The 57,671-nt window shown below is 29.9% G+C and carries 53 protein-coding genes, 2 pseudogenes, 1 riboswitch and 1 other annotated feature (1 of these 57 cut by a window edge); of the genes and pseudogenes, 39 read left to right on the top strand and 16 right to left on the bottom strand.

Going from position 1 to position 57,671, the window contains the following annotated elements; genetic code table 11:
• Positions 1 to 467 precede the first annotated feature (467 nt).
• Positions 468 to 632, bottom strand: a complete 165-nt coding sequence (locus ACJDU8_RS01000) for a tyrosine-type recombinase/integrase (RefSeq protein WP_406790362.1) — start codon at positions 630 to 632, stop codon at positions 468 to 470.
• Positions 633 to 1,283: 651 nt separating this feature from the next.
• Here ACJDU8_RS01000 and ACJDU8_RS00995 point away from each other — a divergent pair.
• The 3 genes from ACJDU8_RS00995 to ACJDU8_RS00985 all read left to right on the top strand — a co-directional run bounded on the left by ACJDU8_RS00995 (position 1,284) and on the right by ACJDU8_RS00985 (position 4,618).
• Positions 1,284 to 2,204, top strand: coding sequence for a S1C family serine protease (locus ACJDU8_RS00995; protein WP_406790287.1), 921 nt, complete (start codon positions 1,284 to 1,286; stop codon positions 2,202 to 2,204).
• A 618-nt stretch (positions 2,205 to 2,822) separates the two neighbouring features.
• The gene (locus ACJDU8_RS00990; RefSeq protein ID WP_406790286.1) at positions 2,823 to 3,668 is read left to right on the top strand and encodes an FRG domain-containing protein; all 846 of its coding nucleotides are present in this window, start codon (positions 2,823 to 2,825) and stop codon (positions 3,666 to 3,668) included.
• A gap of 293 nt (positions 3,669 to 3,961) precedes the next feature.
• Positions 3,962 to 4,618, top strand: coding sequence for a nitroreductase family protein (locus ACJDU8_RS00985; RefSeq protein WP_406790285.1), 657 nt, complete (start codon positions 3,962 to 3,964; stop codon positions 4,616 to 4,618).
• 456 nt (positions 4,619 to 5,074) lie between these two features.
• Here ACJDU8_RS00985 and ACJDU8_RS00975 read toward each other — a convergent pair whose 3' ends face one another.
• Complete coding sequence (locus tag ACJDU8_RS00975) at positions 5,075 to 6,628, bottom strand: potassium channel family protein (RefSeq protein ID WP_406790284.1); 1,554 nt, start codon at positions 6,626 to 6,628, stop codon at positions 5,075 to 5,077.
• Between the two features lie 320 nt (positions 6,629 to 6,948).
• Here ACJDU8_RS00975 and ACJDU8_RS00970 point away from each other — a divergent pair, with 320 nt between their 5' ends.
• The 15 genes and pseudogenes from ACJDU8_RS00970 (at position 6,949) to ACJDU8_RS00900 (ending at position 18,674) form a co-directional block, all read left to right on the top strand.
• Positions 6,949 to 7,134: a hypothetical protein gene (locus ACJDU8_RS00970; protein ID WP_406790283.1), complete on the top strand. Its 186-nt coding sequence runs from the start codon at positions 6,949 to 6,951 to the stop codon at positions 7,132 to 7,134.
• A 426-nt stretch (positions 7,135 to 7,560) separates the two neighbouring features.
• Entirely contained in the window at positions 7,561 to 7,968 is a 408-nt protein-coding gene (locus ACJDU8_RS00965) for a restriction endonuclease (protein WP_406790360.1), read from the top strand.
• A 454-nt stretch (positions 7,969 to 8,422) separates the two neighbouring features.
• Positions 8,423 to 8,860: a Panacea domain-containing protein gene (locus ACJDU8_RS00960; RefSeq protein WP_406790282.1), complete on the top strand. Its 438-nt coding sequence runs from the start codon at positions 8,423 to 8,425 to the stop codon at positions 8,858 to 8,860.
• Entirely contained in the window at positions 8,857 to 9,867 is a 1,011-nt protein-coding gene (locus tag ACJDU8_RS00955; protein ID WP_406790281.1) for a hypothetical protein, read from the top strand. Before ACJDU8_RS00960 ends, ACJDU8_RS00955 begins: the two co-directional genes overlap by 4 nt.
• Positions 9,868 to 10,106: 239 nt before the next feature.
• Positions 10,107 to 10,517: a hypothetical protein gene (locus ACJDU8_RS00950; protein ID WP_406790280.1), complete on the top strand. Its 411-nt coding sequence runs from the start codon at positions 10,107 to 10,109 to the stop codon at positions 10,515 to 10,517.
• A gap of 90 nt (positions 10,518 to 10,607) precedes the next feature.
• Complete coding sequence (locus ACJDU8_RS00945) at positions 10,608 to 10,904, top strand: hypothetical protein (protein ID WP_406790279.1); 297 nt, start codon at positions 10,608 to 10,610, stop codon at positions 10,902 to 10,904.
• Between the two features lie 11 nt (positions 10,905 to 10,915).
• Positions 10,916 to 11,446 carry a hypothetical protein gene (locus ACJDU8_RS00940; protein WP_406790278.1) on the top strand — a complete coding sequence of 177 codons (531 nt, stop codon included), beginning with the start codon at positions 10,916 to 10,918 and terminating at the stop codon, positions 11,444 to 11,446.
• A 969-nt stretch (positions 11,447 to 12,415) separates the two neighbouring features.
• On the top strand, positions 12,416 to 12,550 hold the full coding sequence (locus ACJDU8_RS00935; RefSeq protein ID WP_406790277.1) for a hypothetical protein: 135 nt from the start codon (positions 12,416 to 12,418) through the stop codon (positions 12,548 to 12,550).
• 1,024 nt (positions 12,551 to 13,574) lie between these two features.
• A complete protein-coding gene (locus ACJDU8_RS00930; RefSeq protein WP_406790276.1) occupies positions 13,575 to 14,354 on the top strand; it encodes a PhzF family phenazine biosynthesis protein in 780 nt (259 codons plus the stop codon).
• A gap of 197 nt (positions 14,355 to 14,551) precedes the next feature.
• A complete protein-coding gene (locus ACJDU8_RS00925; protein ID WP_406790275.1) occupies positions 14,552 to 14,749 on the top strand; it encodes an alpha/beta-type small acid-soluble spore protein in 198 nt (65 codons plus the stop codon).
• A gap of 125 nt (positions 14,750 to 14,874) precedes the next feature.
• A pseudogene (locus ACJDU8_RS00920) lies at positions 14,875 to 15,018 on the top strand (IS3 family transposase); the annotation flags it as partial.
• Between the two features lie 51 nt (positions 15,019 to 15,069).
• A pseudogene (locus ACJDU8_RS00915) lies at positions 15,070 to 16,241 on the top strand (iron-containing alcohol dehydrogenase).
• Between the two features lie 340 nt (positions 16,242 to 16,581).
• Positions 16,582 to 17,589 (top strand): glycerophosphodiester phosphodiesterase, encoded by a 1,008-nt coding sequence (locus ACJDU8_RS00910; protein WP_406790274.1) that lies wholly within the window; start codon positions 16,582 to 16,584, stop codon positions 17,587 to 17,589.
• Between the two features lie 38 nt (positions 17,590 to 17,627).
• Complete coding sequence (locus tag ACJDU8_RS00905; RefSeq protein ID WP_406790273.1) at positions 17,628 to 18,092, top strand: pyridoxamine 5'-phosphate oxidase family protein; 465 nt, start codon at positions 17,628 to 17,630, stop codon at positions 18,090 to 18,092.
• A gap of 69 nt (positions 18,093 to 18,161) precedes the next feature.
• Positions 18,162 to 18,674, top strand: coding sequence for a GNAT family N-acetyltransferase (locus ACJDU8_RS00900; protein ID WP_406790272.1), 513 nt, complete (start codon positions 18,162 to 18,164; stop codon positions 18,672 to 18,674).
• A 317-nt stretch (positions 18,675 to 18,991) separates the two neighbouring features.
• Here ACJDU8_RS00900 and ACJDU8_RS00895 read toward each other — a convergent pair whose 3' ends face one another.
• The 3 genes from ACJDU8_RS00895 to ACJDU8_RS00885 form a co-directional block, all read right to left on the bottom strand.
• Entirely contained in the window at positions 18,992 to 19,663 is a 672-nt protein-coding gene (locus ACJDU8_RS00895) for a DL-endopeptidase inhibitor IseA family protein (RefSeq protein WP_406790271.1), read from the bottom strand.
• Positions 19,664 to 20,047: 384 nt separating this feature from the next.
• A complete protein-coding gene (locus tag ACJDU8_RS00890) occupies positions 20,048 to 20,710 on the bottom strand; it encodes an SdpI family protein (protein WP_406790270.1) in 663 nt (220 codons plus the stop codon).
• Entirely contained in the window at positions 20,694 to 20,987 is a 294-nt protein-coding gene (locus ACJDU8_RS00885) for an autorepressor SdpR family transcription factor (RefSeq protein WP_406790359.1), read from the bottom strand. The genes ACJDU8_RS00890 and ACJDU8_RS00885 overlap by 17 nt, the downstream gene beginning before the upstream one ends.
• Before the next feature lie 219 nt (positions 20,988 to 21,206).
• Here ACJDU8_RS00885 and ACJDU8_RS00880 point away from each other — a divergent pair, with 219 nt between their 5' ends.
• The 4 genes from ACJDU8_RS00880 to ACJDU8_RS00865 all read left to right on the top strand — a co-directional run bounded on the left by ACJDU8_RS00880 (position 21,207) and on the right by ACJDU8_RS00865 (position 25,756).
• Positions 21,207 to 21,800: a superoxide dismutase gene (locus ACJDU8_RS00880; protein WP_406790269.1), complete on the top strand. Its 594-nt coding sequence runs from the start codon at positions 21,207 to 21,209 to the stop codon at positions 21,798 to 21,800.
• A 127-nt stretch (positions 21,801 to 21,927) separates the two neighbouring features.
• A complete protein-coding gene (locus tag ACJDU8_RS00875; protein ID WP_406790268.1) occupies positions 21,928 to 22,692 on the top strand; it encodes a MerR family transcriptional regulator in 765 nt (254 codons plus the stop codon).
• A 98-nt stretch (positions 22,693 to 22,790) separates the two neighbouring features.
• Positions 22,791 to 23,324, top strand: coding sequence for a CDP-alcohol phosphatidyltransferase family protein (locus ACJDU8_RS00870; protein ID WP_406790267.1), 534 nt, complete (start codon positions 22,791 to 22,793; stop codon positions 23,322 to 23,324).
• A 275-nt stretch (positions 23,325 to 23,599) separates the two neighbouring features.
• On the top strand, positions 23,600 to 25,756 hold the full coding sequence (locus ACJDU8_RS00865) for an EAL domain-containing protein (protein ID WP_406790266.1): 2,157 nt from the start codon (positions 23,600 to 23,602) through the stop codon (positions 25,754 to 25,756).
• A 461-nt stretch (positions 25,757 to 26,217) separates the two neighbouring features.
• Here the strand turns inward: ACJDU8_RS00865 and ACJDU8_RS00860 are convergent, their stop codons facing one another.
• The 3 genes from ACJDU8_RS00860 to ACJDU8_RS00850 are packed head-to-tail and all read right to left on the bottom strand — an operon-like array spanning position 26,218 to position 31,166.
• Positions 26,218 to 27,537 (bottom strand): efflux RND transporter periplasmic adaptor subunit, encoded by a 1,320-nt coding sequence (locus tag ACJDU8_RS00860; protein WP_406790265.1) that lies wholly within the window; start codon positions 27,535 to 27,537, stop codon positions 26,218 to 26,220.
• Between the two features lie 2 nt (positions 27,538 to 27,539).
• Positions 27,540 to 30,680, bottom strand: coding sequence for an efflux RND transporter permease subunit (locus tag ACJDU8_RS00855; protein WP_406790264.1), 3,141 nt, complete (start codon positions 30,678 to 30,680; stop codon positions 27,540 to 27,542).
• Positions 30,681 to 30,704: 24 nt separating this feature from the next.
• On the bottom strand, positions 30,705 to 31,166 hold the full coding sequence (locus ACJDU8_RS00850) for a MarR family transcriptional regulator (RefSeq protein WP_406790263.1): 462 nt from the start codon (positions 31,164 to 31,166) through the stop codon (positions 30,705 to 30,707).
• A 292-nt stretch (positions 31,167 to 31,458) separates the two neighbouring features.
• Between ACJDU8_RS00850 and ACJDU8_RS00845 the strand changes: the two genes are divergently transcribed.
• Positions 31,459 to 31,671, top strand: a complete 213-nt coding sequence (locus tag ACJDU8_RS00845; RefSeq protein ID WP_406790262.1) for a hypothetical protein — start codon at positions 31,459 to 31,461, stop codon at positions 31,669 to 31,671.
• 54 nt (positions 31,672 to 31,725) lie between these two features.
• Here ACJDU8_RS00845 and ACJDU8_RS00840 read toward each other — a convergent pair whose 3' ends face one another.
• Complete coding sequence (locus ACJDU8_RS00840; protein WP_406790261.1) at positions 31,726 to 33,144, bottom strand: PIG-L deacetylase family protein; 1,419 nt, start codon at positions 33,142 to 33,144, stop codon at positions 31,726 to 31,728.
• A gap of 185 nt (positions 33,145 to 33,329) precedes the next feature.
• Between ACJDU8_RS00840 and ACJDU8_RS00835 the strand changes: the two genes are divergently transcribed.
• Both ACJDU8_RS00835 and ACJDU8_RS00830 read left to right on the top strand, forming a co-directional pair.
• On the top strand, positions 33,330 to 34,016 hold the full coding sequence (locus ACJDU8_RS00835; protein ID WP_406790260.1) for a response regulator transcription factor: 687 nt from the start codon (positions 33,330 to 33,332) through the stop codon (positions 34,014 to 34,016).
• Positions 33,991 to 35,469, top strand: a complete 1,479-nt coding sequence (locus ACJDU8_RS00830; RefSeq protein ID WP_406790259.1) for a sensor histidine kinase — start codon at positions 33,991 to 33,993, stop codon at positions 35,467 to 35,469. Before ACJDU8_RS00835 ends, ACJDU8_RS00830 begins: the two co-directional genes overlap by 26 nt.
• 89 nt (positions 35,470 to 35,558) lie before the next feature.
• On the opposite strand, the gene ACJDU8_RS00825 is transcribed toward ACJDU8_RS00830, so the two are convergent.
• Both ACJDU8_RS00825 and ACJDU8_RS00820 read right to left on the bottom strand, forming a co-directional pair.
• On the bottom strand, positions 35,559 to 37,424 hold the full coding sequence (locus ACJDU8_RS00825; RefSeq protein WP_406790258.1) for a M56 family metallopeptidase: 1,866 nt from the start codon (positions 37,422 to 37,424) through the stop codon (positions 35,559 to 35,561).
• A gap of 4 nt (positions 37,425 to 37,428) precedes the next feature.
• Complete coding sequence (locus ACJDU8_RS00820) at positions 37,429 to 37,800, bottom strand: BlaI/MecI/CopY family transcriptional regulator (protein ID WP_406790257.1); 372 nt, start codon at positions 37,798 to 37,800, stop codon at positions 37,429 to 37,431.
• A gap of 260 nt (positions 37,801 to 38,060) precedes the next feature.
• Here ACJDU8_RS00820 and ACJDU8_RS00815 point away from each other — a divergent pair, with 260 nt between their 5' ends.
• The 9 genes from ACJDU8_RS00815 to ilvA all read left to right on the top strand — a co-directional run bounded on the left by ACJDU8_RS00815 (position 38,061) and on the right by ilvA (position 45,244).
• Complete coding sequence (locus tag ACJDU8_RS00815) at positions 38,061 to 39,014, top strand: DUF4097 family beta strand repeat-containing protein (protein WP_406790256.1); 954 nt, start codon at positions 38,061 to 38,063, stop codon at positions 39,012 to 39,014.
• 4 nt (positions 39,015 to 39,018) lie between these two features.
• On the top strand, positions 39,019 to 39,570 hold the full coding sequence (locus tag ACJDU8_RS00810; RefSeq protein WP_406790255.1) for an RNA polymerase sigma factor: 552 nt from the start codon (positions 39,019 to 39,021) through the stop codon (positions 39,568 to 39,570).
• Positions 39,537 to 39,818 carry a hypothetical protein gene (locus ACJDU8_RS00805; RefSeq protein ID WP_406790254.1) on the top strand — a complete coding sequence of 94 codons (282 nt, stop codon included), beginning with the start codon at positions 39,537 to 39,539 and terminating at the stop codon, positions 39,816 to 39,818. The genes ACJDU8_RS00810 and ACJDU8_RS00805 overlap by 34 nt, the downstream gene beginning before the upstream one ends.
• Positions 39,819 to 39,838: 20 nt before the next feature.
• Positions 39,839 to 40,342: a hypothetical protein gene (locus ACJDU8_RS00800; protein WP_406790253.1), complete on the top strand. Its 504-nt coding sequence runs from the start codon at positions 39,839 to 39,841 to the stop codon at positions 40,340 to 40,342.
• Between the two features lie 259 nt (positions 40,343 to 40,601).
• On the top strand, positions 40,602 to 41,612 hold the full coding sequence (locus ACJDU8_RS00795) for a 2-hydroxyacyl-CoA dehydratase family protein (RefSeq protein WP_406790252.1): 1,011 nt from the start codon (positions 40,602 to 40,604) through the stop codon (positions 41,610 to 41,612).
• Positions 41,613 to 41,619: 7 nt separating this feature from the next.
• Positions 41,620 to 42,384, top strand: coding sequence for an acyl-CoA dehydratase activase (locus ACJDU8_RS00790; RefSeq protein WP_406790358.1), 765 nt, complete (start codon positions 41,620 to 41,622; stop codon positions 42,382 to 42,384).
• Positions 42,381 to 43,061, top strand: a complete 681-nt coding sequence (queC, locus tag ACJDU8_RS00785; RefSeq protein WP_406790251.1) for a 7-cyano-7-deazaguanine synthase QueC — start codon at positions 42,381 to 42,383, stop codon at positions 43,059 to 43,061. The genes ACJDU8_RS00790 and queC overlap by 4 nt, the downstream gene beginning before the upstream one ends.
• The gene (locus ACJDU8_RS00780) at positions 43,062 to 43,565 is read left to right on the top strand and encodes a QueT transporter family protein (protein WP_406790250.1); all 504 of its coding nucleotides are present in this window, start codon (positions 43,062 to 43,064) and stop codon (positions 43,563 to 43,565) included. It abuts the gene before it with no gap.
• Positions 43,566 to 43,626: 61 nt separating this feature from the next.
• Positions 43,627 to 43,906 (top strand) — a binding site (T-box leader).
• A gap of 99 nt (positions 43,907 to 44,005) precedes the next feature.
• A complete protein-coding gene (gene ilvA, locus ACJDU8_RS00775; RefSeq protein ID WP_406790249.1) occupies positions 44,006 to 45,244 on the top strand; it encodes a threonine ammonia-lyase in 1,239 nt (412 codons plus the stop codon).
• Between the two features lie 109 nt (positions 45,245 to 45,353).
• On the opposite strand, the gene crcB is transcribed toward ilvA, so the two are convergent.
• Entirely contained in the window at positions 45,354 to 45,737 is a 384-nt protein-coding gene (crcB, locus tag ACJDU8_RS00770) for a fluoride efflux transporter CrcB (RefSeq protein WP_406790248.1), read from the bottom strand.
• 32 nt (positions 45,738 to 45,769) lie between these two features.
• A riboswitch (Fluoride riboswitch) is annotated at positions 45,770 to 45,829 on the bottom strand.
• Between the two features lie 285 nt (positions 45,830 to 46,114).
• Here crcB and ACJDU8_RS00765 point away from each other — a divergent pair.
• Positions 46,115 to 46,960, top strand: coding sequence for an Mrp/NBP35 family ATP-binding protein (locus ACJDU8_RS00765; protein ID WP_406790357.1), 846 nt, complete (start codon positions 46,115 to 46,117; stop codon positions 46,958 to 46,960).
• A gap of 110 nt (positions 46,961 to 47,070) precedes the next feature.
• On the opposite strand, the gene ACJDU8_RS00760 is transcribed toward ACJDU8_RS00765, so the two are convergent.
• Positions 47,071 to 49,251 carry a methyl-accepting chemotaxis protein gene (locus ACJDU8_RS00760; RefSeq protein WP_406790247.1) on the bottom strand — a complete coding sequence of 727 codons (2,181 nt, stop codon included), beginning with the start codon at positions 49,249 to 49,251 and terminating at the stop codon, positions 47,071 to 47,073.
• Between the two features lie 969 nt (positions 49,252 to 50,220).
• On the opposite strand from ACJDU8_RS00760, the gene ACJDU8_RS00755 reads away from it, so the two are divergent.
• The 3 genes from ACJDU8_RS00755 (at position 50,221) to ACJDU8_RS00745 (ending at position 53,359) form a co-directional block, all read left to right on the top strand.
• Entirely contained in the window at positions 50,221 to 51,447 is a 1,227-nt protein-coding gene (locus ACJDU8_RS00755; protein WP_406790246.1) for an ammonium transporter, read from the top strand.
• Positions 51,448 to 51,555: 108 nt separating this feature from the next.
• Positions 51,556 to 51,921 (top strand): P-II family nitrogen regulator, encoded by a 366-nt coding sequence (locus ACJDU8_RS00750; RefSeq protein WP_406790245.1) that lies wholly within the window; start codon positions 51,556 to 51,558, stop codon positions 51,919 to 51,921.
• 310 nt (positions 51,922 to 52,231) lie between these two features.
• Positions 52,232 to 53,359, top strand: coding sequence for a THUMP domain-containing class I SAM-dependent RNA methyltransferase (locus ACJDU8_RS00745; protein WP_406790244.1), 1,128 nt, complete (start codon positions 52,232 to 52,234; stop codon positions 53,357 to 53,359).
• A gap of 120 nt (positions 53,360 to 53,479) precedes the next feature.
• Here ACJDU8_RS00745 and ACJDU8_RS00740 read toward each other — a convergent pair whose 3' ends face one another.
• Positions 53,480 to 54,040, bottom strand: a complete 561-nt coding sequence (locus tag ACJDU8_RS00740) for a nitroreductase (protein WP_406790243.1) — start codon at positions 54,038 to 54,040, stop codon at positions 53,480 to 53,482.
• Between the two features lie 220 nt (positions 54,041 to 54,260).
• Positions 54,261 to 55,706, bottom strand: a complete 1,446-nt coding sequence (locus tag ACJDU8_RS00735; protein ID WP_406790242.1) for a DEAD/DEAH box helicase — start codon at positions 55,704 to 55,706, stop codon at positions 54,261 to 54,263.
• A gap of 255 nt (positions 55,707 to 55,961) precedes the next feature.
• On the opposite strand from ACJDU8_RS00735, the gene ACJDU8_RS00730 reads away from it, so the two are divergent.
• Positions 55,962 to 56,918, top strand: coding sequence for a hydroxyacid dehydrogenase (locus tag ACJDU8_RS00730; protein WP_406790241.1), 957 nt, complete (start codon positions 55,962 to 55,964; stop codon positions 56,916 to 56,918).
• A 1-nt stretch (position 56,919) separates the two neighbouring features.
• On the opposite strand, the gene ACJDU8_RS00725 is transcribed toward ACJDU8_RS00730, so the two are convergent.
• Positions 56,920 to 57,671: the 3' portion of an AraC family transcriptional regulator gene (locus tag ACJDU8_RS00725; RefSeq protein WP_406790240.1), read on the bottom strand. The gene runs 100 nt beyond the window's last position; 752 of the gene's 852 nt are visible here — the last part of the coding sequence; its start codon lies beyond the right edge, outside the window; the stop codon is at positions 56,920 to 56,922.

Raw genomic sequence — 57,671 nt, 5'->3', positions numbered from 1 at the left:
GCTTGCAGAAGGTAGCTGTAGAAATTATAATCAAACCAAAACTGATAAAAAATAAAACCCTGCGCTTAATTTTAAATTTCAAGCTGGAGGGTTTTATTATGTCCAATCCTAAGTAGAACAGCGCATACAGAAGATGAGTTAATCCAGAGTGTGGTTTAGGTAGACAAGGAGCTGCTGGGAAGAATAAAGATGATGTGTAACACAACCGAAAATAAAAAACATATATTTTAGATAATATCAGAATGCATTAAATAAGAAATAAATATTGATATGTAAGGGATTGAGAGAATATATAAAAAGTATAAAGCATAGTGTCCTCATTTCCAGCGTGCCGGGGGTTCAAGTCTCTTTTGATGCACCAAAAACCGTTGAAAACACTAAATTTCAGCGGTTATTATTTTGTCTCAAAATTGAATTTTACCTCTCTTTTTACCTCTTATAGGATTTCATAAAAGAAAAATAGAGGGTTATTCTTTTCTTAGTTCAAACAGCCTAGTGGCAAAGGTATGCCTTAAATCGTGGAATCTTCTATCTGGAAGGTCGATGTTTTCAAGTATTTTCTTTAACCTTTTAAGAATATTGTTGCTATCCAAATGCTTGCCAAACTCATTGTAGAATACAAAGCCTTTTATTGAATGGAACGTTACTAATAAAAGTTGAAAAAGGTACAGTTTCCCCCAATAAACGAATAAAAGTCAATACCGCTATAAGCCTTCATATTACTAGGTTTATAGCGTTTACATCATTTGGAACGCTGCATCCTTTTTTGGAACGGTACTATTCAATGAATACGTTGTATTCATTGATTTATAAGGAATTAGCTAGATTGGAGTAGTGCAATTTTATTTTGTGTGCAATTATATTTTGGAGGTGCTCTAAAAAGAAAGTATCTGGATATTGCGGAATCCATAAAAAGAGAAAAATATATTAATATATGGAGAATATAGATGCCTTAAAAAGGACTTTTCTTTAATCCCATTGTCTGAATTTAAATGTTCTTAAAACTGTCTTATGAATGTTTAAAAGGCTATTGCAATGTATGGCAAATATCAAACAATTGAGCAAAATTGTACGTTTTTTTCTTTAACATTATGTGAAGTATTATATTATAGTCCGTCAAAATGCTGATTTTAGAAAGACCAATACAGCTTACGACTAAAAAAGTGTATTAACATGATTCATTAACAATTATGTCATATATATGTCATACAACTGTAACAAAACAAATTTATGATATAGATATAAAATAACTATATTATATCAATTTTCGAGGAGGGAATTATATGAATGATTTTGATCATAATACTTCAAAAGTAAATGTAAAGTCTAGTTTTAAGGATAAATTTAAAAAACATTCCTCGATGAATAGGGTATTGTCCTACGTAGCAATAGTATTAATAACTAGCTTAGTAGGGAGTGGGCTTTCAATTGCAGCCTTTTTATATGTAGTTCCAAATACAAATTTTTTCAAAAATACGTCACTTTATGGAGAAATTAATTCCCATGTATCTGGAACTTATCTAAATCAATCTTCTACTATAGCCACATCAAATGGAAGAGGACTTACTATAACCCAAATAGCAAAAGAAGTAAGTCCGGCAGTAGTGGGAGTTTCCACCAAGACTACCTCCGACTTTAATGAATCTGGCTTTTTAGGCAACCAAAGTAGTGAAGAAGAAGGAATGGGCTCAGGAGTTATAATAAATCCTGATGGATATATACTTACCAATTACCATGTGGTACAAGGTGCTGAAAGTATAAGTGTAATATTAAACAATAAAAAGCAAGTACCTGCTAAGGTTGTGAATTACGATGCAAATCAGGATTTAGCGGTAATAAAAGTAACCAGTAAAACTACTATGCCAGCTGTAGCAAAGCTTGGAAATTCAGACAATGTCCAGGTAGGCGATCAAGTAATTGCTATCGGTAGTCCTTTGGGCGAAGAACTTTTAGGCTCTGTAACAAGTGGTATTATAAGTGCTACAAAAAGGGAAATTAACACGGGAAACACTACCCAAACATTTTTGCAAACAGATGCAGCTATAAATCCTGGAAATAGTGGAGGAGCTCTAGTAAATTCACTTGGACAGGTAATAGGAATAAATTCCGCTAAAATAAGCCAAGATGAAGTTGAACGCATAGGATTCGCAATTCCAATAAATACTGTAAAATCTAAATTAAATAGTCTATTAAAATCGGTATGAAAAATTGAAATTACAAGCTAAAAAGTAAGTACCTTTCGTAAGGTGCTTATTTTTTATTGCATTGAGTTATTATTAGATTATCAAGAGCAAATACCACTGCTTTAATACTAAATCTTATTGAATTATGGATTACCATAGTGTGACATTCTAACACTTTGCGAGTTTTTCTGAGTTATTGTTTGAAACTCCATAATCTTTAGTTCTTCCACTTTGTTATTGCGCCATCTAGCACTTTTGGCAGCTCTAAAAAAGGGAAAAGAGGAATTGATATAGAGGTAGAGAATGCCTTACTTAAATCAGCTCTAGGCTTTGAATATGAGGAAGAAGTCGTAACCAATAAAGGCAATGTTGTTACTGTTAGAAAATTTGAAAGGCCAAGCGTTGTTGCTCAAATATTCAGGCTAAAGAATAGAAAGCCATCAGTGTGGAGAGATAAACAGGAGCTTGCCGTAAGTAATAATATCATTAATGTTACTTTAGAGGACGATATTCCTTTATTTGAGTTTGAACAATTTGACAAGGAAGTATAAAATTATTATTGAGTGGCTTTTAAATATTAATTTTCAGATATAATTGTTATTGGGTATTCTACACTATGTAAATTGGGAGGTAAAATGCATGAGTGAGGAAAAATTAATAAAATCAGTAGTCTCATTTCAGCAGTATATATTTGACGAATATAAAAAATTGAATCCAAAAGAACTGCTTTTTAGAGGACAGTCTGATAAAGACTGGGAATTAAAACCTTCTATTGATAGAAAAGGATGCTCTTTATTAAAATACGAACCTGAAATGGTAAATGATATGTTAAAGGAACGTCCTGAAGAATTTGAAGGTATTAAGGATAATCTTAATTTACTTGCGAAAATGCAGCATTTTGGATTACCAACCAGACTTTTAGATGTTACTAAAAATCTATTGGTGGCTTTATATTTTGCTTGTCAAGGTAACTTTGAAAAAGATGGCGAAGTTTTTATTTTTACTAAAGTACAAAAATATCCATATAGGGCTACTATTGTTCGTATCATATCATCATGTTATCTATCACATAAGTTGAATTACATTAGTTCATTTCTTGAAGAATTAGTTATCCACAAAATAATAACTGAATTTGAAAAAAACAATTCTCTAAAATACTTATTTCCACAATTAGGCATTTGTGAATTGTTTGTAGAACCTAAAACATTCTCCGAAAGACAAAATAGACAGAGTGCTGCATTTATGCTATGTGAAAATGAAAGATATATAAATAATGATGGAGTTCCAGTATATAAAAACAATATTCTCAATTATAAGAGTTGGCCAGCAGATGATTTAGGTTATAGAATAATAATTGATGGTGAATGTAAAGATAGTATTCTTTGGGAACTAGATAAACTTGGTATTAACGAAAAATTTTTATTTCCTGAACTTGAACATACTGCAAAATATATAAAAAGTGTATATATGCATAAGAATGACTGAATTGGAACTGCTACATGAATGATTAAAAGGTTATCGCAATATGTGGTAAACACTAAAAACAATTGAACAAAGTTGTACATTTTGTTACATGGATTATTATATGGCAAATATCAAAAATACTAGCTTTGCTAAGTGGCTTTTAGATAGTAATGCTAGATACAAAAATGAACCTTAGGGTGGTACAAAAACTAGCATGGGCCTATTAGGCTAAAGGTGAGCTGATGATAGCTTATACTACGATATATTGTTATATATAATTAGGATTTATTTAAAATTATTAGGAGGATGAAAGAATGTATAATGAGTTTAGCGTAGAAGAAAGCAAGATACTGGATAAGATAATTGAGATGAGACGCTCAGTTCGTCTATTTAAAAAAGAATTACCTAGTAAAGAAATAGTGGAGGCTATAGTTAATGCAGGATTATGGGGTCCATATGCAGGACTTGTCGGTCCATTAGATAAAGACTTCAGAAAGTTTTATGTGACTTTAGGCGAAGATGAAAAGTTAATAAAATTAAATGAGATAATAAAAAAATATTTAAAAGGATTCTTAGAAAATTTTGAAAAAGAAATGCAAGAAAATTTGTTTATTAGAGAAAAGGGAAAAAATTATCATAAGGTACTTTCGGGAATGGTACATGGAGGATTACCTGGCTTAATTGAAGCACCTTGTATTATAATTGTTGCAGAAAAGAGGGGGATACCACCTGTTGAAAAACAAAGTTTAGCACACGTAATGGAGAATATGTGGCTTAAAGCAGCTTCTTTAAATCTTGGTTTTAGGTTAATATCTGTTATAGAGGGATTGACTGAGAGTAAAGAGTTTTGTGAGTTATTAGATGTTAACTATGGAGAGTATGCTTTTAATGGATGTATAATAGGATACCCGGAAAATGAACATACTCAGGGAAAAAGACCTATTTTGGAAGATGTAATAACATGGCTATAATAGAGATTTGACTGCCAGAAAATCTGGATTTTTAGGTGGAAATATGGTTTTAGGAAAATAATTGAAGCTTATGAACAGGGCTTAAAGTAAATATAGTAAAGACCTAGTGGGAAAAATCCTGCCAGGTCTTTAGTTGTATTGACTTATATTATTACTAGATTATCAAGAGCAAATACCACTACTTTAATACTTAAATTCTGTTGAATTATAGATTCCTATAATAGTATGATAATCTGATGTTTTGCAGGTTTTCCTACATTGCTGTATAAAATTTCATAATACCTATGGTTCTCCGTCTTATTATTGCACGATCAAGTACTTTCGGCATCCTTAAAAAGAAAATATATCTTTTGGTTTTAAGTCTATAAATAATTTAATATCCTAGAGTTGGTAGACCAAACCCTAGGATATTTTTGTATTCCCTCAAAGTCATAGAAAAGAGTGCTATGTATAATATCATCTTAAAATCTTCCTAGCAAAGGCAACTGTAAAGTATGACATTAGGAATACACCTATAAATGATTCTATGACTGCAACAATTGCAATAAAAAATGATTGTGGCGAAATGTCTCCATATCCTACTGTAAATGATGTAATTGCACTAAAATAAATTGCTATCATAAACCTTTCTAAACATTTTGCTATTGGACCATTTCCAAATTGAAATTTTGATGAATAAATACCTCCTAAAAAGTATATAATCGCAAAGCCAAGGATATTCAGCCATAAAGTATTAAATATTCGTAATGGAGCTGTGGCATATGATCCGATGTAATCAAAAATAAACCATTTAAAAGGATGTGCAATGAAACTTCGTATCCTTTTAAAACCCTTGTCTCCATTTTCATTATGTAATTCCGATTTAGCTTTACACCTCTTGTATTCAACATAGGCTGCGTCTTCATCATCGTATTGGCCTATTTCATTAAAGTTTTCCTTAAGCATAAGAAATTGTTTTGCAATTGTATAATAAGGTAGTTTATGTTCTTTTGCATACTCGTATATTGCTTTTTTTATAGTATCTCTTTCCCAATCAATAAAAATTTGACCAAGGTTCTTTGTATTTTCAAAACAAAGCGAATTAAATTTAGCACCTTGCAAGTCTAATGTTTTTTCTATGATGCAATCTTCTATTACTAATGAATTACATATTTTAAATTTCACATCAACATGCGAACTAAAAATAACATTGTAAAAAATTATCTGTTCTTTAATGGATGAGTTGCCGAAACTTACTTGATTGTTGAATGTTGTGAAAGTAAAGCTTGCTTTCCTCCTAAATTCCATATCACTAAAGATTGCTTCTCCATGAAATTTTGTCAATTCAAAGTCTGCTTCTCTGTTAAATGTTGCTTGCACAAAATTTACTTCTACTATAAATACTGACGCACTAAAGTCTGCTTCTCTGTCAAATGTTGCTTCCATGAAATTTACCTCTCCACCGAATGTTGAATTATTAAAACCTGCTTTTTCACTAAATATTGAATTATTAAAGCTTGCTTGTGATTTGAATTTTGAACTGCTAAAGTTTACTTCTTCACTGAATATTGAGCCCACAAAATTTATTTTTCCACTAAATGTTGCGCAACTAAAGTCTGTATCTCTGTTGAATTCTGCATAACTAAAGTTTGTATCCCCGTTGAATTCTGCTGGACCAAAATCTACTTCTCCGCTGAACGTTGTTCCAAGGAAGTCTGCTTTTTCATTGAACATTACTCCCTTAAAATTCGTTCCTCCATCAAAAAAAGTGTTATTACACGAGACTGAGCTTGTTATACTAACTTTACTTAATACTAGATCCTTCACATAACATCCATCTAGTATTATATCTTTTCCTGTTTTCACATCTTGAATTATCTCATCTGCTGTAATGTATCCATATTTTTGAGTAGTGACGCTTCCATCGTCATCGAGAAATTTAATCTCCACAGAACCATTACGATGTGTTGTTTTGCCATTAAGTGTTTCATTAAATGGCTTATCCTTATGTATTTTCACATCATATTTCATCTATCATCACCCCACGAATGTATAATAAAGGTTTATATTTACTAATATAGAAATTGTAACATGATTTTTGTATTTTCACATTGCTAGAAGTTTTCTGTGGTTATTAGCACTTGGTTATTTCATTTTTAATTTTATTATCTAAGATAAATTTGACGGAGGTTTGTGCTGTAAATCTAGTAAAACCACCGGTCAACGAATTATGTTTAATTATAAGTTCGCTAAATAGTGTTTTAGCGAACTTGTATTGCTTAGAATTTAATACATATTTATATTTAGTATTTATTAAAGTGTGATATAATATTAATAAGGAGGTTGATGTTATGTCAGGTAAACAAATAGGTAGGCCAAGAGCAAAGGAAGAACTAGAAAAGCATACATACGCCCTACCTAGAGATTTAGTTAAAGCTATGAAAAGAAAAGCTGTAGAAGAGGATAAAACTGTAGTGGAAGTTATGAGAGATGTTTTAAGAGCAGGTATAGAACCTAAATATTTTAATGAGTACTAAAAAAGCAAATGGAATGCTAGTGTAAAATAAAAGCAATGGATTTTTATATAAATATTAAAGTATAAATCTTGATATGAAAGATATAAATTCAAGTAATAGCCTGGATTAAAAGAACTAGACAAGCTTAATTGTATAAAGAAGCGGACACAGTTTCAGGTCAGGAGAGTAAATAATATACTCACAGCTCTATCTGAAAAGGAAGTGAAAATGGTAGAGGCAAAATATTTTAATAGGATTAGTTATAAAAATATAGTTTCTTAGTAGGAAAGATTATAAAATATGATTTGAATATATAAGTAAAATTTAGAACAGTAAATTTGTTTTAAGCTTTATTTGTGTTTTCTGTAAAAATTAGCAGGAATATGATGATTTATATAGAAAAATAAAATATATAATTATTAATTTTATTTTTCAAGGGGTAATTCTATAGGAGTATATAATCCATTTAAAGCCGATACTACAGATACGACAAATACTGAGTTTGAGGAATATGTTTCTAATATAGTGAAGCAAATAAGTCAAAATGAGGGTATAAAATGTAATGTTAAACATAATTATATTGCAAGAGTAGATGATGGAAATTATCAAATAGATGTCATGGTTAAACATACATTTTTAGGAGGACAATTTATAACATTGATAGAATGTAAGAAATATAAAAATCCTGTTCCGAGAGAAAAAGTAGAAATCTTATATAATAGGATTAGGTCAATAGGTGCTCACAAGGGGATGTTATTTTCGACTTCACGTTTTAAGCAAGGAGCAATTGATTTTGCAAGGAAACATGGGATTGCATTAGTCCAAATAACAGATGGAACTTACCATATAATGTAAAATCAGAAAATATGGAGAAAATTAAAATTCCATCATGGGTTAAGTTACCTAAGTATTGTGGAGTTATGGTGAGTAAAATAAATGATGGAATCAACTGTTTATTTATTACTAAAGAACATAACTATGGAATAATAAATTTTATAATGAATTAATAAAGTAGTATATTTAAATAGGACGTTATTACCTTAGAAAAACTTATTTAAACAAGTCCCATGATAGCAGTATAAATCATAATATAAATAGATAATGCCATAAAATTAATTAAATATATTAGAAAAGCAAGAAAAATAGAGATATTATACAATAAACCGGAATAAGAAAATGTATTGAACGTTGCAAAATAAAAAAGCTAATATTTTAAAAATTGGCAAGCTTTATATATATACATAATAAATATATAATTAAGATAATAAAAGTATATTATAATGATTTTTTGAATAGGAGGAAGCTTATTATGTATGATGCTATGGATATTGCTGAATATGTGCTAAATTATTGCGAAAATGAACTGAATAAGCCAATCACAAATTTACAATTACAGAAATTTTTATATTATATTCAAGGTTATCACTTAGCAGAGTATAAAGAACCCATTTTTGACAATGATATTGAAGCATGGGCATATGGGCCTGTTGTACCAGATGTTTATTATTGCTATAATGCCAATGTATCAAAAAAAATAACGGGTATAGAGCTAGGTGCCTATATTGAACCAAAAGATAAAGATTTAATTAATAAGGTAGTTAATAAATTAATCGATATACCAGTATGGGATCTTGTAGACAAAACTCATAAAGAAGAGCCATGGAAAATTAATTATATTTCACATTCAAATATAGAAATACCGTTAGAAGATATAAAAAATTGTTTCATAGGAAAGGTTAATTTATGAGTTACGTAGCAGATAAAGATGTTGAAGAGGTATTAGAGTATATATTAAGCAATAAAGATATAACTAATATTGATGAAATACCTAATATTAGTGGTACTAGGATAAAATATAGTTATATCTTTAATTTTATTCAAAAGTTAGATGATGAACAAAGAGATCAACTTAATACTACTACAAATGATTTAATAAATAGACTTAATAAGGATGAAGATAAGGATATACTTTTAAAATTATTAGATTATTTAGCATTAGAAATTCCTAGAGCTACTACCTATAATGGATTTAGAGAACAGATAGCTAGATCACAAATAGCAGAAAGAAATTTAAGAAAACAGATAAGAGAAAAAACATCTCTCTTAGATAAATATGAAATAAAGATTGAAAAGTTACAAACAGACTTCATTGGAATATTGAGTATATTTTCCACTGTTGTACTAGCATTTTTTGGCGGCTTATCTATATTAGGAAGTTCTTTGGATAATATTAGTAAAGTAAGTAAGTATAGAATAAGCTTTATTGTTTTGATAATTGTTTTTTCTATATTTAACATAATATTTATGTTATTGAATATTATATCAAAATTGACGGATAAAGACATAAGTGTGAAATGTAATAAGGAAAATATATGTGAGAGTTGTTCTGAAAAAATAAGCTTAAGATGTTTAATAAAGAAATATCCTTTAGTTTATTGGTATAATTTAATATGTATTGTTTTGATGACATGCGATTTTATCGCGTTCATAATAGATAAATATAATGTCATTACGTATATATTTAATTTGAATTATAAGGAAAGTTATAGTAAAGTGGGCATTATAAGTTTAATAATCATGATTATCATAACTTTTTTAATATTAATTTATAAATTTATTTCTAATAAAATAAAGATTTATAAAAGAAAAAATAAATTGACGTATGACTTAAAAAATAAAGAAATAGAAATTAAAAGTGATTCTGAAAATGTTATAATAAATATAAAAGCAAGTGATAAAACAACTGGGAATTAAGCTAGAATATACTATAATTCCTATCATATAAAATGCCCCTATAGTCTGACACAAACAATTGTGGACAGGCGTATACTAAAAAATAAAATGGGTATATAGCAGACTTTCAGAGTCATTTGAAATTATATATAATTAAGAAGCAAATTATTAATGATCCTTTTCTAGTTAGTCATTTCATTATGGTGGATTATTTAATTTAAAGATTATAAAAACAGGGTACAGATATTTTTACAAAGTATATGTCTTATTTTTTTTTATATTGTACGATTGCACATCTTATTGTTCATAGTCGTACTTCTTATCTGCCACTTTCTTTTACTGGTCATTTTAAGTATTCTCCATATTCTCAAGATTATAGTGTTAATAATTTACCTTCTTCTTTTTCTAGTGATGGTGTTTCGGGTGGGGTAACTTCTATACCTCTTGATTCTTCTGAGGTTGTTAGTACTAATGATTTTTTTAATAAAGGTGTTGATTCTTCCGGAAATATTGCTACTATATATTCTGCTACCGGTGCAGTTTCTGATACTATAACTGCTACGCCTATTTCTACTACGGAAACTACGGATGATGGGACTAATACAGTAGCTCAAACAGTACAAAATGCAGTAAATACTATAGCAAGTAAATTAGGAGGAACAGTTTCATGAATTGAGGATGGATGGAAAGTTGTTACTACGAGTAATACCTTTATAATATTAACAAATAGTAATTATGTTATCAAATCTGATACTGAGGAATTGCCTCCTCAAGGATATGTTCAAGGGAATGTTGAAGGGGTTTCTAGTGTAGATGCTGGTAAGCAAGGTAAATATGTTCCGGGGCATAACAATGATAATCCGTCTAGATCACAATGGCCACAAGGACAAAATGGTGTAGATCTGACCCAAGAAGCATGGATGAAGGGGGCACCTGCTAAACCTGATGGAAGTGTAAGGATATACGATTTTGGTAGACCTGTTGGCCCAAATGGAGAAACCAGAGTCAAGGTCCATGTGAATACAATAGGTAACATACATGGGTATCCGGTACCGTAGGAGGTTTTTATATGAAAGAAAAATTAATACATATTGTTGAATCATTACGTAAAAAGGGAGATTACCGTTATATTTTATCAAACTATGTTGATTATAATGCATGGATGGATAGAATTCAAAAATACTTTCCTAATACATCAATTGAAAATTTTACAGATTTTAATTATTCAACATGCTTTACTATGTTTATAAATATATCAAATACTGATGCAAAAATTGGTACTGAAAGTTTTACACACTTTGTAAAGAAAAATTTGTATTTAGACAGAATACAGATACAAGTTTCTGTATTAGCCCCTTATGCAACGTTTAAGTATGTTAGGCATGTGTTCGAAAATGGAGAAATTAAGATGTGTGATAGCTTCAAACCATTCCTTGAAGAACATAGTTCTATAGGAAGATTAGTTTTCGAATTTCTAAATAGCTCAGGGTTGACAATACTAGATAAAGAACTGCTATCAGTTGAAATACCTAATATTTCATTAGAATTAAAAGAATCTAATGTTACAGTTTATAATTGTTTGTTTGAAGATGAATATTAATTAATACAAAAGCTGGACGTAGTAGAAATCGCCATAAGGGATATTACTGTATACCAAATAGTAGATACCAGGTAGGAATTAGTGCAGCATGTGGTTTTGTTGGACAATGAGCTATTGAGGTAAAATATAGCAAAGAGGGACTTAGTATTTCCATCTTCATATTTACAAGACATGACTTATTTTAAAGATTATGAAAACAGGGTACAGATGGTACACATGGTACAGATTGAAAGGTACACATAAAAACATCTGTACCCTGTTGTTATATCAAGGGTTTTAGGCTCCGGGTACAGATGGTACAGATATTTTTACAAAGTATATGTCTTATTTTTTTTACATTGTACGATTGCACATCTTGCACATAATTTAATGTGTACATATATGGGGATTATAAAATATAAATAATTAAGTGCAGAAATTTTTACCCCCTTTTTTACCCCTTATAGGATAAAATAAAGAGGTATAACAAGGGACAAGTTAAGAAATGAAATGAGAGTATAAGAGGGTTTGGGGGGATTGGCGAACTATGCAAAATTGCTTCTCGAAAATCCAGAGGCCGCAGGTTCGAGCCCTGCTGGGTGCGCCATCAAATGTTGATAACACTGAATTTCGGTGTTTTTTATTTTACCCTGAATAAAGTTTGGCCCATTTTTTTGCCCCTTATAGATTTTTTAAGATAAAAGAGAGTTATTTTGCACCCATATAATTATACAAGTCATTTAATTTTGATGATGCTTTTTTCTTCATGCCCTCTAATACATGAGTATATATAAAGTGCTGGATATCTTACTTACGGACAGTGATTTAGATAGATTATGTTTAAGTTAATTAATAATCCTATTATTGTAGATAATATTTACACTGTGAATTGATGAATACTATACTTAAAAGGATAAATATATATTTACATGCCGATATGTTACATTAGATAAGAGAATTGAATAACGGAAAATATGAGAAGGTGTAAGTATGATACTGACCGAATTTTGCAGACAAAAAATAGGGAAGATAGATAATGAAATTAGGGCTGCGGAAAATAATGGGGATTTCAGAAGTTCTGAAATAAAAACAAATACCGGGGACTTCCATCCTCGGTATAAGTAAAAGCTATCATGACTGAAAAGTGACTATATTAATATGAAAACTATTAATAAAAAGATGTAGTTATATTAATATAATATCCAAAACTAGATTTATTATACATAAAAACAGGTAAGAATAGACATAATTAAATAAGTCCATGGGAGGGGATAATAATGAAAAAATAAGAGGATTTTTTATTGCTTTTGGTATAGCTTCTGGCCTTTACTTTTTTGATTTACCGTTCTTGAAAAATGAAGGATATTAGATATAGTATTTTTAAGGAAATTTTAAGAATAAGTATGTAAAATAATTTATTAATAGATCCTTTGTTGCTACAAAGGATTATGAAGAGATAAGAAGCTTAGATGACAAGTGCTTATCTCTTCACAATATTTAAAAAATGATTAAATTTGTTACAAATAGTTAATCATTATGACATTAAGCTGTAACAAATACCACATATAATTATAAGTGTTCTAAGGAAACAAGCCTTAGTTTAAATAAATAGTTTATAAATTAATGCCCCCCAAAGCGTAAATATAAACTGGTGTCTGTGGTTGCAGGGCACTTTAAATTTAAATGCAACTGCCAAAATATAATAAAGCAATAATCAATATTAATTTGTCTCCTTAAAATAATGGTATATAAAAATAGGCACTCGTCATTTAGAGTGCTTATTTTTGTTGGAAAAAGTCAAATTATTTAAATATTGTGGATAATGTGCATAACCTGTGGATAAGTTGTTGATAACTTGTGGATTGGTAGGAAAGTGATAAGTATAAGGATAAGAAATATTATAAGGGGTGGTATTATGGGTAAATTCACTGATGTGCTAAATAATAAAGAGAGTACCAAAACAGCTCAGTAATAATTATTGAATTTTTCTCCTCAAAAGGAGGAATCTTTTCTTTTTTTGGAGAAATATTAATTCAACATATATTGTGCAAGTATAATTTACCAGGTCTGTGAATATAAAAAAGTACTATAATAGTCTTACATTATCAAAAGATGCTAAGAAGATACAAGTAGTAGTGGAGGGATGGAAATGAGAATACCAATTTATCAGGTTGATGCATTTACAAATGAACAATTTAAAGGAAATCCAGCTGCGGTATGTCCATTGAAACAATGGATAAAAGATGATTTAATGCAGGAAATTGCTAAAGAAAATAACTTATCTGAAACTGCTTTTTTTGTAAAAAAGGGCGATATATATGAACTAAGATGGTTTACCCCAGAAGAAGAAATTGATTTATGTGGACATGCTACAGTAGCAACTGCTTATGTTATATTTGAATATTTAGAAAAAAATTTAAAGGAGATAAGTTTTGATACAAAGAGTGGAATTTTAGGGGTATCTAAAAAGGATAATTTAATTACAATGATATTTCCATCAAGAGAAGGAGAAAAAAGTAAGATACCAGAAGAATTGATAAGGGGCTTAGGAAAGGAACCAAAAGAATTATATAAGTCTAGAGATTATATGGCGGTGTTTGAAAAAGAAGAAGACATAAAAAATCTTAATTTAAACATGGAAGAATTAAAAAAGTTAGATGCATTTGGAATAATAGTAACAGCTAAAGGTAATGAAGTGGATTTCGTATCAAGATACTTTGCACCAAAATCAGGAATAAGTGAAGATCCAGTGACAGGTTCATCACATTGTACCTTAGTACCATATTGGAAAAAGGTCTTAGGTAAAAATGAATTTGTAGCATATCAGTTGTCTGATAGAGGAGGAAAGTTATACTGTACTGATTTGGGAGGAAAAATAGAAATATCGGGTTCAGCTGTTTCTTATTTAGAAGGCTACATAAATGTTTAGAATTATTTTATTGATTTAAGTTATATAATGGAATAGAGAGATGTGGGTTACGTCCAATTATAGTGAATGTTGCTTCCAGAAATACCTCTTTTGCAGCTGTTTCCATATATTTATTCAATTACCTAGAGTATTTTTTATAGAAATGTACAAACTTTAAGCATAAGCAGTAAGGATTACTATAAAAAGGAGTGTTGATTGTGGCGTATAGTAGTAATAATTTAGTAGTGCCACAGGCTAGAGAAGCTTTAAATAAATTTAAGATGGAGTCAGCCCAAGAAATTGGGGTAAACTTAAAGAATGGCTACAATGGAGATTTAACTGCCAGAGAAGCTGGATCCATAGGTGGAAACATGGTTAAGAAGATGGTTGAAGCCTATGAACAGGGTTTAAAATAAGTGAGATATGATAAAAAAGGCCTAGGGGAGATTTTTAAAATGGAACCTATATAATAGACACTTTAAAAAAGACTATTTATATAGGTTCTTTTCTTGTACAATAAAGCAGAAAGGTTGTGAAAAATATGAGTAAAAACCTCTTTTCTGATGAGGAAATTGAAGTTTTATTAAAGAATAAATATGTTAAATCTATAAGTAACCGTGGGATTACATATACAGATGAATTTAAAACGTTGTTTATCACTGAGTATAGCATGGGAAAACTACCTGCCAAACAGAAAAGATAAAATTAATATAAATTTGGATTTGGAGGGATTAGCTTGGAAAACATTCATGATTTTCGTTCGCCTGCAATAAATCTTATTGGTGTAGGAGCTATTAAAGATTTATCTACAGAATTATTACCATATAAATTAAGTAAAGCTCTGATTGTTACAGATAAAAATATAATAAGTCTTGGCCATGTTGAAGTAGTTGAAAAAATATTAAAGAACTTGTTTATCTCTTATGATATATTTGATGGTATCTTGCATCCAGATTGTACAATTTCATTTGTGGAAGATGCTCTTACATACTTTAAAAAAAGACTAAACATATTAAAGAGGGACTATCATTTTATCATATCTGTTGGAGGTGGAACCAATCATGATTGTGCAAAAGCTATAGCCATTGTAGCTACTAACGGTGGAGTTATAGAAGATTATGAGGGATATAAGAAAATGACAAAACCCAGTTTGCCTGTCATATCAATAAATACCACTTCTGGCTCAGGATCTGATGTAACTGGCGTTACAATTGTAAGAGATGATAGTAGAAGGGTAAAAATGGTTATTGCAGATCCAAAAATGATGCCCATAATATCTGTAAATGATATTAGGTTTATGATAACCATGCCTCCAAAGATAACTGCTAATTCTGGTATTGATGTTTTAACCCATTCAATAGAGGGATTTGTTTCTACGGAGGCTTCACCTGTTACAGATAGCTTGGCAATTGATGCTGTAAAGTTAGTTTTTGAATACCTAAGAAGGGCATATGAAAATGGAAATGATATGGAGGCTAGAGAAAAGAGATGTTTGCTGGTGTTATGGGGGGAATGGTTCTTAATAATGCAAGACTAGGATATGTTCATTGCATGTCTCATCAAGTAGGTGCACTTTATGAGGAAATGCATGGAGCTTGTAATGCAGTTCTGCTGCCCCATGTGTTAGAGTTTAATTCCGTATCAATACCAGAGGAAAGAATTTTTAAGATCAGTGAAGCTATAGGGATAAAAGCAATAGATAAAAAGAGTGCTATTAATAAAATTAAGTGTAGTATTCAAAATCTCTGTGAGGATATTGGTCTTCCAACTCATCTTAGTTCTATTGGAGTTGATGAAGATGATTTAGAGCTACTTTCAAAAAATGCTGAAAAAGTTATCTGTTCTTCTACAAACCCAAGAAGGGGAACCTTTGTAGATATAATGGATATTTTTAAAGCCGCTATGTAGATATACTACTAAATACCTAGCTGCAAAGTTGCTTTTTCATGTTTATATTAGTTATAAGTTTGTTTACAAATAGTTTATTAATATGACATTAAACTGTAACAAGAACCTTATACAATAATAAATGTCATAAGTAAATAACATTAGAGAAAATGAAAGTGATTTGTTTATAAGTATCCCCTTAAAAATAGTGTATGAAGATAAGTACCCATCATCTAGGGTGCTTATTTTTTTATGTACAAAGTAAATTTGCTTGAAGTATTTATGTCATTTGTTTTATAATTAAATCTAATATATATTTAATGTATAATATAATTATAATTACTTTTATAGGGATGGTATTATGTATAAGAAAATAATAGCAATAATTATTATTGCATTAGTTATATTGACATTGAGAACAAATGTTTTCATTTTAGATTATAACAATAATTACAAAAATTTTTCAAAAGTTTCCCATGCAAAGAGTTCAAAGTTAAAATTAGTTAGTAATAAAAATAATTATAATAGTTTATCGAATGTAAATATAAAGCAAAGATATAATTTTATAGATTTAAATAAACCCACCTTAGTGGCCCATCGTGGTGCAAGCAGTGATGCACCTGAAAATTCTATTCCAGCCATTGATGAAGCAGCTAAAATAGGGTATTGGGGTGTAGAATTAGATATATGTTCATCATCTGATGGTATATTATATTTATTACATGATGGAATACTTGATAGAACTACAAATGGACATGGTCTGATAACAAGAAAGAATTCACATGAAATAGATAAGCTTATAATTAACAGAGGATCTGATATATCCTCTTATCATGATTTAAGACTGCCTAGATTCAAAGATGCACTTATAGAGTGTGAAAAGGATAATCTTGTACCGGTATTTGATATTAAGTACCTTAGTAAAAAAAATAGGGATTTGGATACATTTTTAAGAATTATATATAAATATGGTGATGAGAAAAAGTTATTAGTTCATGCATTTAACTATAAATATTTAGAGTATTTGCGTAGTAAAGATAAACAAATTATTTTAATGCCTATGGTAAATCCTCAAAGTATAGTATATGGATATAAATATATAAAGCCATTTGGTTTTACAGGGGTCGATTCTAATATTGATTATCTAAATAAAAAAATTGTACAGCAGGCACATAGAGATGGTTTAAAAGTGTTTTGTTGGACGATTGATACACCTTTAGAATTAAATAAGGCTTTAAATTTAGGTGTAGATTTTATATACTCTGATACCTTTTATCCCAGTAGTATAAGACCTTTAAGAAAGACATTGCATTCGAATCAGCATGTGAAATCAGCACATAAAGTTGGTAATAAGGAGTACAAATTATAAAAGATTAGTTATTAGAAACTATTAAGGAAGGGATAATTATGTTTAAAGAAATAAGAAGAAAAGACAGAGAACTTGAGATTGAAGAATCAATAGAACTATTAAAAAGTTGTGATTACGGTATTTTATCTACAATAGGTGAAGATGGATATGCATATGGAGTACCGTTAAATTATGTTTATATAAATAATTCAATATATTTTCATAGTGCTGAAGAAGGGCATAAATTAGATAATTTAATAAATAATGCTAGGGTATCTTTCTGTGTAGTTGGACAAACATCTATCTTACCTGATAAATTTAGTACAAAGTATGAGAGTGTAATTATATTTGGAAGAGCAAATGAAGTTTTTGATAATGAAAAAAATACAGCCCTTTTAGAAATATTAAATAAATACTCTCCAGAGTACATAGAAAAAGGCAAAGAATATATTAAAAATGCAAGTGTAAAAACAAAAGTAATAAAAATAGGTATTGAGCATATTTCTGGTAAAGCAAGAAGATAATTTATGCCAATTGTATGTCAATATGACGAAATATAGAAAGACCAGATATTATGAAAGGAGCAGATATGAATGATAAGGAAAGCAGGGGAAGAAGATCTAAAGGATATTTTAGAAATTTATAATGATGCTATATTGAACACCACGGCTATTTACGCTTATAAGGTTCATAGTCTTGAGGATAGAATACAATGGTATGAAAAGAAGAAGCAAGCTGGGTATCCATTATTGGTATTTGAAAAAGATAACAGGGTTGCTGGATTTGCTACATTCGGACCTTTTAGAGATTGGCCAGCATATAAATATACAATAGAACATTCTGTATATGTTCATAAAGATCATAGAAGTGAGGGTATTGGAACAAGATTAATGAAAGAGATAATAAAAATTGCCGATGAAAGGGAATATGCAACACTTGTTGCTGGAATTGATGCAGCAAATGAAGGCAGTATAAAAATGCATAGGAAGATGGGGTTTAAATATTCCGGCACAGTAACAAAAGCAGGATTTAAATTTGGTAGATGGCTGGATCTTGTCTTTTATCAATTGGATTTAAAAGGACCTAAGATACCTTTAGAGGGATAAATTTGTGATTGAAATGTGTACTGATAAATATTAAAAAATAAATAGTTAATTAATAAATAGGGTGTTACATTATAATGAATAATTCATATAATAATAAATGTCCTAGGAAAATAACCTTAGAGAGAATAAAAAATAACGTATTTACGAAATATTCTAAAAGCAGATATGCTTGTTTAAAAACAAACACAAGAATGCTACTAAAGACTACACCCTCACCTTAGTAGCAAGATATGATTTAGAGGTTAATTATATATACTGAGAAATAAGCGCCACGTGATTTTAGGGGCTTATTTTTCACTTTTAATATAGTGTTCATATTAACTAATTCCCCAATTGTCAAATTTGTCTATAAGCCATTTATTATCAGAATAAATCAATACAGCACTTGCGGAAGATATATCTGTAGATTCCAGACAACGACCTCTTAAGGAAATGTATAGTTTATTACCTTCATATTTTTTATGTACAATTTCAGAATCTTTAACGATAAGCCTTGGTTGGGCATTTCCGTATCTCATGTAACAGTTACCATTAATATAAGTGAATATGTAATCTGCCATGGTTTCTATGGATTGGTGGGTATAATAATTTTTTAAATCGTAATTTTGGTTTAAATATTCATATATAGATTTGTACTTGCCTATGCTATCTTTTATCTTAACATAACTTATACCTGATATATCAATATATGAATTCTCATCTATATTAATTTTAAATATCTTATTGAAAGCTTGATCTCCCTTAAATAATAATTCTTTGATATTTTCATTGGAGATACAAGGTATATTTTCATCAGTATTTTTATTTATGCTCCATGCTTCCTTTAGTAAAGTCAGGTTTTGGTGCTTATGTTCATCTGAGGATTGGGTTTGGGCATACATGCTAAAACCCTCCAGAGAATTTATTAGGTAATTAGTATTATCATGTGCTAAGACTTCTCCGCCTATTGATATAGCTAAGCAAAGAAATAATACTGAAATTTTTTTCATAAACATTCCTCCTGAAATTATACTAAGGTATCTGGTATAGACAAACTTTAACCAAGTCCAAGAATCACTGGATAAATTGTATTTCATATCAGTAATAGCTTGTGATTTTTGTTATATAAACTATTTTTTACACATTATTCAAATTCATTCAATGCCCTGAAAAATTTTTTACAGAAATGTACAAATTTTAAGTGTTAAATAGTAGGAATTATTATAAACAGGAATGTTTATTGTAACATGCGGTACTAATAGATTGGTAATAGCAGAAGCTAAGAAAGTTTGAATCAGTCTAAAATGAAATTAGCTTAAGAAGTTAGAATAAATTTAAAATATAAACCAATACTTATGTTTAGAAAGTACTGGTTTATAATATTGATTGTATTTTTATTTTGTATAATTAATTTTATTATAAATTATATATGAATAAATTAATGGAGTAATTCCAATTACCAGCATAATCACTATGAAACCTATACCATTAAAATTTATACCCGTAAAAGCTAATAATATATTTATCATACCACCTGTAACCCATAATGGTCCTGCCATTCTATGAGTTTTTTTCCATACTTGTTCATTTGCTAAAGTCCAGGGAGTTTTTATTCCTACAAAATAGTTATGTTTAAACCTTCCCATTACATTCCCTATCAAAATAATTAGCAGGGACAGCATAATTTGTATAAGAATTGGTTTATTAACCACCATATTTTCTGCTATTAAAAGAGTCATAATTTCCATTCCAAATAAAAATATAATTACTATATATTTTAGATATTGGTAAGTTGACTTGAAGCTTTCATAGTTTTTTCCTCTAGGATCTATATAAGGAAGTATAACAAACAACAAGTAAATGCCAAGGTTTATTAATGGAAGGCCGAAAGCTCCGAAGAATTTACTCCCATAGCCATTTATTTCTCCTTTTATATTCCAATGTATAGGTACCCTGTCAGGAAGTGATTTGTAGAAATATGCACCTAGTATAAAGCTTAGAACAATAACAATTAAAATTCCCCAGTCCTTTTTTAAAACATCATTTATTTTCTTCATCTCCAGCTCCTCCTTCATTAACACGTGTAGTGTTAAAAAACCAATTAATTACTTCTTGCAATACTGTGGTATTAAGGGAATAATAAATATTCTGACCTTTTCGCTCATCTGTTACCAGTAGAGACTGTTTTAATGTATTCAGATGGTGAGATATGCTTGGCCTAGTCATATTAAAATGGTCAGCTATTTCTCCGGCAGTTAAATCTTTTTCTTTTAATAGTAAGATAATCTTTCTTCTTGTTGGATCTGCAAGTGCTTTAAAGGGCAAGTTAAGTATTGACACAATATACCTCCCTAAATCATATTAGATATTTAGAATATTATCTAAATATCTAATATGATTATATTTTCTTTTTTTGCAAATGTAAATACTTTTTAAGTAGCTTAGTAAAACAAAGAATATGGTTAATTATGTTATATACCGTTGACAATAATCTTTAGTTGATATAAAATATTATTATAAAATAATACTTTAACATAGAAAGGGGAAATTGAAATGAGTCACATTTTACCAGAATTACCTTATGATTATAATGCATTGGAACCATATTATGATGAACAAACTGTAAAGTTACATCATGATATACATCATAAAGGATATGTAGATGGATTGAATACAGCTGAATCTAAGCTTAAAGCAGCAAGAGAAAGCGGAGATTATTCACTTGTAAAGCATTGGGAAAAAGAATTGGCTTTCCATGGCAGCGGGCACATACTACATAAGATTTTTTGGGAAAATATGAAGCCAAATAGTGGAGGCACTCCTTCAGGTGAAGTATCCGAAAAAATTAATGAAGCCTTTGGAAATTTTGAGGCATTTAAAGAGCAATTTACAAAAGCAGCTATTGCTGTGGAAGGATCAGGATGGTGTGCTCTTGTGTGGAATAATATATTTAATAAATTAGAAATTTTACAAGTTGAAAAACATCAAAATTTAACCCAATGGGGTAGTACACCTATACTTGTAATTGATGTATGGGAACATGCATACTACTTGAAATATCAAAATAGAAGAGCAGAATTCGTTAATAATTGGTGGAATATAGTTAATTGGGAAGATGTAAATAAAAAATTATCAGAAGTTAAATAATAAAATATGGTTAAATTTATGGGGCCTAAATTCAGGTCCCTTTTTATTTTACAATTTATTTTTTAATATGGTATTGACATTGACCCTGCGTAAAAGTTTATATTTATATTATCAAGGAGATGGGTATATGGAATATACAGTGCAAAGATTAGCTAATATAGCCGGTATCAGTACACGGACACTTAGGTATTATGATGAAATTGGTATCCTTAAGCCAGCAAGGGTTAATTCATCAGGATATCGTATTTATGGTAAAAAGGAAGTTGATATATTACAGCAAATACTTTTTTATAGAGAACTAGGCATAAGTTTAGGGAGTATCAAAAATATTATAACTTCACCCTCTTTTGACAGGGCAAAGGCGCTGAAAGAACACCGTCATAAGCTTCTTGAAAAAAGGGTACAATTGGACTCATTAATTGAAAATGTTAATAAAACTATCGATTCTATGGAAGGGAGAACTATTATGAATGATAAAGAGAAATTTCAGGGTTTTAAACAAAAGTTAATTGATGATAATGAAAAAAAATATGGAAAAGAAATCCGCGAAAGGTATGGAGATAGTGTTGTTGATAGATCAAATACTAAATTAAAGAATATGACCCAAGAAGAATATGAAAGGATCACTGGAATTGAGAGTGAATTTATGAAAATTATTCACAAGGCATTTGAAACTAGTAATCCTTCAGGAAAACTAGCCCAAAAAGCTGCAGATTTACACAGGCAATGGATAAGTTTTTATTGGGACCACTATAGTAAAGAAGCACATGCTGGTATTGCTGAGATGTATGTCCAGGATGAAAGGTTTAAAGCGTACTATGATAAGAAACAAACAGGAGTAGCAGAATTTTTAAGAGACGCAATTTTAATATATACGGGAATGAAATACTAAGCTTATACCTGTATTGCACTGTATATTCAATTTTATCCTATTGATTAAAGTAAATAAATTTAAAGCTTTAAATAATTTATAAAATAAAGGAGTTTTTTATGAAAGGTGTAGCCAATGTTATTTCTATAAGTAGAATTATTTTCTCGATTATATTAGCATTTGCTTATAAAAATCAACCATTATTTATTCTGGTATATATAATTTGTGGATTTAGTGACATACTTGACGGATATATTGCACGTAAAACTAACAGTGAAAGTTTAATAGGTGCAAAACTTGATTCAGCCGCTGATTTAGTTATGTTTGGAGTTACTATAACAATTATAATTATTAGCATAGGAGATAGAGTGAAAATATTTTTTCCTTGGATAATTGTCATAGTACTCATTCGTTGTATAAATATTATTATTGGAGCATATAAATATCATTCTTTTATAATGTTACATACTTGGGGAAATAAGATAACAGGCATACTTGTTTTTATGATACCTTTAGTGCTTAGTATATTTCATAGTACAGCAATTCTATGGCCTGTATGTATTATTTCTATTTTGTCATCTATTGAAGAGAGCATTATACATATAACCTCCAATGAACTTGATTTAAATAGACGAAGTATAATTTTAAAATAAATAACCTGCTATCCTCTTAATAAATTCTTACTGTATCAACATTTCTTTAAGCTGATTTCATAATTATTCTAGAATTGACTAACATTGCTTTTTGAGCTAACATTTTATGTTAAGGGCAATTTTAAACTTATTCTTTTTATCGGGGGTTATGAGTTTAAGATTTTCTACATATATTTTTATTCCGTTAATTGATAAAGTTATTAGTGGGAATATAATATATAAATTAGAATATATGTATTTATGAATAATTTATTTAGGGGTTAGAGGTACAACGGATGAGAAATTTAAATAAGATGGTGAACATATTTTCTAAAATTGATGAAAGTTTTAAGAACAATCCTTTATTTATTTCAGTGAGAAGAGGACTTACTTACATGATTCCATTATTATTAACGGGTTCCATGGCACTAGTTTTTTTAAGTTTGCCAATTCCGGCATACCAAAGTATGATGAGAAAAATTTTTGGAGTCCAATGGCAAAATATTTTTTGGTGTATCCGTGATGGTACTTTTAATATATTATCACTAAGCATGGTTTTGTGTACTAGCTATTCTTATGTTATTGAGTTTAGAGAAATATATGCTCATAATGTCAGTCCAATTATTGTCTGTTCGGTGTCGCTGTGTTCCTTTATTATGATATTGGGAATTGGCAAGGAAAACTTTTCTATAGAGAATTTTGGAGTAGTAGGTATTTTTATTGCAGTAGTAGTGGCAGTTATTTCTTCTATGCTTTTTTTGAAGCTTAGTTCACTAGATTTTTTTAAAATAAAAGCGTTTACTGACGGCGCCAATTCAGCTTTTAATTATGCTGTGACCTCTATTTATCCTGCTTTAATCACAATAGTAGTTTTTGCAATTTTAAATCAGGTATTAATAAGTATTTTTGGCATAGCAGACATACAGAATTTCATATATAACTCTTTTAGTGGAATATTTTTTAGAATAAAATCTCCATTTTGGAACGGTATATTGTTTATATTTCTTATTCATGTATTTTGGTTTTTAGGTATGCATGGAAGCAATATTTTGGAACCAGTAGCCCAGAGTATATTTGTACCTGCACTTGCAGTAAACCAGACATTAATAAATTCAGGACAGGCTCCTACAGAAATATTCACTAAAACTTTTTTTGATACTTTTGTTTTAATGGGAGGCTGTGGCACAATTTTATGTCTTATAGGTGCTATTTTAATTACAGGGAAGTATAAAAACCAGCGAAGGTTAGCAAAATTATCAATTATTCCTGTGATCTTTAACATTAATGAATTAGTTGTATTTGGAATTCCTATTGTATTGAATCCTGTTTATATTATTCCCTTTTTATGTATACCCATTATACTGACTATGAGTTCTTATTTAGCTATGTATTCTGGTTTAGTACCTTATACTGTAAATCTTGTTGAATGGACAACACCCATTTTTTTGAGTGGATATATTTCAACTAATTCAATAAGGGGAAGTATGTTGCAATTATTTAATTTGATCTTAGGAATTTTGTGTTACATACCCTTTGTTAAACTGTCAGAAAATGTTTCATGTATAAGTATGAAAAATAATTTAAAAAAAGTATATGATATGTTTAAGAAAGGTGAAGAACAGGGAAAAGTTTATACATTTCTCACTAGGCATGATGAAATAGGGAATATATCAAGATTTTTAACAGCTGATTTAGAGCATGATCTTGAAAATGATAAGGTCATGTTATTTTATCAGCCCCAGATTGATTATGAGGGAAATGTTTTTGGTGCAGAAGCCTTACTAAGGTGGAAACATGATGTATATGGGTATATTTATGCTCCACTAATTGTGGCACTGGCGTTAGAGGCACAATTTGTAGATAAACTTGGTTATTGGATATTAGATAAGGCGTGTGGTGATTTAAGAGAAATGAATAAGTTGGGACTTGAAAATATAACAATATCTGTGAATATGTCTGCAGTTCAACTACAAAATGAGTGTTTTATTAGAAAGCTTGAAGAGATTATTAAAAAGCATGGAATAAGACCAAACAAGCTTGAAATTGAAATAACTGAACAGATAGCGTTAGAAAGCAGTAAAGAAATCATAAACCGAATTATTTCTATAAAAAAATTAGGAGTTAAGCTGGCCATGGATGATCTTGGTATGGGGCATAGTTCTTTAATGTATCTTAAAGAATATGAGTTTGATACTGTAAAGCTTGATGGTTCTTTGGTTCGTGAAATTTTGTATAATAATAATTGTTGTAATATTATTGAGTCTATTATATTTTTAGGTAAATTATTGAATTACTCAGTTATAGCTGAATATGTTGAAGAAGAAGAGCAGATAAGTGTACTCCATGAACTTGGATGTAATAGATATCAAGGGCATTTATATAGTAAAGCACTTCCTTATAATAACTTAATTCAATACATATTAAGTAAAGATACTAATAAATCCCAGGTATAATTTGGGGACTTTGAATGAAATATTATAAAATCATTTTTGATACTATTTTACATGGTTTTACATCAATTTTAGGTTATGTTACAATTAACAACATGCAAGTATATTTAATTATTTAAATTTGTAATATATTAAAAGCATATCAATCATTTTATGGCCATCTATATTTCAAAAATAAACATTTGATTTTTCAAATGTTTATTTTTTTATATCAGAATAGTTATCAACAGTATATTGTGTATAATGTGGACAACTAATATATAAATTGTAAGAGAAATGCTAAATAAAAGTAATAAATATGAGTGATGGTATGTACAAATTTATTGCCCATAGGTCAGATAATATTTATATATAAGATTGTTTGCATATAGAAAAACAAGTATCTAAGTGATGTTAGATACTTGTTTTTTGCTTGTAAAATAATTCGGATAATAGTGTTCAACATGAATTTATGTATACAGGAGCTAATTTAGAATTTTAACTTTATCCCCATCATTTAAAAAGGTTTGACCTTCAGGTACTATAAGATCTCCTACATTTATTTTTGAAGATATTATTTCGGTAATTTTATCATTTGAAAGTCCTGTAGTTACAGATATTTTCATAATTCTATTATTTTGTACCTTGTATAAATAGGAAATTCCATTTTCTACTTTTATGGCTTCGTTTGGAACAGTAATTACATTGTTCTTGTTTTCATCAGGTAATGATATCTTAGCGAACATTCCTGCTTTTAAATCACCTTCAGAGTTATTTGTTTTTATTTTAATTGAATATTCTTGGGTTGTACTATTTGTATCAGGACTTATGGTTTCTATAGAACCAGTTACTTTTTTATTAGATAAAGAAGGAATAACTATAGGTATAGACTGACCTACTTGGATTTTTGAAAGCATGGTTCCAGGTACGTCTGCTTCTGCTATAAGTGAACTTGAATCTATTATAGTTATAGATGCTGTTGCAGCTGGAGAAATTTCTCCTGGATGTATATTGACTACAGATACAATGCCAGAAATAGGAGACTCAATTATGGTATCGTTAATTTGAGTTTGTATTGATTTAAGTCCAGCTTCTGCCTGGGTTACTTGGGCTTCTGCCTGAGTTACCTGGGCCTTTGCCACTTCAATGGATTCAGGGCCAACTTTTCCCTGAATTAAGCTTAAATTTTGCTGGGCAGAAGACAGGGCAACGGATGCACTATCTAGTTTTGTTTTAGCCGTATCTAGATCCTGTTGTGAGACAGCTCCTGAAGAGTATAGTGATGATGTCCTGTCGTAACTAGTCTTTGCATCATTATAGCTTATTTGGGCGCTGTCTACTGCTTGCTGAGCTTGCACAACTTGTTGATCAACTCCTGAACTTTTAGTTTTATCTAAACTAGCATTGGCAGAATTTAAACCAGCATTGGCAGAAGCTATACTTGCCTGCTGCTGTTGGAGTTGAGCCTGCAGAGCATCTGAATCAAGGGTAAATAGTATATCACCACTTTTTACTGTACTACCTACTTGTACATTTAAAGTGTTAACTTTTCCCGATGATTTAGGAGAAACTGAAACTTCTTCATTGGCAGTCAGTTTTCCGGAATAATCTACACTCGTAGATAAAGATGTAAGTTCTGCCTTAATCACATTTACATTTTTAATGTGATTTTGAGGCTGTACTTTTTTATTTTTAATTATATTATGTACTATACTAAATATGATTAAAATTGCCAATACAAATAATATTGTTTTTCCTACATTATTTTTTAGTTTTAAAATAATATTCTTTATAGCATTCTTCATAATCACACCTCCTGGATTTCTGGATGTTTCTTTCTTTTTCTAAGTATATAATTTTTTAGATCGTCCATTAATGTATAGACTATAGGTAATATTATAGGAGTAAAGATGGTGGAAGCAATCATTCCCCCTATGACTACAGTGGCCATACTGGATTTTAACTCGCTGCCTTCTCCTAGAGACAGGGCAGAGGGAAGCATACCCACAATCATGGTAGCAGAGGTCATTATAATAGGTCTAAGTCTTCTTTCACCAGATTCGATCAGAGCTTCTCTTAAATTTTTCCCTCTCTTCATAAGTGTATTTGTATAGTCAATTAAAAGAGTACCATTTTTAGAGGCCAACCCATCAAGCATTATAAGTCCTATTATGGACATCATGTTTAAAGTTTTACCAGTAATGGCAAGTATTAAAATTGCTCCAATCAAGGCACAAGGTAGAGATATCATCCTGATAAGTGGTGTTAAAAATGACTCATAAAGTACAACTAATATCATATAAATAAGTATTAAAGAAATACCTAAAACTTCTATGAGGGAAATAAAAGTATCTGACATATTCTGCTGGCTTCCTCCAAATCTGATCTGGTATCCTTCAGGAACAGAAAGTGACCTTAATTTTTTAGTTATATCGCTATTTACAGCTCCTAATGTTTTGCCTTGTATATTTGCAGAAATGGTAGCTATATCCTGTCTATCCTGTCTAGATATGGATTGGGCACTGTCAGATTTAGCTACAGTTGCAATTTCACCCATTGGTACAGCTTGGCCTTTTTGACTAATTACTTTTATAGATTCTATATCTGAAGGGGTTTTTATGTCACCATCTTCAAATTTTACTGTTATATCATAATCGTCTCCGTTTGTTGTGTATACTCCACCAGAGGAACCCTGGAGTGCTGTTCTAAGTATGGAGCTTATATCGGATATAGATACACCGTATTGAGATGCAGCTAGCCTGTCTATTTGAACTCTCAATTCACTATTGCTTACTTTAGTAGAATTATTTACGTCTATAATTCCTGGAATGTTCTTTACTATTTCCTCTACTTTATTAGATATTTCTTTTATAGTGTCAGAATCATTACCTAATATTTGAATTGATATAGGGTTACTGCTACTGCCACCGCCTCCAACATCAGATTCATTTACAGAAAAGTTGGTTCCTGCTAAGGAAGCATTTCCCCAACTACGGACCTGCTTTGCTATTTCAGATTGAGATTTATTTCTTTGATTTTTGGGGTAAAGTTCTACAGATATACTTGCTGAATTTGGATTAGCAGACCTCATATTAGTACTGGCAGATCCTACTGTGGAATAATAGGTTTTTATTCCATGGACCGTATGTAAATAATTTTCTACCTGTTTAACAGTTTTATCCATCTCATTTAAGGTAGCTTCAGAATCAAAAGTCATATTTATGTTAAAGGTACCCTGATCTGTAGAGGGCATGAACTCAGTTCCTATAGCTCCTAAGGGTATTAAGAAAATGACTGCCATTGTGGCAGCTATGCTAATAGCTAATACTCTTTTTCTATGCTCTAATGACCAGATAAGTGCTTTTCTATATACAATTGTTACATTATCAATAGAACTTGAAACGGTATTAATTATTGTATATAATTTGGTATCTTTAATTTTAGTAAATTTGTGGGGAGTTTTTTTGTATTTATCATTATTTCCTTTAAATACTCTTGATGCCAGCATAGGGGTAATGGTAAAGGATACAAATAGAGAAAATAATGATGCAAAGGCTATAGTTAATCCAAATTCCTTGAAATATCTTCCTGTCATGCCTGATATAAAAGCCACGGGAGCATATACAACTACGTCGCAGAGTGTTATTGCAATAGCTGCAAGTCCTATTTCCATACGTCCGTCTATAGCTGCCAAATGTGGATTTTTTTTCATGGCTAAATGTTGTTTTATGTTATCAAGTACAACAATTGAGTCATCCACAAGTATTCCTATGCAAAGAGATAATCCCATTAGGGACATCATATTTAAGGTAAATCCCATAACGTACATCATAAAGAAAGTGGAAATGAGGGAAGTAGGTATTGCTATCATTACTATAAGTGAAGATTTCCAGCTTCTTAAAAATATAAATAGAACTAGGGCAGTTGTTATTATACCTTCTATTAAAGTACGTTTTATTTCAGAAAGAGAGGAGTTTATAAATGTTGTACTATCATATGCCGTTATCAGGTTAACGCCACGTGGAAGCCGTTTACTGATTTTTGTGAGTTCTGTCTTTACATTGTTTACGACTTCAATTACATTTGCATCACTTTGCTTTTGTATGCTTATTCCTATAGTGGATTTCCCATTTATCCTTACGTGCTGAGTTTCTTCAGGATACTCTAAATTTACATCTGCTATGTCACATAGACGCACTGTGCCACCGCTGGAAGTCGGTATTAGTAAATTTTTTATTTCGTCGATATTTTGGAATTGCCCCATAACTCTGACAGTTTCGTTTAAATTTTCTTGTTCTATCTGGCCTGCGGGAAGGCTTATGTTATCTGATTGTAACTTAGAAATTAAAGTGCTTGTGTTTATTCCATAAAATTCTATGGCGGATTTATTTAATTTTATCATAAGCTGTTTTTTCTGTATTCCTGAAAAAGTCACATTTCCTACTCCTTGAACTTCTTCTAAATCTTCAGTTATATTATTTGCCTCGTTATATAATTCATCATAGGATACATTTCCTGATACAGATAAAGTCAAAACAGACGTAGCATTTGGATCTACTTTAAGCAGAACAGGCTTGTCTGCATCTTTGGGAAGGCTACCTTGGGCATTGTCCACAGCTTTTTGTACATCTAAAAAAGCTGTATTCATATTTGCGCTGGTATTAAATCTTATGATAACTCGTCCAGTACCTTCTGTAGCTGTAGATTGAATATGATCAATACCGCTTATGCCAGCCACTGAGTCTTCAATGGGTTTTATTACATCCTTTTTTATATCTTCAGCACTGGCTCCAGAATAGGTGGTGGATATGGAGATTACGGGGATGTCCATAGATGGCATGAGATCTGCTCCAAGATTCTTATAGCCAAATACGCCGAGACCTAGCAAAAGTAATATAACCATGGTTATTGCAGCTGGTTTTCGTACAGATAGTTCGGTTAAATTCATTTTTTGACCTCCTTATTATAGATTTTAATCATTTCGACTTTTATAAGTTTTAAGAGCATGATTCAATTTTGAAAAACTGTAGATTACATCTTTTAAATCACAATTATTCAAAATAGAAAGGGATTGTATCAAAAATTGAGACCTCATTTCATCCGATTCTTTTATAAGATCACTTCCTTTATCCGTTAGAGACAGCATAACTACACGTCTATTATCTTCTGGTTGATATCTATGCACAAAGCCGTTAGTTACTAGTTTGTCACTTAAATTTGTAACAGCAGAGGGAGTTATTCCAAGTTCTTTGGCAAGTTTGTTTACTTTGTAAGGACCGTATTCTCTAAGTTGATATAAAAAAAATAATTGTGAAATAGAAAGCTTTTTATCATATTTGGATTTATGTGTTATGGATCTAATGAGTAACAAGAAATCATATAAATTTTTTTTTACCTCCTCAATAAGACATGCCTTATCTTTTTCATAGTTCATTAAGCTATCCCCTTTGCTAATATGTATATATACATAAAATAAACCATTTATCCATGAAGTTTCAAGTGTTAATAACAAACTTCATATAATATTCATCCACCTTAAATATAGCTTAAATATATCTTAAATATACTTTAAATATATCTTAAATATATCTTAAGATTGACTTATTGTATTCAGTAAATCTTCTTAGATAAATAAGCCTTATTTAGTAGCAGCAACGTTTATGGTGAAAATATTAACAATTCATTTACTTATTTATAATTAAAATTTTACAATTTGTAATGGAACTGTGATATTATTTGAAAAAATATATATTTGTGTTAAAATTTTCTTTAATGGTAATAATTATGGAAAATGTAAAATCAATTCAAATAGGGCCCTTGTAGCATCCATAGGTACAGGAGTTGCTGCAGTTTATGCAGTGGTACTTTCTAAGGATGCTGTAAGGGCCATATATAATGCTGATAAGGAATTGAGAAAAGGAACTGGAGAAAATTTTTAAATATTAATGGAGTTCTTGTAATTTGTTCATATACTATGCAAATCAAAGAATGGTTTAGTTGAAATCTACCATTTTCCATGCAGTTTTATCAAGTAGATGATGTTCTATAGAAGTAGATGCATTTATAAACATATGGCTAAAATTTTCTATATTTTTATGGGGAATAGTAATGTGAATGAATTCATCATATGTAGAATACTTTATTCCCTGTGGATTTATCGTTATGGTACTTAACCCCCGTTTTAGTGTTATCTTTTTATTGTTAATTTCAATATTAAATCTAGAAATTTTTTCTTTTTCAAATAGTATTATATTAACGTTATAAACAGTAAACTTGTCAATACCTAGATCGGTTTGTACAAAAATATGCAAATTATTTTCTTTGGATATTTCTGCATATACGTGAGAGATATCTGCATTTCTGCTTATTTGCAAACCTAAGGTATCCTGCAGCGGGTCAGTAATTATTTCATTTGTATTTTTGGCAGCTACTTCAATATCATTCTTTTTATATTTTTCAATCTTTGAATTTGGATACTCACCTAAAAGTTCGTTTTTTCTTTCAAAAGCAGTTATAAGTGGTTTTAATGCCCTGAATTGAGTTTTATAATTTTCAATTGCTCTGGATTTTTCAGCTATGTCATTATTGTCTAAATCTAATGAATACCAATTAGTACCTACTCTCGTTAATTTTTTTGGCGGTACTAAATAAAGGGATGTATTTCTCTTAAGCGGAGTTGGCCAATCTCCCCTATGTACAAGATATAGCCATAATTTTTTAGGAGTATAATTTATAGCAGTCAGAGTATATTGAACAAAAGCATTAACGGCCCAATGATCCGGATGTCTGTCATTTGGATGGGGCATAACTATATAATCAGGTTTGTATCCATTAACTATTTTTGTTATATCAGAAACCAAGTTTTCTCCTGAATAAATAGCATTTTTGGTATAGCTGTTATTATAAGGAGATTTACTGGACTGAGTAAAAGTGCTTTTATATGGATTACTGTTATACCAATTGGAGTTCCATAGGTATGCAATTCCACCATCTGGATACCCTAGAAATATTATATCTTTCTTAGATAATCCAAGTTGGTTCAATGCTGTAATACTTTCTTTTTGCCTTGTATAGCCAAATTTTATAAAGTCATGTTGTTTTGGAAATAAATTAAAATAATCCAGTTGTATTGCACTTTTAAAACCATCTCCGTTAGTGACTAATACAACTTTTACTTTAGCACCATTTTTTATAGATTTTTTTATGAGTTCTCCTGAGCCTAACACTTCATCATCATTATGTGGTGAGAATATTAATACTCTTGAACCTTTTTCAGGTAGTTGTATGTCATCCATGTTAAGCCTGACAAAGTAATTTGAAATAAATTCTCTGGAAAAGAAAATCATAATACAAAGTATAATGATAGTTGATATAATTACAATTGGTTGTATAAATAATTTTGATGTTTTCATATATTTCACCTTAAATAAATTATAGCATTACTTATTATAATATCTCACTTTTATACTTTAATACTAATAATTTTAAAAATCAAACTGTACTTTTTAATGAAATTTTAATTCCATGGATGTAATATAAAAATGTCTGTGGCGCAATATTAAGATGTTTTATTTAACATAATATATGGGGTGGTAATTTGAAAAATTACAAAATACTTATAATAGAAGATGAAAAACAGATGGCTATGTTTATTGAGATGGAACTAAATCATGAAGGATATACTGTTGACAAAGTATATAACGGCAAAGAGGGATTGAATATGGCGGAAAAATGTGAATATGATCTTATACTTCTTGATGTAATGCTTCCCGGCTTAGATGGAATTGAAGTTTGTAAAAAAATAAGACAATTTTCCCATGTACCTATTATAATGCTGACTGCCAAAAGTGATATACCTGATAAAGTTATAGGTTTAGATTCAGGTGCAAATGATTATATAACTAAACCATTTGCAATAGAAGAACTGCTTGCAAGAATAAGGGTAATTAAAAGGGATAAAATGTTAAAAAATGCACTGGATGAAATTAGAGTAAAAGACATTGTAATGAATGATAAGACTCACCAGGTGTGGAGAGATGATAAAGAAATTGAACTTACAAAGAAAGAATATGATCTTTTAAAAATGCTATTGGTTAATAGAAATATTGTACTTACCAGAGAAAAGCTGATTGAAAAAGTTTGGGGTTATGATTATACAGGAGATACTAATGTGGTAGATGTATTTATAAGATACCTTAGAAGTAAAATTGATGATGGTTTTGAAAATAAACTAATAACTACCATAAGAGGTGTGGGATATGTTATTAAAAGCACTCAGGGTTAAACTAAAAAGTATTAAGAATTTAAAGGCAATAAATAACATATTTAAATTCATTAGAAAATCAAAGTTTATTAATAGTACGGTAAAAACTCTTACAAATGCAAAAATTTCTGTAAAACTTACCATAGTATATGCATGTATGTTTTCACTAGTATTATTTTTATTAGATGCTTCTATTTTATATGGAGTAAAGTACTATCTTTATAGTCAGGCAAACAAGCAGATAGAGGATATTACAACAATAATATATAATGAATTTACAGTATCCAATGACAATGTAAATTTATCCAGTAAAAAGATTATGTCTGACATTCCTGAAAAAGAAAATATATCCATAAGGATAGTTAAAGAAAATGGTACCATACTAAGCTCCTACGGTAGCTTTAAGCATAATCTTAAAATTAGAGAACCTTATGATAAAATAAGATATTTAGAAAGAGAAGATAAACATTTGCTCTATAAAAATATTAAAATTGAAAATAAAAAGTATGGTATAGTATACCTTCAAATAATAAAGAACATGGATAATGAATATGATTTTATGACTATTTTATTTGTTTTCATGGCTATAGCAGATTTCATAGGTATTATTGCCTCCATTTTGTTTGGTTATATGATAAGTATGAAGATGTTAAGACCTATTGATTATATAACTAAAACCGCTCAACATATAAGTATCAATAACTTAAAAGAAAGAATAGATGTAAAGGGTCCTGATGATGAATTAAAAAGGTTGGCAGCTACCTTTAACAAAATGATAGACGGACTTCAAGAAGCTTTTAACAGGCAGATTCAATTCGTATCAGATGCCTCCCATGAATTGAGAACTCCAATTGCTGTTATAGGTGGATATGCAAATTTGCTGGATAGATGGGGTAAGGATGATAGAGAGGCCTTAGAAAAATCAATTTATGCAATTAAATTGGAAGCAGCTAACATGTCAAGCTTAGTTGAGAAGTTGCTTTTTCTCGCAAAAGGTGACAGCGGCATTCACAGAATAGAAAAAAAGGAATTTTATCTTCATGAGTTGATGGATGAAGTGGTGCAGGAGAGTAGGATCATAAGTGAAAAACACACAATATCAAACCATAAGAATGATGATGTTAAAATCTTTGCAGATTATAAGATGCTAAAGCAAATGATTAGAATATTCATTGAAAATAGTATTAAATTTACTCCGGAGAATGGGAAAATAGATATAAGTTCAAAATTACAAGGTCATGAGGTAAAAATAATTATCAGTGATACAGGTATTGGAATATCTAAAGATGAGATTAAAAATATATTTGAAAGATTTTATACTGTAGATAAATCCAGATCTAAAGAAAAAGGAGGTACTGGACTTGGATTATCTATTGCTAAATGGATTGTGGATATACATCAGGGAGCTATAGATGTAGAAAGTGAAGAAGGTAAGGGGACGAAAGTAACTGTTACATTAAGTTTAGATAAGTGAAAATTATATAATGAGTGTAAAAATAGACTATAGGGATTAAATAACCGTATGCCACAAGGGGAGCATATCATTAGGCATACGGTGTTACTTTAATTTACTTGTTTTAATACATAATAGTAAGGGACAGCTCCTCTCTCCACATAATCTCCATTTTTCCACTCAAAGAACATATAATTTGTTCCGTTTATTTTTTGTATTACATACTTAGAGGCTGTTTTAATGTCAGTATTAATTATTAAGCCTTTTGTCCAGGAAAAAGTGCTGCTAACTGTGTTATTATTACTTACTTTAATATCTATTTTACCATTGTTGTTGAAAATTAAATCATCAATGAATAAATCCCCTGACCATTGTTGAACACCTGGTTTAAAATCTTGGATTTTTTCAATGAAGTCTACGCTTTCCCATTTACCTATAACTTTAGAGTCATTTACAAATGGATAATCTATTTTATCAGTTTTAGTTGTCACTTCTTTTCCTTGTATATTAGTAGTGAGGGAGGGGATAGAACTTATCTTTTTTAGAACATAGTATGATGGTTTCATTCCTAGCATAGTATAATCTCCGCTTTTCCATTCAAAGAACATATAAGTTGAGCCGTCTATGTTTTTTATTACATATTTACTGTCAGTTTTATCAGCTGGGTTAAGAATATGGTTTTTCGTCCATGTAAAGACTGTCTTTGAAACTTTTCCATCACTTGTAAAGTTTAATTCTTTAACGTATAAGTCTCCGTTATAGCTTTTAGCGCCTACTTTAAAATCTTCTATATCATTTACAAAATCTACACTCGCCCATCTACCCACTAAATTAGGGTCATTAATAAAAGGATAGTCAATTTTATCTGCGTAAATGGCTTTAATATTTTTTAAAGCTAAGGCTTGTGCATTCGTGAGAGTAGCACAACCCAAAATAATTAAAGCTCCTATTGCAAGAATAGAAATTTTATAAGATTTTTTACTAAACAATTTGATCATAATAATTCTCCTTTTTACTTCAGATTTACTGTTTGTTATGGAAGAAGCTCCTATTAGTTTATTAGGTTTTGAAAGCTTCTCTATAAGATTGATAATTGTAAGTCCGTATTCTTTTTTTTCTTCATTACTTGTATAAGAAAGAGCAAGGGAATCACAGCATATTTCCATGTCTTCATACATTTTTTTAAGTCCGTATTGAATAAGTGGATTAAACCAATGAATTATCCTTAGAATACTTATAATCCAGTTTACAAGTATATCTTTTCTCTTAAAATGGGATAATTCGTGTAGAAAAACATAACGTAATTTGTTTATGGGTAATACTCGAAGGATATTTTCAGGAAGCAATATTATGGGTTTAAAATAACCAAAGAGAGCAGGACTCTTAATTTCTTCTGTTGTAATTATTGATATATGGCTATTAATTTGCATTTGTTTTTTACAATGATGCAGTATATCTATAATTTCTTTATTACACAATGGAGTTTGTTTTTTTAACTTATTCTTAAATTTTATATCCACTGAAAGTATATACAAACTGATTATGAACATTACAAATATCCATACAGCACATAGAATCGTTAATGCTGACCAATGAAAAAATACAGCTTTAGGGTTATTAAAATTTATTGAAGCTAAATTGTTTAACATTATATCTGTATTATATATTTGTTTAATTTTTTCATCATTATAGGATAAAATATTTCTAAAAGTATTTTCTTTTGAAGTGAATGCTAAATAGGGAATTCCAATTATTTTAGATGACAGATTGAAAATACTAAAAGAGCTTTTGGGTAATGTTGGTATAAGTAAACGAAATATTACAATAAACCATAGGGCATATTGAAATTTTACACCTAATTTACCTTTTAAAAGTTTACTAATTATCAAAATTAAAGTTATGATAATACTAGATGTAATAGATACTTGCAGCACTGTTTTAAATAAGTTGTCAAGGCAGTTTATTAATTGGTACATAATTCTACTTCCTCTCATCCAAGATATTTTTTAATTCATCTATGTCCTCCTCAGATAAATTATTTTCCTTTATAAAACTTACTAACATAGTTTTGAGAGCACCATCGTAAACCTTACTTAAAAATGATTGATTTTCGGCTTTTATACATTCATTTTGTTCAATTAAGGAATAGTAAAGATATCTTCGACCATCTTTTTTGAAACCGAGTACCTCCTTATTCACTAATCTGTTTATTAATGTTTTTATAGTTTTAGGTTTCCAATTTTTGCTTTGATCTAAGGAAACAATTATTTGGCTTGAGGTACAGGGTGAGTTTGCCCACACTATTTTCATTACTTCCCATTCGGCTTCTGATATTTTAGGTATTTGTTTCATAAAGATTCGCTCCTTTTTAAAAGAAATTACAATTGTAATCTATACTTAGTTTACAATTGTAATCCTAAATTGTCAATGTTAAAATTTTAATTATTTTTATATGCCTAAAATGTCATACATTTTTTTAATTTCACAGTGATAAATTTAATAAATTGTATAAGCGGAAGCTATTGCAAAAAAATTATATTTTTAGTGTGGGATTATAGTAATTCTTTACGTCTAAATATATGAAAACAAAATTTAGGGAGGCTTCTTTTATTATGAAAAAAATTGGAACAATTACTGCATCCACTGGCTTTATATTTTTAGGTATTTGGATGATGATTAATTTAAATAATCCTAGTCTAGGAAGAAAAATTATAGCTTACTGGCCTATACTTATTATTTTGATAGGATTAGAAATTTTGTATTATACTTTAGTTAAGAAAGAAAGTGGAAAAATACAAATAAGTGGTATTGCTCTTCTCATAATAATTATTTTCTTTTTTGTGAGCCTATTTAATGGTATTGCTTATAAGTTCAGAACAAATAGTTTTTTTAATGGCTGGAATTTTAATTTTGATTCTTCCCTTAATGAGAGGTCTTTTAATAAAAAACTGACATTAGATTCTTTTGGGAGTGCTTTCAATTTTGAAACATCTAATGGTACAGTAAATATTGAAAAGTCAAAGGATAATAAAATTAATATAGATACAAACTTGATTACAGATAAAGATATAAATTTAGATAATTATAAATTAGATCCTGTAAAAGGTCTAGATGGATATACTATAAAAATTACAGATAATAATATTAAGTCATCCAAAACAACTATTTACCTACCAGATGGATATGTAACTTCTATAAAAGGTGGAAACTTAGAAGTAAACAGTACTAGTGATGTGAAATTTTCTACCTTAAATGTGCATGTAGATAATGGAAAGGTAAATTTGGAAGGAGATATTCCTAATTCAATAATAAAAGTTGGTAATGGTAAAATTAGTTTAGAGAATAATTTATCTAAAAACATTGATATTTCTTTAGGAAATGGTATAGTTTCAGTGGATACAAAAGATAAGAATTTAACTATAAATACAGATATAGATTTAGGTGTTTCTGAAATAAATGATGATAAAAGAACCAATTCTGGAATAATTAAAACTTTTGGTACTGGTGAAGATAAAATAAGGGTTAAAGTTGACAATGGAACTATTAAAATAAATAGTGGAGAGTAAAGTAATGGAAGAGAGAGAATTCATAGAAAAAATTAAAGAAAAAGATGAAAATGCCTTTATTTATATGGTAGATCTTTATAAAAAAAGAATTCTCTCATTATGCTATTCTTATACTTATGATTACTACGAAGCTGAAGATTTATCTCAAGAAGTTTTTATAGCCGTATTTAATAATATTAATAGTTTCAGAGGAGATAGTTCCTTTTCCACTTATTTATATAAAATAACCATTTCAAAATGTATAGATTATAAACGAAAGAAAAGTATAAAGAATTTTCTGAATGGCCTATTTAACTTTTCTAAAGAATCATATATAGATATAGATGAAAAAAATTTTATACAAGAATGTATTTGTTCTTTACCACAAGATTTAAAAACTTCACTTGTTCTATATTATTATATTGGTCTCAATCAAAAGGAAATTGCAGAAGTTTTAAATTTATCTGTGAAAACAATAGAAGGACGAATTTATAGAGCTAAAAATAGATTAAAGGATATGCTTGAAAAGGAGGGGTATGCTTTATGGAAGATAAAAGAGAAGAGCTGGAAAAATTAATCAATAGTTGTTTTAATAACATAAAAATAGAAGAAGATTATAATGAAAAACTTATAAGAAAACTCCATAAAAAGCAAAATTCCAATGAAAAAATAAAGAATTGGGTTCCTTCTCTTAGCCTAATTTCGGCTGGCTTATTTATCATAATTTTTAACATTAGTAGCTTACAAAGTCAAGTAACAATGTTTCAAATTCATTTTATAACTGAATTATTACTGTTGAAATTAAACATGCTTTTAATTTTATAAAACAATTAGGAGTGAATAATATGAATAATAGAAATGGAGTTTTAACTTTTATAGCCGCCTGTATACCAGGCGTCGGATATATGTACAATGGTTTAATAAAAAAAGGTGTTCAAACATTATTTTTATATATGATTATTAAACCAGTTTTGATGTTTAGTGGTCTTGGTTTTTTATCACATTTGGTTAGAATTTGTATATGGTTTTATACCTTCTTCGATACCTATTCAATAGCAAATAGAATAAGACGTGGTGAGTATGTACCAGATTCTGAATTTATTTTTAAAAATTATGTTGATACTACTAAATTCACTGAAGGCGATTTTTCATATAATAAAGCAATAAATAAACAGGAGTGGGTAATTATAGGATCCTCTCTAGTTATTCTTGGCGGATTATCTATATTAAATCAATTATTTATTGATAATGATATTTATAAATTTATTCGTTCTTATGTTACCCAATATTTTATACCTGCACTATTCGTTATTATAGGTGTTCTGATCATAGCTAAAAAAAGGAAGTGATCTTTTCATTTTTTCCTCAAGACCCTTGATTTTAAATGCTTTATAACATATAATAATATAGAAAATTATATATAAGACAGTTCGAAACCATCCTGTCTATAAACAAAACTAGGGAAAAACTGTATAATTATATAGTTCATTTTGTGGTTAAATAAGGTGGGGATGTCTCTACCTTTTTTATGTTATGGAGCTAAATAAGAATAACTTAATAAAAGCCAACCAAAAGTTTTTTTAAAATTAAAGATAAGGTGAGATAATGATGGAAGATAAAGCTATAGGAATAACTACTACTATTCCATATGAGGTTTTAGCTGCTGCAGGATATAAGGTAGTTGATTTAAATAATATTTTTGTAACTTCAAAAAATTATAATAAATTTATTGATATGGCAGAAAGACAAGGCTTTCCTAAAAGTTGCTGCGCATGGCAGAAAGGGCTCTTTGGAGTATGTATGGATAAAAAAATTCATCAAATTGTAGGTGTTACTGAAGGGGATTGCTCTAATACCAAAGCTCTAGAGGGAATTTTGGATATGAAAGGTATTAAAATATATTCATTTCCATTTCCACAAAGTCATGATATTCATGATATTAAAGCATCTATTGATAAATTTATTAATACTTTTAATGTTTCCTATGATGAAGTTGAAAAAGTTAGACAGAGAGTAAATAAGGTAAGATGCCTTATTAAGTGTTTAGACGAGCTCACCTATAAAGAAAACAAGGTTTCAGGTTTCGAAAATCACCTGTATCAGGTAAGTGCTAGTGATTTTAATGGTGATATCTATAAATTTGAAAAAGATATAAGAAATAAACTGAAAGAAGTAGAAAAAAGAAAGCCTTTTGTGCAGAAATTAAGACTTGGATTTATAGGAGTTCCCCCTATGCCTTGTGATATATATGATTATGTTGAAGAGTTTAATGCACGTTTTGTTTATAACGAGGTTCAGAGAGAATTTGCATTTCCAAGAGCTATAAAAGCTAAAAATATTTATGAACAGTATTATGATTATACTTATCCCTATGATATAAAATTTAGACTTAAGGAAATACAAAAGCAGATTAAAGAAAGGCAAATAGATGCTTTAATCCATTATACTCAGGCATTTTGTCATAGACAAATTGAGGATATAGTTATAAAAAATAAATTAAATATACCTATATTAACTATAGAGGGGGATAAGCTTAATTTTTTAGATGCCAGGACTAAAATAAGATTAGAAGCATTTCTTGATATGCTTGAAGATTTGATTATCATGAACAGAAGGTGAGAATATGGTGAGAAGACTAGGCATTGATTTGGGCAGCAGAGAAGTAAAGATAATATTAATGGAAAATAAACAGATCATAGTTAAAAATAAAATAAGTACTATGATTTTTTACAGAGATTTTTGCAATTATGATGGAAAAATGATAGTGAATCTTCAAAAGCTAGATATTAGAAATATTGACTCAGCAGTTTCAACAGGGTATGGAAGAAATAATACAAATTTAGAATTATTTAAATCAATAAATGAAATAAAGGCACATGTCTATGGCGCCATTTTCCAAACAGGGTTAAAAAATTTTATACTTTTAGATATAGGAGGACAGGATGTTAAAGTAGTGAAGGTGGAAAATGGATTGATAACAGATCTGGAGCTTAACGAAAAATGTGCAGCTTCCAGCGGAAGATATCTTGAAAATATGGCCAGTATGCTGGAAATTTCTTTAGATAGCTTGTGTAAATTTTATAAAGATCCAGTGGAGTTAAATTCTACTTGTGCAGTTTTTTCAGAGTCAGAGTTAATTGGAAAAATATCAGAGGGAATTAAAATGGAAAGGCTATGTGCTGGTGTTAACTATTCACTTTACAAAAGAATTAAACCATTTCTAAATAGATTTAAGGGAGAAATTCTTATTTTGTCAGGTGGGGTTGCCAGAAATGAGGCTATATATAATTATTTAAAAAATGATTATGAAAAAATAATAGTTTTAAAGGATGCTCAGTTTAATGGGGCAATAGGATGCTGTTATTATAGTGAAAGGATGGATCTAAGATGAAAAAGGCAGTAGTTCTGCTGTCAGGTGGACTTGATTCTACAACAGCTTTATATTTAGCTAAAAACCAAGGTTATGAGGTCTATGCCATAAGTTTTGATTATGGACAGCGGCATAAAAAGGAAATTGAATGTGCAAGAGATATTGCTAAAAGTGCAGGTGCAGTTGATTTTGTTTTAGTAACTACAAATATGAATGCTTGGGGCGGTTCGGCACTTACGGATAATACTATAAAAGTACCTGAGTTTAGTGAAGACAATAATAAGATACCTGTTACCTATGTACCAGCCAGAAACATGATGTTTTTATCCTATGCAGCTTCCTATGCAGAAGTAATAGGAGCTTATGATATTTTTATAGGTGTAAGTGAAGTTGATTATTCAGGATATGTGGATTGCAGGCATGAATTTATTCAGTCTATGGAAAAAACAATAAATTTAGGTACTGTATGTGCAGTGGAACATAAAAAAAATATAAAGATACATGCACCATTTTTATATAAAACAAAATCAGAAGAAATTGAAATAGGCATGAAATTAGGGGTGGATTACAGCAAAACATGGACGTGTTATAATGGGGAACAACTTGCCTGCGGAATTTGTGATAGCTGTAGATTAAGGTTAAGGGCATTCAAAGAGGCGGGCTATGCGGATCCAATAAAATATAAAGGAGGAAAATAGGTGTTATATAAAAAAGAAGATATTTTTAAAAGTAAAAAGAATTTATCAAAAATAAATAAAATTGCTATTTCTGGTATTGTAATAGCGATATATGTGGTAATTATGTATTTTACCCAAAGCTTTGCTTTTATGCAATTTCAGATAAGAATAGCTACATGTATGTATGGCCTATCCGCTATTTTTCCATTTCTCATTGTGCCAATGGGATTAAGTAATCTTATTAGTAATACTTTAATGGGAGGACTTGGACTTCCTGATATGCTGGGAGGGGCAATTGTAGGCATGATAACTTCTCTAATAGTGTATTTAATAAGTAAATATAAGTTTAATGATTGGTTTATTGTCTTTCCTATTATTCTAATACCTGGGTTTGGAGTGCCTATATGGCTATCTTATCTTCTCCACATCAAATATATGGTACTGGTATTTAGTCTTTTAATGGGACAGATAATTCCAGCTATTTTAGGTGTACTATTAGTTAAACAACTTAGAAAATTTTATTAATTTCATATTGACATTTTAAAATAAAAATAATATACTTTGTTAAAAGATTATATTAATAAAGTTAAAGACTAGGATGGAGAGAAAAATATTTAATGTGTTAACTTCAGAGAGCCAACATGAGGTGAAAGTTGGTGTTAATATAAATATACAATAATCACTCCGGAGTTTCCAAGTAGAAAGGCTTTTGTCGAGTAAGCAAGGACGTTTACCAGCGGTATTTGGTTAGGGTTATGATGAATGCTATATTTAGTATTTAAAATTGACCTGAAAAATGAGTGGCAGTTAGTATATCTAATTGCAAATAAGGTGGTATCACGGAATATTAATCTTTCGTCCTTATAAGCATGTATAAAGTGTGTTTATAAGTATGAAAGATTTTTTTATTTATAAAATAATCTTTTATATTAAATAATTTAATTTAAGAGGGGAGACTTAATGTTATGAAACAGATGGTAACATTAGAAACAAAAAGAGGAGAATTAACTTTAAAAGATGTATTGGAAGCTAGAGATAGGATAAAAGACATATGTATAAATACTAAATTGATATATAGTTCAGAATACAGCAGAGAAAGTGGAAACCAGGTATATATAAAGCCGGAAAATTTACAGATAACAGGGGCGTTTAAGTTAAGGGGAGCTTTAAATAAAATTTCTAAATTAAGTGATAATAATAAAAGGAAAGGGTTAATTGCTTCTTCTGCAGGAAACCATGCCCAAGGGGTGGCTTATGCTGCAAACAGGCTTGGAATTAGAGCTACAATTGTTATGCCTGAAACTACACCTCTTATTAAAGTACAGGCCACTAAAAATTATGGAGCCGAGGTGGTACTTAAAGGAAAAGTTTATGATGAGGCCTATGAAGAAGCTAAGAGATTGGAAACAGAAAAAGGATATACTTTTGTTCACCCTTTTGATGATTTAGATGTGATGGCAGGACAGGGAACAATAGCACTTGAAATTATAGAAGAATTAAAGGATGTGAATGCCATATTGGTACCAATAGGCGGCGGGGGATTAATAAGTGGTATATCGGTGGCTGCCAAGTCAATTAATCCTGATATAAAAATAATAGGTGTCCAGGCTGAAGGGGCAAATCCAATGAAATGTTCTTTTGACACTGGGAAGCTGGTTAGTGCAGAAAATATTGATACTATTGCAGATGGTGCAGCAGTGAAAAATCCAGGGAAGTTAACATTTCAGGTAATAAAGAAATATGTGGATGAAATTGTTACAGTAAGTGATCATGAACTTATGGAAGCTGTGTATATTCTCTTAGAAAAGCATAAGCTTGTGGCAGAGGCCACAGGCGCAATGTCTTTAGCTGCATTAAATAAGTTAAAATTTAAGGATAAGAAAGTGGTATCTTTAATAAGCGGTGGGAATATAGATGTGGTAACAATGTCTGCACTTTTAAATCATGGTCTTGTTTCAAGGGGAAGAATATTTTGTTTTTCGGTTAAACTTAAAGATACCCCAGGACAACTTCTACAAATATCAAAAATTTTGGCAGAAAAGCGTGCTAATATAATAAAATTAGATCACAATCAGTTTAAAGCTATTGATAGATTAAAGCATGTAGTTTTAGAGGTAACAGTTGAGACTAATGGTCATGCGCATATAGAAGATATAGTTAAATCTCTAAATGAACACGGATATAATATTGATAAGGTATATTAGAATATTTTTATCATTAGTGTAACTATTTAACTATGCTTCGTTAGCCTAGTTAAATAGCTGCACTATAATAAAATATTGGGATTTATTTCATTTTAGATGAATCTTACCTTTATATTATGTGTGATATAAAAGTACCTAATACAACGCCTCCAAGGCTTAAGAATAGATTTAGGCAAGTATTTAAAGTAGCTAACATAAGACTGCCGCTGTTAAAAAGGGTAATTGTTTCATAGCTAAAAGTTGAGAATGTAGTAAGTCCTCCCATAATGCCCGTTGTAAGAAATAATCTTAAATTAGGAGAAATCAAGTTGGTTGTGAGACTTAACTCCATTATGAGTCCTATTAAGATACCACCTAGTACATTAACTATCAAAGTTCCGTAAGGCAGTTGAGTACCAAATAATTTTGGAGAGTGTATGGATATTATGTACCTCAAAGAAGCACCTATAAACCCCCCTATACCTACATAAATGATTTTCTGCATTTTAATCATCCCCCAAAAAAATAAAAATCTCCTACTCTTATGTTAAGGTAGGAGTCATTAGCATAAAGCATTTAAAGATGAACCCCATCATCTCTATTAAGTATACTATATTTAATAAAAATGTACAGTATTCTCTTCAGAATTATTAGGTGTATTAATAAAAAAGTCTTTTGGTTATCTTCTATATTCTGTTATAATTATTAATGTTGTATGCTTCTTATAATGACAAATATAAAAGAAAGTATATTGTGAGTGCTTTTTTAAAATGCATTAAGTAACCGGTTTCTTAGCATTTAACCGTGTAGTATAATGTATATTTGACAATACTAATAAATAAGAGTAATATAAAAATGGCAAATGCCAATATAGATACAGGAGATGATTTTATGTCAGATTGTAATTCATGTCCATCAAACAGTGGATGTAGTAAAGATAAGGAAAGTTGTGGTATTGAAAACAATCCTTACAATAAAGTGAAAAAGGTAATTGGAGTTATGAGTGGTAAAGGAGGAGTAGGGAAATCATCAATTTCTGTCCTTATAGCTAGGCAGTTGAAAAAACTTGGATATAGTGTAGGAATTCTAGACGCGGATATAACAGGTCCCAGTATTCCAAATTTAATGGGCTTAAGTGGTAAAAGGGCTGAAACTACAGACGAGTTTATATTACCTGTGGATACTCAAGATGGAATAAAGGCTATATCATTAAATTTACTTTTGGAAGATGAAAGTCAGCCGGTTATATGGAGAGGGCCGGTGATAGGTGGTGCAGTTAAACAATTATGGACAGAGGTAATATGGGGAGAACTGGATTACCTAATAATTGATATGCCTCCTGGAACAGGAGATGTTGCACTTACTGTAATGCAATCTATTCCTATAGATGGTATAGTTATGATATCTGTACCTCAGGATTTAGTTTCTATGATAGTTTCAAAGGCTGTAAATATGGCAAAAACTATGAATATTAATATAATAGGTGTTATTGAAAATATGAGTTATATAACCTGTCCAGATTGTGGCAAACAAATAAAACTTTTCAATGGGGAAAGTACAGATAAATTTTTAAAAGATATGGATCTAAAGCTTTTAGGGGAGCTTCCTATGCTAAGTAGTGTAAGTAGTTTATCAGAACAGGGAGATAAAAGTATTAGCGAAAATCTTGAGGCGATTTTTAATCCTATTGTTAATAATATTATTAGTAGTTTGGATAAAGTATCTGTAGAGAAATAGCCGCAAATATATATGATTACATAATAATTTTAGGATAAAAAATAAAGATAGCTTCTTTTTATATGGGCAGCTATCTTTATTTTTGTAAGATTAAGTCGGCTTATATAAAATTATATCTGTGTGTTAAAGGATCCAACCATTTCTTGAAGATCGGTAGAAGAGTATTCCAGATTATCTGTTACTTCTTTTAATCTTATTGTTTCACTTAAAATATCTTCAAGTAGGCTTAGAGATTCTTCGCTTCTACTTGCCCCCTTAGCAGTTCTTTTATTTATTTTTTCTGCAGATTCATTTATATGTACTACCATATTATTTATATCATCACTTTCTTTATTAGTTATTTCAAGTATAGTTTCCATATTTTTTGTTACATCATTTATATTATCTGTAATATATTTAAAAGAATCTATACTATTTTTTACACTATCCGTAGAAGTTTTTACTTTAGAATTAATCTCGTTAATATCTTTAAAAGTGTTGTTAGTTTCTCTCTGAATATTAGAAACTAAATTCCCTATAGATTGGGTGGCTTCTTCTGTTTCAAGTGCTAGCTTTGATATTTGCTCAGCTACAACGCCAAATCCTTTTCCTGATTCACCTGCCCTGGCAGCTTCTATAGTAGCATTTAATGCTAAAAGCTGAGTCTGCTGACTAATACTGCTGATACTTGTGACTACTCTTGTTATGGAGTTTGAATGATTTTGGAGCACAGATATTCTATCTAAAGTGACTTTCATAGTTTCTTCAAGTTCATTGATTGAAGTTAGAACATCATTTGAAAAGTCATTTGCCTTATCAGCGTGATGGCTGGTATTGACAATTTTATTTGTGACCTGGTGAATGAGAGAAGCCATTTCTTGTATTGACGCTGATAAACTATTAAAATGTTCTTTGGTAGTTTGAAATATATTATTTTGTTTTTGGGAAATAGATACTAAGCCGTCTACGGTCTTAGCTACTGTATCCATGTTTTCTTTTATATTATTAGTTAAATTTGAAACTGATTTAATAGAGTTCTTTGATGTTTTTGAAGAAACATCTACTCTTTTTATCAGAGTCATCTGATTGTTAATAAATTTATTAAACCATCTTGAGAGTTCTCCTATTTCATCATAGGAAAGTTTATCTACTCTTTTAGTCAAATCTCCTTCTCCTTCAGCTAACTTATGAAGTATGTCCACAGTTCTATTAAGTGGTGTTACAACTAATTTTTGTGAGGATATATAACTGATTAAGGTTATTAAAAGCCAGGTTATAATTGAACTTATAAAACCTATGGTTGGATTAAAATGATAGGCTATAATGTTTATTATTGTAGCAGCAGCTGCACTGACTGATATTATACCAGGTATTTTTAAATTTATGCTTTTAAAATTATATATTTCAGCTATGTCCCCTTCACACATCATTCCCCATATTTCATTGCTATAGGGAGGATTTATTAAAGTACCTTTACCTCCTACCATTATATGTCTGTAATCTGGATAACCGGGCCAGCAGTCTAAGTTATCTCCGTTTTTAATGGTATTTTTTACTCCCGGATGTAAATCACCTGTTTTGGGATCCGTAAATCTTATTTCAAATTCTGTATGTTTTTTAATTTTAACAATTCCCCATTTTGAAGTTCTAACTCCCTCCTTTAGATTATCACCCATAGTAAATGTATTATCTTCAAATCTGCTTCTTGATATGGCAGTTCCAGGCAGTATATCTCTATCTGTTTTTACCATGAATAGATAATTATCCCCTGAATCCTTATAGACGTGAGTATCTTCATCCTGGATTACATTACTCATGTTATCATTAAGAACTCTGCCTAAAAGTATTTTTTTGTGTTCAGAACAATCTATGTATGGAAGAGAAAATAATAAAGTTACTTCATCAGCAAATTTTTTTTGGCTTAAGTCTATGTCTAGGGTGTTTTTATCTTCATAAGGTCCATACATGAGTCTTTCACCTTTTAGACCTTTTTCATAATTTGGGAAATTATTCATGGTAAGGCCTATATGTTTACTACAGGTGGATTGGATTACTTGTCCAGTATCATTTAATATGAAAAATTCACAAAAATCTTTATACTGATTTAATCCTTCATTTAATTCTTCCAGTAATTTATGATCATTTTGTTTAAAACATCGTATGATGTTACAGGTATTTTCTAATTGCATCCATTTGTCTTTGAACCAGTTTTCTAAAGCCTTTTTTCTACCTTTTGATATACCTTCAAATACTTCTTCAGATTGTTCTTTGATTTTTTTGTTTATTAGATGCATAAATTTTAGTTTTATCATGGGTGTAAACTCCTCTTTTCTAATTATTTATATTATTTTATGCTAAAATAGTATCTCGAATTTATTAATATTCTACACCATTTCTAAAAATCCTTTAATTGATTTTAAAAAATATAATAAAATAATATAAATATCCTATTATTTTTAACGATATGTGAAAGCTAACAAAACAGAACTTTTTCTAAAATATATACATTTTAGAAAAATGCTGATATCAGGAAAATAAAAATGTAAAATAAAAGGAATTTTTTAAAATTATGTGTAAAAAATAGTGCAAAAAGAAATATTATAATTTTTAATATATTTAAGCTCGTATTAAAATTTTATTTTAATTTATTAAATAATTAGATATATTTTCTTAAAAAAAATTAATAAATTAGTGATAATTATCATAAATATTATTATATATCATAAAATTATTTATTAAAAAAGCTATAAAGTCACAATGTAAATTACAGAAAATTAATATTTTTATATATAAAAATATTAAATAATGAAAATATTATTGCAATATAAAAAATTAAATTAAAATATTATAATTTTTTTATTATTAAAATATACAATAAAAATGTAAAAAATAGTGCAGCTATTTATGTATAAAAATATAGTTATTTATCGTGTGAAAATGTTTTTATATAAGTTATTTTTATTATGATTAATTTAAAATTTGTTGACAGAAATATGACTACAAAAAATTCAAAATTATTAATGCATATTTTTATTGCACCATCAGATATGTATAATAACATTTGCAATATACTTCTCTAAATTTCTGTATATGCATTAAAATTTGCAATTATTAATATAACCACACATAAAATAATAAATTAATAAAATTATAATATTACTATTGATAATTTGCATAAAAGTTAGTATTATATAAATAAGTTTTTTAAAAGCTGTTAGACAAAATACGTTTAAAAAACTTATAATTTTTTATTAATTTATTTTTTTAAAGGAGGTATTTTTATGAGTGTGAATGGAGCAGATACTGTATTTGTACTTGTTAGCGCGGCGTTAGTACTATTAATGACTCCAGGGTTAGCTTTGTTTTATGGAGGAATGGTTAGAGGCAAGAATACATTAAATAGTACTCTTCACAGCTATTCGGCCATGGCAATAATATCCATACAGTGGATACTTATAGGTTATACATTGTGTTTTGGAAAGGATATTGGCGGATTTATAGGTGGTTTTAATTTTGCAGGTTTAAAAGGAGTGGGATTTGCACCAAATGCAGATTATGCAGGTACGATTCCGCAGCAGGTGTTTATGGCATTCCAGCTCATGTTTGCAATAATAACTCCTGCACTTATATCAGGATCTATTGCTGAAAGAATGAAGTTTATGCACTGGATTGCATTTGTTATACTTTGGACAACACTAGTGTATGATCCTATCGCTCACTGGGTATGGGGAGCAGGAGGCTGGTTAAGAGGTCTTGGAGCTTTAGATTTTGCAGGCGGTAATGTAGTTCATATAAGTTCGGGTGTATCGGGACTTATTGCAGCGCTGATGCTTGGAAAGAGAAAGAATGTAGGTAAACCTAGCAGCCTTCCTTTAACTTGTTTAGGAGCTGGAATACTCTGGTTTGGATGGTTTGGATTTAATGCTGGAAGTGCACTTGGTATAAGTAGTGTAGCAGTAAATGCCTTTATTACTACCAATACTTCTGCGGCAGCTTCAGCTATAAGCTGGGCTATTTGTGAATATATATCTAGAAAAAAAGTAACTTCACTTGGAGTTGCCAGTGGAATAGTTGCAGGTCTCGTAGCCATAACTCCGGCAGCAGGTTTTGTAAGTCCTTTAGCTTCCATACTTGTTGGCTTAATAGGAGGAGCTATATGTTATACATCTATCACATTTATGAAAGCTAAACTTGGATATGACGATGCATTAGATGCTTTTGGATGCCACGGCATAGGAGGAATATGGGGAGGAATAGCTACTGGAATATTTGCATGGACAGCAGTAAATTCAGCTGGTGCAAATGGATTGATACATGGAAATCCAAAACTAGTTGGAATTCAGATTATAGCTGTTCTATCTAGTGTTGTATATTCAGCAATAGTTACATTTATCATAATTAAAGTAATTAATGCAGTAAGCAGCATAAGAGTAAGTGATAAAGATGAACAGACAGGCCTTGATGTTACAGAACATGGCGAAGAAGCTTATGGAGGCATAGGAATTTAAATATAATTTGTAAATTTTTTATATAGACAAAATGTTATAAATTTATATAGGATATGTTTGGGATATTTTTGGAATACTGAAATATGTGTTTAATAAGGAGGTAAAATGATGAGTGATAAGCTTAGCAAGGTAGATATTATTACTTCTAAGGCCAGATTTGAGGAATTAAAAAAAGCATTAGATGATATTGGTATTACAGGTATGACTGTTACAAATGTTTCAGGGTGCGGTATGCAAAAAGGTCATAAAGAATACTATCGTGGATTGGCTATGGATATTAATCTACTACCTAAAATAAAGGTAGAAGTGGTGGTTTGCGAAGTACCTGTAGATCTTGTTGTTGAAACTGCAAAGAAAGTACTTCATACAGGAGAAATGGGTGATGGAAAAATATTTGTTTATGATGTACAAAATGTTATACGTATAAGTAATGGTGATGAAGGCAGGGCAGCTTTACAATATAAACAATCTTAACTTTAACAAAAGTTATTCTGAAATTTTAATATAAGAATAAAAACTTAAGTATTGGATTAATTGTCCAATACTTAAGTTTTTTGTATAGGTAAATTATTAAATAAATAGATTTACATTTGAATCCTCTGCTTCCCCTAAATAGTAACCAACACCTCCTATTTTAGCACCTTCAGAAATATAATTTGCAAAATGCAGTTTAATTATTTACTAATAAATCTAGAAGATAATTTGTTGCGTACTATAAAAAATGTTAAGATATTTATAATATGTTGTAGGTATAAATAAAGTTGAATAATCTTAGGAGGGTAATATGGACTATACATTAATTGCAACGTCAACCTTTGGGCTAGAAGCTGTAGTGGCTAAAGAACTTAAAGAACTTGGATATGATGATTTAAAATTGGAAAACGGTAAAGTTACTTTTTATGGTGATGAAATGGATATAGTTACTTGTAATCTATGGCTTAGAACTGCAGATAGAGTGCTTATAAAAATGGCAGAATTCAAGGCAGAAAGCTTTGAAGAACTTTTTCAAGGTACCCTTTCAATAGATTGGGGAAATTTGATGCCTGAGGATGCATTTATGCATGTAACCGGTAAGTCTGTTAAATCTAAATTACATAGTGTTCCTGATTGCCAATCAATAGTAAAAAAAGCTGTAGTTGAGGCTATGAAAAAGAAATATAATAAGGAAAGATTCCATGAAACTGGCTCGGAGTATAAAATAGAAGTTGGAATACTTAAAGATATAGTGACTTTGACAGTAGATACATCGGGAGAAGGCTTACATAAAAGAGGATATAGGGAAAATTCAGGAGGAGCTCCTATTAAAGAGACTTTAGCTGCGGCCCTAGTACTTTTGAGTAAATGGGAACCTTCAAGAATATTGGCTGATCCTATGTGCGGCTCGGGAACTATTGCTATTGAGGCAGCACTAATAGGAAAGAATATAGCTCCCGGCTTAAATAGAAGTTTTGTTTCGGAAAAATGGAGTATAATTCCATCTCATTTGTGGGAGGATTTAAGAAAACATGCTGGAAATGCTATTAACAATAATGAGCTTAGAATTTTAGCATCAGATATAGATGGAAGAGTAATTAAAACCGCTAGAGCTAATGCAAAAAAAGCAGGGGTGGAAGAATATGTGGTGTTTCAGAAAATACCTGTGCAGAAATTCAGTTCAAGTAAAAAACATGGATTTATAATAAGTAATCCACCTTATGGAGAAAGACTTGGGGAAATTAAAGAGGTGGAGAACTTATATAGAGATATGGGAGAGATATTTTCTCATCTTAAGGATTGGTCTTATTTTATAATAACTGCCCATGATGACTTTGAAAAATATTTCGGTAAAAAATCTCATAAGAATAGAAAACTTTATAACGGAAGATTAAAATGTTATTATTATCAATATTTTGGGGAAGAACCAGAAAATTAAAAAAAGAGATAACATAAATTAAATTAAAATATTAAGAAGAGTCATCTTAATATTGCTATTTTTCCCAGTACTAAAAAAATTTTTTTATAATTATTAGATGTCTCTTCTTTTGTAATAATATTATCCTTCAAAGAAAATAGTAGCTGGTTTTCGTTTAGGAGGTTTCATTGTCACTTTAGGATAGCCAATAATCATAGGACATACTACATTATAATGTTCAGGAATGTTGTATTTTGTTTTAAATTCAGTGGTATTACAAGTATATTCTGCAAAACCAATCCAGCATGTGCCTAATTCGTATTTGCTAGCTGCAAGCATAATATTACCTGCTGCCAATGTGCAGTCATAAGTATACCAGTGAGAGTTAGTGTTACCATAAATTATTAATAAACATGGAGCACCGTAAAAAATACTGAATTTTTCGTCCTTTAACCAATCTTCGTATTGGTAAAAATGTGGAAAATCATTAAAATTTTCAAGCATATATTTCTTTGCTTCGTCTGATAGGTCCTTTAATTTTTTTTTGTCTGTTATAATAACAAAGCCCCAGGGTTGACCGTAGGAACCGGTAGCGGCTTTTGTGCCTAGTGTGATTAGTTGATGTATTATGTCGGGGCTTACTTCCTGAGATGTAAAAGCTCTTGAACTTCGTCTATTATTTATACCTTCAATAATGTCCATAAAATAGCTCCTTTCTTAGAATAATTATACTTAGGTAAGTTCTATGTAATGTAATTGGTATTGTTTGTCCTTATAGTTAGATCATACCTAGATATAAAATCATTGTCAATAGTTCAATACATTCAATGTTGGCATTGTTTTGCATATGAAAAAATTAAGGTAAGCTTCCTAAATAATTGAAAAGGCATCAGGTGTATATGGAAACACACCTGATGCCTTTCTATTTCTGTGCTTTTTCTGCTCTTATTGTCTTTCCTTTTATGGTTTTATGTTGAAGTCCATTTAGAACTATATTAGCTTTTCCGAAAAGTATATCCACATAAGAGAAATTATCTTGTATGTCTATTATACCAATATCATCTGGATTCACTCCATGAATACTCGAAATAGTTCCGGCAATGTCTCCTGGCCCTATTTTTTTCTTTTTCCCAGCACTTATATATATTTTTGTGATGTCTTTGTTTAATTCTTTTGATTTGTCTTCCTTAAGTTTAGGTATAATTTTAAGTTTTTCATCAAATAGTTCTTTTCCCTTCTGTATTTCTTCTTGGGATGGAATTTTTCCACTTTCAATGCTAATGTTAAAATATTCTTCTATTTCCTGTAAAAATCTATATTCTTTAGGGGTAACAAAAGTTATGGCAGTTCCACTATTTTTGAAACGTGCCGTTCTTCCTATTCTATGTATATAACTTTCCTTTTCCATGGGTATATCGTAGTTTATTATATGTGTTACATTTTCTACATCAATTCCTCTTGCTGCTATATCTGTACATATTAAAAAGATGAATTCACCTCTTTTGAATTTTTTAATTATATCAATCCTGTCAGCTTGAAGCATTCCACCATGAAGACCACTGCAAGGATATCTTGTATTTTTCATTTTTAACACTAAATCATCTACGTTTTTTTTAGTCCTGCAAAATATCATGGAACTGTCTGGTCTTTGAGTATATATTATTTTGTTTAGTAGATCGAATTTTTTTGGTGCTTCTATTTGGTAATATATTTGTTGGATTCTGTCCTTTACAGAACTTTCGGTTTTAATTTCTATATTAATTGGATGATTCATGTATGTATTGCATAATTCAAGTATTTCCTTAGGAATAGTTGCAGAAAAAAGAAGGGTTAATCTATTTTTAGGGAGCTTATTTATGACAGCTTTAACCTGATCAATAAATCCCATGTTAAGCATTTCGTCTGCTTCGTCTATAACCAAATACTTTATTTTTTCAAGATCTAAAGTTCCTCTTTCTATATGATCCAAAGTTCTCCCAGGTGTACCAACTACCAGATGAGTTCTTTGTTTAAGTCTTCTTATTTGAAGGCTCACAGGCTCTTTTCCAAAGATGGCAGTACAGTTTATTCTTTTAAGTCTTCCTATATTCGAAAAGTCCTCTTTTATTTGAAGTGCCAGTTCTCTTGTAGGGACAAGCACTAATGTCTGAGGGCTTTTTTCTTCTACTTCCATTCTTTCGCAAATTGGTATTGCAAAAGCCGCAGTTTTCCCGCTGCCTGTTTGCGATTTTACTATGATGTCTTTATTTTTAAGAATAAGGGGTATAACTTTTTCTTGAACTCGGGATGGGTTTTTATATTCCAGTTTTTTTATTGATTCCAATATATCTTCACTTAATTCAAAATCTTTAAAGTTTAATTTATCCATAATCTTAACCTCATATGTTTTTGATAACATTATCATACTATTATGTATTAATCAAGTGATTCTTGGGCTTAGGTGGAGTTTGCTTATAAGAAATGCTTTTCTCCATCTGGACCTTATGAACAAGTGTGTAAAGTATTGGAGGAGCATATTGAATTTTTAAATCATTTAGTATTAAATTAATGGAAGGAAAAATAGAATTGTAAGTTGATTTGAGATAAAATAGAAAATAAAGAATTATGTAGGGAGGGTTATAACATGAGTTATAAAGTTTTAATTACAGAAAGTATAGATGAAGAAGGTGAGGAATACCTGAAAAAGTTTGGATATGAAATAAAAGTGCCGCAGCATATTTCGGAAGACATACTTGTAAAGGAAGTTAAAGATTGTGATGCAATACTTGTACGTATGGCGAACATTACAGAGAAGGTTATAAGGGCAGGAACAAAATTAAAAGTTATATCAAAATTTGGTGTAGGCGTGGATAATATAGATATTGAAACAGCAGGGGAGTTAGGTATACAGGTTACTAATTCGCCGGAATCAAATAAAAATACAGTGGCAGAGTATACCTTGGGACTTATTATAGCACTGGCAAAGAGATTTTTTCTCTACGATAGAGAATTGAGAAAGGGAAATTTTCAAGTAAGAAAAAATTTTGGAATGGATCTCCATGGAAAGATACTGGGAATTGTAGGAGTAGGAAGTATAGGTAAGCTAGTTGCATTAAAGGCTTCAAAGGGATTTGGAATGAAGGTTATAGGATTCAAACGTCATGTGGACTCAAAATTTCTGGAGGATATTGAAGTTACAGATAATCTGGATTATGTACTTAAAAATTCGGATTTTGTAAGTTTGCATATTCCGCTTACTGAGTCCACGAAAAAGGTTATAGGGGAGAGAGAATTATCTCTTATGAAACAGGGAGCATTTCTTATAAATACAGCCCGAGGAGAAGTTGTTGACAACCATGCTCTTGTTAATGCCCTTTTAAGTAAAAAAATTGCTGGCGCTGCAGTTGATGTGTTTGAAGGAGAAGTACCTTCAAAGGATAATCCTTTATTTAAACTTGAAAATGTAATTGTAACGCCTCATACTGCTGCCCATACTGCAGAAGCTATGAAGAGGATGTCTCTCCATCCTGCTATTGGTATACATGAAGTTTTGAGTGGTAAAAAACCTTCCTGGCCTGTAAATACAAAAAGTAAATTATAATTTAATCTTTATAATATTTGTTTGGAGAAATTCCAAACATTTTTTTAAATGCACGTATAAAGTTAGAGTAATCTCCAAATCCAGATTCCAAACAGGCAGTAGTTATATTTTTTCCCTTTCGTATTAATAGATTGGACATGATAAGCCTTTTTTGAAGTATATAAGCATGAATGGTATAACCTGTTTGTTTTTTAAATTTGTGCATCAGGTAGTATTTGCTTACATAAAATTTAGAGGAAAGAAAGTCTATAGATAGATTTTCGCTTAAATGTTCGTTTATATAATTTAAAATATTGTTTATGCCTTGGTCATATCTAATATCATATAACTCTGTAATATTTTTTTGTTTTAGAAATAATCTATTAATATAGATTATAAATTGTAAAAACAGAGAAACTCTTAATGGTTTATAACCAATTTCTTTATTTTCAAAGGTATCTTTAATATCAAAAAGTAACTTTTCTATTATGTTAACCCAATATTCATTTAATCTTAGAAGATTAAATTTCTGCTTTGAGGCTAATTCAAAACAACTTAATAGATTGCAATTATTATTATTTTTTATTAAAAAGTCTGAGTTTACCCACATGATTATGCGCTCATAAGTTTCCTTCGGATTTATTACTGCTTTGTGTATGTCATTGTTATTTATAAGAAGTATATCCAAAGGTTTTAATTTATAGGATTTACCTTCTATTAGATAAGTTACATCACCGGATATAAATATCACTATCTTATTAAAATTATGATAGT

It is taken from the genome of Candidatus Clostridium eludens (genome assembly GCF_045310515.1).
GTDB classification, from domain to species: Bacteria; Bacillota; Clostridia; order Clostridiales; family Clostridiaceae; genus Clostridium_B; species Clostridium_B eludens.
The sequence above is the reverse complement of the archived record's forward strand: the minus strand, read 5'-3'. Positions and strand labels throughout refer to the sequence as shown.

Excerpts from the sequence above, each read along its gene's own strand:
- ACJDU8_RS00890 (WP_406790270.1), bottom strand. The coding sequence starts at position 20,710 with ATGAAGAAAATAAATGATGTTTTAAAAAAGGACTGGGGAATTTTAATT.
- ACJDU8_RS00815 (WP_406790256.1), top strand. The coding sequence starts at position 38,061 with ATGAAAAAAATTGGAACAATTACTGCATCCACTGGCTTTATATTTTTA.
- ACJDU8_RS00930 (WP_406790276.1), top strand. The coding sequence starts at position 13,575 with ATGAGAATACCAATTTATCAGGTTGATGCATTTACAAATGAACAATTT.
- ACJDU8_RS00740 (WP_406790243.1), bottom strand. The coding sequence starts at position 54,040 with ATGGACATTATTGAAGGTATAAATAATAGACGAAGTTCAAGAGCTTTT.
- ACJDU8_RS00955 (WP_406790281.1), top strand. The coding sequence starts at position 8,857 with ATGAGTTACGTAGCAGATAAAGATGTTGAAGAGGTATTAGAGTATATA.
- ACJDU8_RS00875 (WP_406790268.1), top strand. The coding sequence starts at position 21,928 with ATGGAATATACAGTGCAAAGATTAGCTAATATAGCCGGTATCAGTACA.
- ACJDU8_RS00960 (WP_406790282.1), top strand. The coding sequence starts at position 8,423 with ATGTATGATGCTATGGATATTGCTGAATATGTGCTAAATTATTGCGAA.
- ACJDU8_RS00735 (WP_406790242.1), bottom strand. The coding sequence starts at position 55,706 with ATGGATAAATTAAACTTTAAAGATTTTGAATTAAGTGAAGATATATTG.
- ACJDU8_RS00860 (WP_406790265.1), bottom strand. The coding sequence starts at position 27,537 with ATGAAGAATGCTATAAAGAATATTATTTTAAAACTAAAAAATAATGTA.
- ACJDU8_RS00975 (WP_406790284.1), bottom strand. The coding sequence starts at position 6,628 with ATGAAATATGATGTGAAAATACATAAGGATAAGCCATTTAATGAAACA.
- ACJDU8_RS00985 (WP_406790285.1), top strand. The coding sequence starts at position 3,962 with ATGTATAATGAGTTTAGCGTAGAAGAAAGCAAGATACTGGATAAGATA.
- ACJDU8_RS00990 (WP_406790286.1), top strand. The coding sequence starts at position 2,823 with ATGAGTGAGGAAAAATTAATAAAATCAGTAGTCTCATTTCAGCAGTAT.
- ACJDU8_RS00880 (WP_406790269.1), top strand. The coding sequence starts at position 21,207 with ATGAGTCACATTTTACCAGAATTACCTTATGATTATAATGCATTGGAA.
- ACJDU8_RS00820 (WP_406790257.1), bottom strand. The coding sequence starts at position 37,800 with ATGAAACAAATACCTAAAATATCAGAAGCCGAATGGGAAGTAATGAAA.
- ACJDU8_RS00755 (WP_406790246.1), top strand. The coding sequence starts at position 50,221 with ATGAGTGTGAATGGAGCAGATACTGTATTTGTACTTGTTAGCGCGGCG.
- ACJDU8_RS00795 (WP_406790252.1), top strand. The coding sequence starts at position 40,602 with ATGGAAGATAAAGCTATAGGAATAACTACTACTATTCCATATGAGGTT.
- crcB (WP_406790248.1), bottom strand. The coding sequence starts at position 45,737 with ATGATTAAAATGCAGAAAATCATTTATGTAGGTATAGGGGGGTTTATA.
- ACJDU8_RS00865 (WP_406790266.1), top strand. The coding sequence starts at position 23,600 with ATGAGAAATTTAAATAAGATGGTGAACATATTTTCTAAAATTGATGAA.
- ACJDU8_RS00810 (WP_406790255.1), top strand. The coding sequence starts at position 39,019 with ATGGAAGAGAGAGAATTCATAGAAAAAATTAAAGAAAAAGATGAAAAT.
- ACJDU8_RS00850 (WP_406790263.1), bottom strand. The coding sequence starts at position 31,166 with ATGAACTATGAAAAAGATAAGGCATGTCTTATTGAGGAGGTAAAAAAA.
- ACJDU8_RS00730 (WP_406790241.1), top strand. The coding sequence starts at position 55,962 with ATGAGTTATAAAGTTTTAATTACAGAAAGTATAGATGAAGAAGGTGAG.
- ACJDU8_RS00940 (WP_406790278.1), top strand. The coding sequence starts at position 10,916 with ATGAAAGAAAAATTAATACATATTGTTGAATCATTACGTAAAAAGGGA.
- ACJDU8_RS00800 (WP_406790253.1), top strand. The coding sequence starts at position 39,839 with ATGAATAATAGAAATGGAGTTTTAACTTTTATAGCCGCCTGTATACCA.
- ACJDU8_RS00910 (WP_406790274.1), top strand. The coding sequence starts at position 16,582 with ATGTATAAGAAAATAATAGCAATAATTATTATTGCATTAGTTATATTG.
- ACJDU8_RS00855 (WP_406790264.1), bottom strand. The coding sequence starts at position 30,680 with ATGAATTTAACCGAACTATCTGTACGAAAACCAGCTGCAATAACCATG.
- ACJDU8_RS00825 (WP_406790258.1), bottom strand. The coding sequence starts at position 37,424 with ATGTACCAATTAATAAACTGCCTTGACAACTTATTTAAAACAGTGCTG.
- ACJDU8_RS00805 (WP_406790254.1), top strand. The coding sequence starts at position 39,537 with ATGGAAGATAAAAGAGAAGAGCTGGAAAAATTAATCAATAGTTGTTTT.
- ilvA (WP_406790249.1), top strand. The coding sequence starts at position 44,006 with ATGAAACAGATGGTAACATTAGAAACAAAAAGAGGAGAATTAACTTTA.
- ACJDU8_RS00905 (WP_406790273.1), top strand. The coding sequence starts at position 17,628 with ATGTTTAAAGAAATAAGAAGAAAAGACAGAGAACTTGAGATTGAAGAA.
- queC (WP_406790251.1), top strand. The coding sequence starts at position 42,381 with ATGAAAAAGGCAGTAGTTCTGCTGTCAGGTGGACTTGATTCTACAACA.
- ACJDU8_RS00750 (WP_406790245.1), top strand. The coding sequence starts at position 51,556 with ATGAGTGATAAGCTTAGCAAGGTAGATATTATTACTTCTAAGGCCAGA.
- ACJDU8_RS00900 (WP_406790272.1), top strand. The coding sequence starts at position 18,162 with ATGATAAGGAAAGCAGGGGAAGAAGATCTAAAGGATATTTTAGAAATT.
- ACJDU8_RS00765 (WP_406790357.1), top strand. The coding sequence starts at position 46,115 with ATGTCAGATTGTAATTCATGTCCATCAAACAGTGGATGTAGTAAAGAT.
- ACJDU8_RS00995 (WP_406790287.1), top strand. The coding sequence starts at position 1,284 with ATGAATGATTTTGATCATAATACTTCAAAAGTAAATGTAAAGTCTAGT.
- ACJDU8_RS00895 (WP_406790271.1), bottom strand. The coding sequence starts at position 19,663 with ATGAAAAAAATTTCAGTATTATTTCTTTGCTTAGCTATATCAATAGGC.
- ACJDU8_RS00840 (WP_406790261.1), bottom strand. The coding sequence starts at position 33,144 with ATGAAAACATCAAAATTATTTATACAACCAATTGTAATTATATCAACT.
- ACJDU8_RS00830 (WP_406790259.1), top strand. The coding sequence starts at position 33,991 with ATGTTATTAAAAGCACTCAGGGTTAAACTAAAAAGTATTAAGAATTTA.
- ACJDU8_RS00970 (WP_406790283.1), top strand. The coding sequence starts at position 6,949 with ATGTCAGGTAAACAAATAGGTAGGCCAAGAGCAAAGGAAGAACTAGAA.
- ACJDU8_RS00760 (WP_406790247.1), bottom strand. The coding sequence starts at position 49,251 with ATGATAAAACTAAAATTTATGCATCTAATAAACAAAAAAATCAAAGAA.
- ACJDU8_RS00950 (WP_406790280.1), top strand. The coding sequence starts at position 10,107 with ATGTCTTATTTTTTTTTATATTGTACGATTGCACATCTTATTGTTCAT.
- ACJDU8_RS00935 (WP_406790277.1), top strand. The coding sequence starts at position 12,416 with ATGATACTGACCGAATTTTGCAGACAAAAAATAGGGAAGATAGATAAT.
- ACJDU8_RS00745 (WP_406790244.1), top strand. The coding sequence starts at position 52,232 with ATGGACTATACATTAATTGCAACGTCAACCTTTGGGCTAGAAGCTGTA.
- ACJDU8_RS00870 (WP_406790267.1), top strand. The coding sequence starts at position 22,791 with ATGAAAGGTGTAGCCAATGTTATTTCTATAAGTAGAATTATTTTCTCG.